Origin of the sequence: Variovorax defluvii (assembly GCF_039541515.1) — a bacterium.
GTDB lineage: Bacteria > Pseudomonadota > Gammaproteobacteria > Burkholderiales > Burkholderiaceae_C > Variovorax > Variovorax defluvii.
In genome coordinates this window covers 1-56,365 of the sequence record NZ_BAABGJ010000060.1, presented here as the reverse complement: position 1 = coordinate 56,365, position 56,365 = coordinate 1, and the positions used below count along the sequence as shown (strand labels likewise).

General features: G+C 68.3%; 48 protein-coding genes (1 of these 48 cut by a window edge). 15 read left to right on the top strand and 33 right to left on the bottom strand.

Annotated elements, in window-relative coordinates; translation table 11 throughout:
- The 7 genes in view from ABEA07_RS18955 to ABEA07_RS18925 are tightly spaced (at most 23 nt apart) and all read right to left on the bottom strand, a layout consistent with a single transcriptional unit that may run on beyond the window.
- A protein-coding gene (locus tag ABEA07_RS18955; protein WP_345539775.1) for a thiolase family protein crosses the window boundary here: on the bottom strand, positions 1–797 show its 5' portion. Its footprint begins 376 nt before the window's first position; the window shows 797 of its 1,173 coding nt (coding positions 1–797); the start codon lies at positions 795–797; the stop codon falls past the left edge of the window.
- Positions 794–2,419: an AMP-binding protein gene (locus ABEA07_RS18950; protein WP_345539774.1), complete on the bottom strand. Its 1,626-nt coding sequence runs from the start codon at positions 2,417–2,419 to the stop codon at positions 794–796. Before ABEA07_RS18950 ends, ABEA07_RS18955 begins: the two co-directional genes overlap by 4 nt.
- A 5-nt stretch (positions 2,420–2,424) precedes the next feature.
- Positions 2,425–2,907 (bottom strand): aromatic-ring-hydroxylating dioxygenase subunit beta, encoded by a 483-nt coding sequence (locus ABEA07_RS18945; RefSeq protein WP_345539773.1) that lies wholly within the window; start codon positions 2,905–2,907, stop codon positions 2,425–2,427.
- Positions 2,907–4,220, bottom strand: coding sequence for an aromatic ring-hydroxylating dioxygenase subunit alpha (locus ABEA07_RS18940; protein ID WP_345539772.1), 1,314 nt, complete (start codon positions 4,218–4,220; stop codon positions 2,907–2,909). The genes ABEA07_RS18945 and ABEA07_RS18940 overlap by 1 nt, the downstream gene beginning before the upstream one ends.
- 14 nt (positions 4,221–4,234) lie before the next feature.
- Positions 4,235–5,218, bottom strand: coding sequence for a PDR/VanB family oxidoreductase (locus ABEA07_RS18935; protein ID WP_345539771.1), 984 nt, complete (start codon positions 5,216–5,218; stop codon positions 4,235–4,237).
- Between the two features lie 23 nt (positions 5,219–5,241).
- Positions 5,242–6,741, bottom strand: coding sequence for an indolepyruvate oxidoreductase subunit beta family protein (locus ABEA07_RS18930; protein ID WP_345539770.1), 1,500 nt, complete (start codon positions 6,739–6,741; stop codon positions 5,242–5,244).
- Between the two features lie 4 nt (positions 6,742–6,745).
- Positions 6,746–8,929 carry a thiamine pyrophosphate-dependent enzyme gene (locus ABEA07_RS18925; RefSeq protein ID WP_345539769.1) on the bottom strand — a complete coding sequence of 728 codons (2,184 nt, stop codon included), beginning with the start codon at positions 8,927–8,929 and terminating at the stop codon, positions 6,746–6,748.
- 141 nt (positions 8,930–9,070) lie between these two features.
- Here ABEA07_RS18925 and ABEA07_RS18920 point away from each other — a divergent pair, with 141 nt between their 5' ends.
- Positions 9,071–9,562 (top strand): MarR family winged helix-turn-helix transcriptional regulator, encoded by a 492-nt coding sequence (locus ABEA07_RS18920; protein ID WP_345539768.1) that lies wholly within the window; start codon positions 9,071–9,073, stop codon positions 9,560–9,562.
- On the opposite strand, the gene ABEA07_RS18915 is transcribed toward ABEA07_RS18920, so the two are convergent.
- The 5 genes from ABEA07_RS18915 to gph form a co-directional block, all read right to left on the bottom strand.
- Positions 9,559–10,482 (bottom strand): pseudouridine-5'-phosphate glycosidase, encoded by a 924-nt coding sequence (locus ABEA07_RS18915; protein WP_345539766.1) that lies wholly within the window; start codon positions 10,480–10,482, stop codon positions 9,559–9,561. The genes ABEA07_RS18920 and ABEA07_RS18915 overlap by 4 nt on opposite strands.
- A 73-nt stretch (positions 10,483–10,555) precedes the next feature.
- Positions 10,556–11,362, bottom strand: coding sequence for an alpha/beta fold hydrolase (locus ABEA07_RS18910; protein ID WP_345539765.1), 807 nt, complete (start codon positions 11,360–11,362; stop codon positions 10,556–10,558).
- Complete coding sequence (locus tag ABEA07_RS18905) at positions 11,359–12,363, bottom strand: 3-hydroxybutyryl-CoA dehydrogenase (protein WP_345539764.1); 1,005 nt, start codon at positions 12,361–12,363, stop codon at positions 11,359–11,361. The genes ABEA07_RS18910 and ABEA07_RS18905 overlap by 4 nt, the downstream gene beginning before the upstream one ends.
- A complete protein-coding gene (locus ABEA07_RS18900) occupies positions 12,353–13,426 on the bottom strand; it encodes an NAD/NADP-dependent octopine/nopaline dehydrogenase family protein (RefSeq protein WP_345539762.1) in 1,074 nt (357 codons plus the stop codon). Before ABEA07_RS18900 ends, ABEA07_RS18905 begins: the two co-directional genes overlap by 11 nt.
- 85 nt (positions 13,427–13,511) lie before the next feature.
- Positions 13,512–14,204: a phosphoglycolate phosphatase gene (gene gph / locus ABEA07_RS18895; protein WP_345539760.1), complete on the bottom strand. Its 693-nt coding sequence runs from the start codon at positions 14,202–14,204 to the stop codon at positions 13,512–13,514.
- Positions 14,205–14,297: 93 nt separating this feature from the next.
- On the opposite strand from gph, the gene ABEA07_RS18890 reads away from it, so the two are divergent.
- From ABEA07_RS18890 to ABEA07_RS18875, 4 genes are all read left to right on the top strand, one after another.
- On the top strand, positions 14,298–15,011 hold the full coding sequence (locus tag ABEA07_RS18890; RefSeq protein WP_345539758.1) for an autoinducer binding domain-containing protein: 714 nt from the start codon (positions 14,298–14,300) through the stop codon (positions 15,009–15,011).
- 68 nt (positions 15,012–15,079) lie between these two features.
- Complete coding sequence (locus ABEA07_RS18885) at positions 15,080–15,505, top strand: DUF4902 domain-containing protein (RefSeq protein WP_345539757.1); 426 nt, start codon at positions 15,080–15,082, stop codon at positions 15,503–15,505.
- 85 nt (positions 15,506–15,590) lie between these two features.
- Positions 15,591–16,160 carry an acyl-homoserine-lactone synthase gene (locus ABEA07_RS18880; protein WP_345539755.1) on the top strand — a complete coding sequence of 190 codons (570 nt, stop codon included), beginning with the start codon at positions 15,591–15,593 and terminating at the stop codon, positions 16,158–16,160.
- A 2-nt stretch (positions 16,161–16,162) separates the two neighbouring features.
- Positions 16,163–17,050 carry a hypothetical protein gene (locus ABEA07_RS18875; protein ID WP_345539754.1) on the top strand — a complete coding sequence of 296 codons (888 nt, stop codon included), beginning with the start codon at positions 16,163–16,165 and terminating at the stop codon, positions 17,048–17,050.
- Positions 17,051–17,155: 105 nt separating this feature from the next.
- Here ABEA07_RS18875 and ABEA07_RS18870 read toward each other — a convergent pair whose 3' ends face one another.
- Genes ABEA07_RS18870 through ABEA07_RS18860 form a run of 3 tightly spaced genes read right to left on the bottom strand, consistent with a single transcriptional unit; the run spans position 17,156 to position 19,916 of the window.
- On the bottom strand, positions 17,156–18,097 hold the full coding sequence (locus tag ABEA07_RS18870) for an OmpA family protein (RefSeq protein ID WP_345539752.1): 942 nt from the start codon (positions 18,095–18,097) through the stop codon (positions 17,156–17,158).
- A gap of 20 nt (positions 18,098–18,117) precedes the next feature.
- Positions 18,118–18,693, bottom strand: coding sequence for a YadA-like family protein (locus ABEA07_RS18865; protein ID WP_345539751.1), 576 nt, complete (start codon positions 18,691–18,693; stop codon positions 18,118–18,120).
- On the bottom strand, positions 18,690–19,916 hold the full coding sequence (locus ABEA07_RS18860) for an ESPR-type extended signal peptide-containing protein (protein ID WP_345539750.1): 1,227 nt from the start codon (positions 19,914–19,916) through the stop codon (positions 18,690–18,692). Before ABEA07_RS18860 ends, ABEA07_RS18865 begins: the two co-directional genes overlap by 4 nt.
- Before the next feature lie 313 nt (positions 19,917–20,229).
- Between ABEA07_RS18860 and ABEA07_RS18855 the strand changes: the two genes are divergently transcribed.
- The 3 genes from ABEA07_RS18855 to ABEA07_RS18845 all read left to right on the top strand — a co-directional run bounded on the left by ABEA07_RS18855 (position 20,230) and on the right by ABEA07_RS18845 (position 24,781).
- The gene (locus ABEA07_RS18855; protein ID WP_345539749.1) at positions 20,230–21,024 is read left to right on the top strand and encodes a response regulator transcription factor; all 795 of its coding nucleotides are present in this window, start codon (positions 20,230–20,232) and stop codon (positions 21,022–21,024) included.
- A 160-nt stretch (positions 21,025–21,184) separates the two neighbouring features.
- Positions 21,185–22,309 carry a FecR family protein gene (locus ABEA07_RS18850; RefSeq protein ID WP_425584155.1) on the top strand — a complete coding sequence of 375 codons (1,125 nt, stop codon included), beginning with the start codon at positions 21,185–21,187 and terminating at the stop codon, positions 22,307–22,309.
- A 27-nt stretch (positions 22,310–22,336) separates the two neighbouring features.
- A complete protein-coding gene (locus tag ABEA07_RS18845; RefSeq protein ID WP_345539747.1) occupies positions 22,337–24,781 on the top strand; it encodes a CHASE2 domain-containing protein in 2,445 nt (814 codons plus the stop codon).
- Here ABEA07_RS18845 and ABEA07_RS18840 read toward each other — a convergent pair.
- Together ABEA07_RS18840 and ABEA07_RS18835 are read right to left on the bottom strand one after the other, a co-directional pair.
- Complete coding sequence (locus ABEA07_RS18840; RefSeq protein ID WP_345539745.1) at positions 24,771–25,514, bottom strand: hypothetical protein; 744 nt, start codon at positions 25,512–25,514, stop codon at positions 24,771–24,773. The genes ABEA07_RS18845 and ABEA07_RS18840 overlap by 11 nt on opposite strands.
- 328 nt (positions 25,515–25,842) lie before the next feature.
- On the bottom strand, positions 25,843–26,523 hold the full coding sequence (locus ABEA07_RS18835; RefSeq protein WP_345539744.1) for a response regulator: 681 nt from the start codon (positions 26,521–26,523) through the stop codon (positions 25,843–25,845).
- A gap of 247 nt (positions 26,524–26,770) precedes the next feature.
- Between ABEA07_RS18835 and ABEA07_RS18830 the strand changes: the two genes are divergently transcribed.
- Both ABEA07_RS18830 and ABEA07_RS18825 read left to right on the top strand, forming a co-directional pair.
- Positions 26,771–28,099 (top strand): DotU family type IV/VI secretion system protein, encoded by a 1,329-nt coding sequence (locus ABEA07_RS18830; protein WP_345539743.1) that lies wholly within the window; start codon positions 26,771–26,773, stop codon positions 28,097–28,099.
- Positions 28,100–28,121: 22 nt separating this feature from the next.
- Positions 28,122–29,237 (top strand): type VI secretion system protein, encoded by a 1,116-nt coding sequence (locus ABEA07_RS18825; protein ID WP_345539741.1) that lies wholly within the window; start codon positions 28,122–28,124, stop codon positions 29,235–29,237.
- Positions 29,238–29,246: 9 nt separating this feature from the next.
- Here the strand turns inward: ABEA07_RS18825 and tssJ are convergent, their stop codons facing one another.
- Entirely contained in the window at positions 29,247–29,777 is a 531-nt protein-coding gene (gene tssJ / locus ABEA07_RS18820; protein WP_345539739.1) for a type VI secretion system lipoprotein TssJ, read from the bottom strand.
- Positions 29,778–29,910: 133 nt separating this feature from the next.
- On the opposite strand from tssJ, the gene tssA reads away from it, so the two are divergent.
- The 4 genes from tssA (at position 29,911) to ABEA07_RS18800 (ending at position 33,669) form a co-directional block, all read left to right on the top strand.
- Entirely contained in the window at positions 29,911–30,951 is a 1,041-nt protein-coding gene (gene tssA, locus ABEA07_RS18815) for a type VI secretion system protein TssA (RefSeq protein WP_345539738.1), read from the top strand.
- A gap of 64 nt (positions 30,952–31,015) precedes the next feature.
- Positions 31,016–31,534 (top strand): type VI secretion system contractile sheath small subunit, encoded by a 519-nt coding sequence (tssB, locus tag ABEA07_RS18810; RefSeq protein WP_345539737.1) that lies wholly within the window; start codon positions 31,016–31,018, stop codon positions 31,532–31,534.
- A gap of 34 nt (positions 31,535–31,568) precedes the next feature.
- Positions 31,569–33,059, top strand: a complete 1,491-nt coding sequence (gene tssC, locus ABEA07_RS18805) for a type VI secretion system contractile sheath large subunit (protein WP_345539736.1) — start codon at positions 31,569–31,571, stop codon at positions 33,057–33,059.
- 124 nt (positions 33,060–33,183) lie between these two features.
- Positions 33,184–33,669: an Hcp family type VI secretion system effector gene (locus ABEA07_RS18800; protein ID WP_345539735.1), complete on the top strand. Its 486-nt coding sequence runs from the start codon at positions 33,184–33,186 to the stop codon at positions 33,667–33,669.
- A gap of 143 nt (positions 33,670–33,812) precedes the next feature.
- Here the strand turns inward: ABEA07_RS18800 and ABEA07_RS18795 are convergent, their stop codons facing one another.
- Entirely contained in the window at positions 33,813–34,577 is a 765-nt protein-coding gene (locus ABEA07_RS18795; protein ID WP_345539734.1) for a PP2C family protein-serine/threonine phosphatase, read from the bottom strand.
- A 35-nt stretch (positions 34,578–34,612) separates the two neighbouring features.
- Positions 34,613–36,232: a type VI secretion system-associated FHA domain protein TagH gene (tagH, locus tag ABEA07_RS18790; protein WP_345539733.1), complete on the bottom strand. Its 1,620-nt coding sequence runs from the start codon at positions 36,230–36,232 to the stop codon at positions 34,613–34,615.
- A gap of 66 nt (positions 36,233–36,298) precedes the next feature.
- On the opposite strand from tagH, the gene ABEA07_RS18785 reads away from it, so the two are divergent.
- Entirely contained in the window at positions 36,299–36,898 is a 600-nt protein-coding gene (locus tag ABEA07_RS18785; RefSeq protein WP_345539732.1) for a hypothetical protein, read from the top strand.
- A 1,076-nt stretch (positions 36,899–37,974) separates the two neighbouring features.
- On the opposite strand, the gene ABEA07_RS18780 is transcribed toward ABEA07_RS18785, so the two are convergent.
- The 13 genes from ABEA07_RS18780 to ABEA07_RS18720 all read right to left on the bottom strand — a co-directional run.
- A complete protein-coding gene (locus ABEA07_RS18780; RefSeq protein ID WP_086924807.1) occupies positions 37,975–38,370 on the bottom strand; it encodes a DUF4150 domain-containing protein in 396 nt (131 codons plus the stop codon).
- A gap of 8 nt (positions 38,371–38,378) precedes the next feature.
- Positions 38,379–39,044, bottom strand: a complete 666-nt coding sequence (locus ABEA07_RS18775) for a DUF3540 domain-containing protein (protein ID WP_345539728.1) — start codon at positions 39,042–39,044, stop codon at positions 38,379–38,381.
- 20 nt (positions 39,045–39,064) lie between these two features.
- Positions 39,065–40,114, bottom strand: a complete 1,050-nt coding sequence (locus ABEA07_RS18770; RefSeq protein ID WP_345539727.1) for a pentapeptide repeat-containing protein — start codon at positions 40,112–40,114, stop codon at positions 39,065–39,067.
- Positions 40,111–42,705, bottom strand: coding sequence for a DUF2169 family type VI secretion system accessory protein (locus ABEA07_RS18765; protein ID WP_345539726.1), 2,595 nt, complete (start codon positions 42,703–42,705; stop codon positions 40,111–40,113). Before ABEA07_RS18765 ends, ABEA07_RS18770 begins: the two co-directional genes overlap by 4 nt.
- 15 nt (positions 42,706–42,720) lie before the next feature.
- On the bottom strand, positions 42,721–45,642 hold the full coding sequence (locus tag ABEA07_RS18760; protein ID WP_345539725.1) for a type VI secretion system Vgr family protein: 2,922 nt from the start codon (positions 45,640–45,642) through the stop codon (positions 42,721–42,723).
- 35 nt (positions 45,643–45,677) lie between these two features.
- Positions 45,678–47,027, bottom strand: a complete 1,350-nt coding sequence (locus ABEA07_RS18755; RefSeq protein ID WP_345539724.1) for a tetratricopeptide repeat protein — start codon at positions 47,025–47,027, stop codon at positions 45,678–45,680.
- A 20-nt stretch (positions 47,028–47,047) separates the two neighbouring features.
- A complete protein-coding gene (locus tag ABEA07_RS18750) occupies positions 47,048–48,478 on the bottom strand; it encodes a tetratricopeptide repeat protein (RefSeq protein ID WP_345539723.1) in 1,431 nt (476 codons plus the stop codon).
- Between the two features lie 20 nt (positions 48,479–48,498).
- Positions 48,499–49,086, bottom strand: a complete 588-nt coding sequence (locus tag ABEA07_RS18745) for a hypothetical protein (RefSeq protein WP_345539722.1) — start codon at positions 49,084–49,086, stop codon at positions 48,499–48,501.
- 32 nt (positions 49,087–49,118) lie between these two features.
- Complete coding sequence (locus ABEA07_RS18740; protein ID WP_345539721.1) at positions 49,119–50,318, bottom strand: LirA/MavJ family T4SS effector; 1,200 nt, start codon at positions 50,316–50,318, stop codon at positions 49,119–49,121.
- 28 nt (positions 50,319–50,346) lie between these two features.
- Positions 50,347–53,040 carry a type VI secretion system ATPase TssH gene (tssH, locus tag ABEA07_RS18735; protein ID WP_345539720.1) on the bottom strand — a complete coding sequence of 898 codons (2,694 nt, stop codon included), beginning with the start codon at positions 53,038–53,040 and terminating at the stop codon, positions 50,347–50,349.
- Positions 53,037–54,110, bottom strand: coding sequence for a type VI secretion system baseplate subunit TssG (tssG, locus tag ABEA07_RS18730; RefSeq protein ID WP_345539719.1), 1,074 nt, complete (start codon positions 54,108–54,110; stop codon positions 53,037–53,039). Before tssG ends, tssH begins: the two co-directional genes overlap by 4 nt.
- On the bottom strand, positions 54,107–55,996 hold the full coding sequence (gene tssF / locus ABEA07_RS18725; RefSeq protein ID WP_345539718.1) for a type VI secretion system baseplate subunit TssF: 1,890 nt from the start codon (positions 55,994–55,996) through the stop codon (positions 54,107–54,109). The genes tssG and tssF overlap by 4 nt, the downstream gene beginning before the upstream one ends.
- 8 nt (positions 55,997–56,004) lie before the next feature.
- Positions 56,005–56,365: hypothetical protein (locus tag ABEA07_RS18720; protein ID WP_345539717.1), on the bottom strand; the 361-nt coding region annotated here is incomplete at its 5' end.

Here is a 56,365-nt window from a genome sequence, read left to right as displayed (position 1 = left end):
AGATCGTCACGGTCCTTGCGCCAGCCGCCCCGCACCATCACCGGGTCCTCGGCGTAGGCGTTGTGGCGCTCGATGGCGCCGCGGATCACGACGTGGCGCAGGCCCAGGTCGCGGGCACGCGCCTCGCTCATCACGAGGAAGGCTTCGGCGCCGGCGCAAGGCATCACGCAGTCGAACAGGTGAATCGGGTCGGAGATCGGCCGCGCGCCCATGTACTCGTCGAGCGTGAGCGGCTTCTTGAACATCGCGTTCGGGTTGCCCAGCGCGTTGGTGCGCTGATCCACGGCGATGCGCCCGAAGTCCTCGCGCTTCGCGCCGAAGGTCCGCATGTAGTTGGCGGTGATCATCGCGAAGATGGAGTTCGGCCCGCCGGAGCCGTAGGGGTAGCTCGCATCGCGCGCGAAGTTGCTGAAGCTGCCCAGCGTCAGGCGGAACGAGTCGACGTGGTTGGTGTCGGCTCCCACGCAAGCCACGATGTCGGCATCGCCGGCCTGCACGGCACGGGCCGCGCGGCGCAGGCACATGACGCCCGAGGCGCCGCCGGTGGGCACGTGGTCCAGCCAGCGGGGCGACAGGCCCAGGTGCTGCGTCACGCCCACGGCGGTGTCGGGCGCCAGCGAGAAGCTGCTGAGGCTCAGGCCGTCGATCTCTTCCTTGCGCACGCCGCTGGCCTTGACCAGGGCCTCGAGGGCCTGGCCGACGAACCAGTGCGCGCTGCGCGTCGAGTAGCGCACGTAGGGCACCGTGACCGGCACGGCGACCGCGACGCCTTCGTAGGACTGGCGCGATCGCCTCATGGCTGCCTCTTCTTCATGGCCCGCGTGTCGACGCACCGGGCCTGCCCCGGCAGCGCATGGGCCAGCTCGCGCAGCTGGCCGCGCTGGATCTTCTGCGACGGCGTCAGCGGCAGCGCATCGACGAAGGCGACGTAGCCGGGCGCCTTGTAGTAGGCCAACTGGGCGAGCGTGTGCTCGACGATGCTGGCGGCGGCGCGTGCAGGGTCCGACGCGTCGGCGTCCTCGCGCAGGACGATGCAGGCCAGCACCTCGTCGCCGCGCACCGCATCGGGCGTGGCGGCGACGGCGGAGGCTTTCACGGCCGGATGCTGGTTGAGCACGCTCTCCACCTCCACCGCCGAAATGTTCTCTCCGCTGCGGCGGATCACGTTCTTCTTGCGGTCGACGAAGAAGAAGTTGCCTTCGGCATCGCGCCGCACCAGGTCGCCGGTGTGGAACCAGCCATCGGCCCAGGCCTCGCGCGTCGCCTCCTCGTCCTTCAGGTAGCCCGAGAAGAAATAGCGCCGTGGGTCCGCACCCGCGGAACGCACCAGCAGTTCGCCCGGCTGGTCGACCGCGGTGTCGCGGCCCTCGTCGTCCAGCAGCCGGACCTCCACGTAGTCCTGCGCACGGCCGAAGCAGCTCGTGCCCACCTGCCGCGGCTCGCGGTTGGCCATGATGCAGGCGCCGGCGCCGGTCTCGGTCATGGCCCAGGCCTCGACCAGCGGGAAGCCGAAGCGCGACTCGAATGGCGCGTGGTTCTTGCGGTCCACGCCGGCGCCGAAGCCCCAGCGGATCGCGTGGTCGCGATCGGCGGCGGATTCGGGCGCGGCCAGCAGCATCGCGGGCATCACGCCCAGGTAGTGGACGATGGTGGCGCGGCTTTCACGCGCGCTGGCCAGCCAGCTCTTCGGATGGAAGCGGTCCAGCTGCACCAGGCAGCCGCCGGCCGTCAGCACCACCATGGTGGAGAAGGCCATGGCGTTCATGTGGTTCAGCGGCAGCGGCGTGATGACGCGTTCGGCATCGGGCCGGATGGCGCAGACGCCATCGAGCGCGGCGTACCACTCGCCCGCGCGCAGGAAATACGCGTTGCTCAGGATGCAACCCTTGGGCCGGCCGGTGGTGCCGGAGGTGTAGAGCAGCGCGCATTCGGTGTCGTTGTCGATCGGCTCGTGCGCGCGGGGCGCGGGCGCCTTCGCGGTCGGCACCGCATCGTCGGGGCCCATCGTCTCGAAAGCGATGCCGGCCTGCGCCGCCGCCGCACGCAGATCGCCGGCGCGCTCGGGCAGCGTGACGGCCAGCGCGATCTCGCTGTGGCCGATCAGGTAGACCAGCTCCGCCGAGCGCATCTCGGCATTGATCGGCACCACGCTCACGCCCAGGGCATTGAGCGCGAGCCAGTGCAGCAGGAAGGCGGGCCGGTTCTCCAGCAGCAGGCCGACGCGGTGGCCATGGCCGTAGCCCGCGGCCGCGTAGTACTGGCGCAGGCGCTCGATCTGCGCTGAAGCCTCGCCCCAGCGGATTGCGCCGGGCTCGATGCCGTAGGCTTTCGCCGTCACCGATTCGGTGAACAGGAACTCCGCATCGGGCGTGCGTGCCGCCGTCGCGGCAAAGCATTGATGGACGGTGCTGTGCAGCATGGACGTCAGATGAAGAGTTGGACGGCCGGCAGCGCGGCGTCGCAGTTGAGCAGGTTGACGCGCTTGAGCGTCATTCGCAGCACGCCGTCGACCAGCGCCAAGTGGTGGAAGAAGGTGCCCACGTAGAACTGCAGCTCGTCGCCCTGCGCCTCGGTGTAGTGGAACTCGGTGCGCACGACGTAGGCATTGCCTTCTTCGTCGAACTGCTCCACCGTCGGCGTCTGCAGCAGGTGGTGGCAGCGGCTGGGCGGCTGCTGCGAGAAGGCGCGCGGGCTCTTCAGGCGCTCGATGCGCAGCTCGCGCAGCAGCTTGTCCTCGTACATGTGGGAGCAATGGTTGAGCCCATCCTCCTGGTCGGGCGCAGCGGGCACCCAGTAGTACGCATCGTCGGTGAAGAGCGCATTCCATTCCTCGTAGCGTTTGGCATCGAGCAGGCGCGACTCCTGCACCACGAAGTCGATCAGGTCCTGGCGGGTCGGGCTGGCCATCACATGGTCTCCGTCATGTAGCGCGCCCAGCTGCGGTACTGGTTGCGCATCGGCAGCTCGTTGGTGCCGCCGGTGGTGATCTCGCCGCCTTCCAGCTCCGCCGCGTCGTAGTTGCGGTGCAGGCTCACCCACTCGTTGCCGCTGGCATGCAGCCCGGCCTGGATGCCGCGGTAGGCCTGCAGGTCGTCGTGGCCCACCACCGAGAAGGGCGAGTTGATCAGCCTGTTGTACATGGCGGTGCGCTGCAGCAGCTCGGGCGGCGCACCCTTGAGGCGGAAGGTCCAGCTTTCGATGAGCGTCTTGTCGACGGAGATGGGCTTGACGACGCGGATCGCCTGGATGGCACCCTTGATGGTGAGGTTGGGGTAGTACACCGTGTTGTGCCGCGCCATGCCGAGAATCTGCGCGGTGCGCTCCTGGCCGTAGCGGGCCTTCATGGCCTGGTCGTATTCAGGGATGGCCGAGTAGGCGCTGTGGATGCTGAAGTTGACGCCGGTGAAGCTGTGGCCGTTGTCGTAAGTGCGGATGCCCATGTCGTCGAAGAACTTGTAGTCCGACATGAAGGGCACGAACTGCTCGACCGCCATCGGCTTGGGCGCATCGGCCGGCTTGTCGGCCCACATGCGCTTGGCGGTGCCGGCCGAGGACTCGTGCGCCACCATGGGATGCATCGTGTCGTTGAGGTTTTCGACGAACATCTTCCAGTTGCACTGGTGCACGAAGCGCAGGCAGCCGCCGGCGATCTCCAGTTCGCCCTCGGGCGAGCGGTCGGCCATGTTGTCGATGGAGCTGAGGGAGTCGCCGAAGTAGTCTTCGAAGTCCGGGCCGGCGTCGTTGATCTTGACGAAGATGAAGCCACGGTGGCTGCGCACGTTGGAAAGGGTGGTCAGTCCTTTCGACGCCTCGCATTCGTGGAGCCGCGTGCCCTCGTAGCCGTTCTTCAGCGGAATCGCGAGCAGCGAGCCATCGGTCTTGAAGGTCCAGGCGTGGTAGGGGCAGCGGAAGAACTTGCCGGTGTTGCCGCAGGGCGCGCTCACCAGGCGCGAGCCCTTGTGCGCGCAACGGTTCATCATGGCCCGCACCGTGCCGTCGGTGTGGCGCACCACGATCAGCGGGCGGCCGGCGATCTGCTCGCTCAGGTAGTCGCCGGCCTTGGGGATCTGGCTCTCGTGGCCGACGTAGTTCCAGGTGTTGGCGAAGAAGTGTTCCTGCTCCAGCTCGAACAGCTCCTGGCTGATGTACAGGTCACGGTGCACGCGGTCGTTCTGCACGAGGGCGCGCACCGCGTCGGGGTTGCCTCGGTAGGAAGTCATCGTGTTGTTCTCCTTCAGATGTCGAGCACCAGCCGCGGCCCCTTGGCGCGCGAGATGCAGATCTGCATGACGTTGCCCTCGGCCTTCTCGCGCGCGCTCAGCACGTAGTCGCGGTGGTCGATCTCGCCTTCCAGCACCGCCGTCGTGCACACGCCGCATTCGCCGCGCTTGCAGTCGAACATCGGGTCGCAGCCATGCTCGATCAGGCAGTCGAGGATGCTCTGATTCGCCGGCACCGTAAAGCGCTGGCCCGATTGCGCGAGCTCGACCTCGAAAGGCTGGTCGCCCTCTTCGACGACGGCCTCGGTGAAGAGCTCGAAGTGCACGCGGTCATGTTCCCAGCCACGGGCCTGGGTGCGGGCGAGCACGGCGTCGAGCATGACCTTCGGGCCGCAGACGTAGAGCCGGTCGCCGGGCGGCACGGCGTCCAGCACCGCATCGATGTCCAGCGGGCCGCCGGCCTCCGCGTCGGCATGCACGCGCAGGTCGTCGGCCAGCAGCGACTGCAGTTCGGGCAGGAAGGCCATCAGGTCGCGGCTGCGGCCGGCGTAGTGCAGGCGCACGCGCTCGCCCTCCGCGCGGCGGCGCGCGGCCATGCTGGCCAGCGGCGTGATGCCGATGCCGCCCGCCAGCAGCACGGTGCCGCCGGGGCCGGTGTGCAGGGGGAAGTCGTTCTTCGGCAGCTCGATGGTGACCGGGTCGCCGGGCTGAAGCCGCTCGTGCATGAAGCGCGAGCCGCCGCGGCCTTCGTCTTCCCTGCGCACGGCGATCACGTATTCGGTCGGTGCCACGGTGGCGTTGCGCTCGGTGGCGAAGTTGATCAGCGAGTAGTTCCGCCAGTCCTGTACGCCGCCGGGCAACTCGACCTGGATGCGGATGTGTGCGCCGGCGTCGAAGCCTGGCAAGGCGCGGCCGTCGTCGGCACGCAGGCGGAACTGGCGGATCAGCGGATTGAGCTGGCGCGCCTCGGCGACGCGCAGCTGCAGGGTGGCGGTCATGCTTCGTGTCTCCCGTGTCTCTGTCAGGCCAGTGCGTGGCGCGTCAGCGCCGCGCGCAGCTGGTGGCCATGCTCGTCGGCCAGCGCCGCATCGCGCAGCTCACGCAAGGTGGCGGGCGCGATGCGGGAGCCGGCGCGCTGGAAGGCGGCCATCAGCGTGTCGTAGTTGCGCAGGCCGCGCTCGTGGGTGTCGCTGTAGCCCTTGACCAGGCGCTGGCACTGGGCGAGTTCGACCGCCAGTTCCGGGTGCTGCGCGGCGGTCTCGGCGATGCGCCGCAGCCAGTCTTCGATGCGGCGGTTCTCGTCGGCGTAGCGGGTGGTGCTGCGGCGCCAGCGCCGGGCCGAGGCCACCAGGCGCAGCAGCAGGTAGCCGCGCAGGGAGCTGGTGCGGATCACGCGGCCCTTGCGGGTCATGCGCTCCACCAGCCGGCGCGGCGCGCCCGAGTTCGCGAGCCAGCGGCCGAGGCCGCCCGGCAGGGTTTCGCAGATCTCCTGCAACCGCGGGTGCATGTACTCCTCGATGGCCAGGAGCTGCCGGTCCTGCACGCCGGCCTCGCTGCGCACGCGCTCGAAGCGGGTGGCGCGGGTCTTGAGCGCGGCGACGCGGGCGGTGTCTTCGTAGGACATCCACAGCGCCAGGTGGCGCGCGGTCTCGCGCTGCAGGCGGTGCTCGCCGGCCTGTGGCAGTGCGGCGACGGCGGCCATGCGGTCGAGGTAGAGGCCCGCGTAGTCCGGGTCCTGGTAGTCGATGAGCCGGCGCACGCCCTCGAGCAGCACAGCGTGCAGCGGCGGCGCGAAGTCACGCTGCACGCGCTCGACCAGGGCGCGCACGGCCGGATGGCGCGGCCGCGGCGCGGCGGCGGGTGCTGCCACGCTGGGCTCGTCGGTGCTGCCGGCCTGGGCGCGCGCGAAGGCGGCATCGAAGGCCTTGAGGCTGGGCTTGACGCCCACGCCGCCACGCTCGATGGTGGCCTCGAACTGCGCACGGCTGAAGGGGAGCACGCCGGCGCCGGCCAGCGCGCCGAAGAGCACCGCGCTGATCACGCTGCCGGCCGCCTCGGCCGCCCGTGCCATGTCGAAGCGGATGAAGCGCTTCGCCGCGCGGCCGGCATGGGCCAGCAGCTCATCGCTGTCGACCCGGCCGTCGCCCATCGCGCTCTTCTCGGCGATGGAATAGACGCGGTGCGTGGAGGCGATCAGGGTGGTGCGGTCGGGCGTGACCAGCCCGCGCTGCACCGCGCGGCCGGCTTCCATCAGCTCGGAGGCGAGCACCAGGTCCACGTCACCGGGCAGCGGCATCAAGGCCAGGATGGGCCGGCCGCCATCGGCCGCGGCCTGGGCCTCGGGATAGAGCTCGACGTAGTAGATGGTGGCGCCGGTTCGCTGCGCCACGCCCGGCACCGAGGTGGTCTGCGCCACGTAGCCGTTGGCCTCGCCCAGGTCGACGATCCAGTCGGCCAGCACGCCGCCGCCCTCGCCGCCCATGGCCAGGATCGCAATCTTGATCGGTTGTGCTGGGGTCATCGGTTCAGAAGGCATAGGTCTCGCGGCGCCTGGCCTCGCTGCGCTGCAGCCTGCCGATCACGGCGGTGCGCACCCATTGGCGGAAGCGGTCCCAGCCGGTCGGGTTGCTCACGATCTGCGCCTTGTAGAAGGACGGGCACAGCACCGCGGCGTGCGAGACGTCGCCGCAGTTGCCGCAACCCACGCAGCTGTCGAGCACGGTCGCGACCGGGTCGGTGCGCAGCGGGTCGGGGTTGGCCTTGATCGACAGCGAGGGGCAGCCCGACAGGCGGATGCAGGAGTGATCGCCGGTGCAGGTGTCGGCGTCGACGCCGAACTTGTCGCGCACCACGCGCTTGCCGTCGGCGATGGCCTTGCGCATCAGCGGCTTCTCGCGGCGCTGCCGGTTGAGCATGCACTCGGACTGCGCGATCAGGACCTTGGGGCCCTTCTGCTTGGTGGTGAGCGCCTCCTTGATCGCGTCGCGCATGCCGGCCACGTCGTAGGTGCGGCGCAGGGTCTTCACCCATTCCACGCCGACGCCGCGCACGGCACGCTCGATCGCATGGCCGGTGCTGCGCGTCGCGTTCTGCGCCTTCGACGAGAGGATGTCCTGGCCGCCCGTGGCCGAGGTGTAGTTGTTGTCGACCACGATGGTCAGGTTGTCGCTCCGGTTGAAGACCGCATTGGCGACACCGCTGGTCAGGCCGTTGTGCCAGAAGCCGCCATCGCCCATCATCGAGATGGCACGCTTGCCGGCCGGCGCGTTGAGGGCGGCCGCGCCGGCGCCACCGAGACCGTAGCCCATGGTGGTGTTGCCGATGTTGAAGGGCGGCAGGATGGAGAACAGGTGACAGCCGATGTCCGCGCTCACGTGATGCGGGCCGAGTTCGCGCTCGACCAGCTTCATCGCGGCGAAGATGGGGCGCTCGGGGCAGCCGGTGCAGAAGCCCGGCGGTCGGGCGTGCACGCTGTCGCCCAGCGGCAGCGCCGGCTCGGGTGCGGCATCGACGCCGATCTCGGCGACTTCCTTGAGCGGGATGATCTTGCGCACCGGCGCGGGAACGGGCAGCGGGGCCAGCCGGCCGTAGCGCTCGGCAAAGGCGCGCGTGCCCCTGAGCAGCTCGGCCGCGGTGTATTCGCCGGCCACGGGCAGCATGTCCTTGCCGTGCAGCACGGTGGTGGCGCCGGCCTGGCGCAGGATGGTGGCGAGGTTCTGCTCGACGAAGTTGGGCTGGCCTTCCTCGACCACCAGCACCGCGCGCTTGCCTTCGCAAAAGCGCAGCACCTCGTTGTCCACCAGCGGATAGGCCACGTTCATCACGTACAGCGGCACCTGCGTGTTGCCGTAGACGTCGGCCAGGCCCAGGCGCTCGAGCGCGCGCAGCAGCGTGTTGTAGCTGCCGCCCTGGACGATGATGCCGATGTCGTCGGCCTCGGCCGAGAAAAACTCGTTGAGCCCGTGCTCTTCGATGAAGCGCAGCGCGGCGGGCCAGCGCTCCTTCACCTTCTCCTGCTCGTGCACGAAGCTGGCCGGCGGCAGCACGATGCGGCTGACGTCGCGCTGCGGGTTCTCCAGCGCATCCTTGAGCGTGAAGTCGGCGCGCCGGTTGGCCCCGGCGACGAACTGGCCGTGCACGTGGCAGGCGCGGATGCGCAGCTGCAGCATCACGGGCGTGTGGCTGGCCTCGGACAGCTCGAAGCCCTTCTTCACCGCCGCGACGATCGAGGGCAGGTTGGGCCGCGGGTCCAGCAGCCAGATCTGCGACTTCATCGCGAAGGCGTGGCTGCGCTCCTGCATGATCGAGGAGCCCTCGCCGTAGTCCTCGCCCACGATGATCAGCGCGCCACCGGTCACGCCGCCGGACGCCAGATTGGCCAGCGCGTCGGACGCCACGTTGGTGCCCACCGTCGCCTTGAAGGTCACGGCGCCGCGCAGCGGGTAGTTGACCGAGGCGGCCAGGGTGGCGGCCGCGGTGGCCTCGCTGGCGCTGTTCTCGAAGCGGATGCCCTGCTCGGCCAGGATGTCCTGGGCGTCGGCCAGCACGTCCATCAGGTGCGAGATCGGCGCACCCTGGTAGCCGGCCACATAGGACACGCCGGATTCCAGCAGCGCCTTGGTCACGGCCAGAATGCCCTCGCCACGGAACAGCTCCCCGTCCGAAAGTCGGAGCTTCTTGACCTCCTCAACGAATGATCGTTCAGCCATGATGTCGTTTCTTTCCAGCCGCAGCGGCGAAGGGCCGCCTCATCGTGCGGTTCCTATAATGTTCACAAGTGAATGTATCCACAATCATGAATTACCCTAGACACGCAAGCCGCGTGCCTGCCGGGGCGAAGGGGAGCTTTCATGGCATCCAGCGCCTCCGATAAGCCGCTTCGCTTCGTCGACGACTACCTGCCGGCCCTGCTCGCGCAGGCCAGCCAGCTGATCTCCTCGGAATTCCACGTGGTCGCGCGGCAGCACGGCTTTTCGGTGTCGGAATGGCGGGTGATGGCATCGCTGGCGGGCGGCGCGCCCATCAGCATCGGGCAGCTGGCGCAGGTGACGGTCACCAAGCAGCCCACGGTGACGCGGCTGCTGGACCGGATGGAAGCCAAGGGCCAGGTCGAGCGCCTGCCCCACGGCAGTGATCGCCGCATCACGCTGGTGCGCATCACGCGCAAGGGCGCCAAGACGGTGGAGCGGCTGATTGAACTGGCGCGCGAGCACGAGCGGCGCGTCCTGGAGCCCTTCGGCCTGCTGCGCGCCGAAGAGCTGAAGACCACCCTTCGGCAGATGATCGACCTGCACGCGCGGGCGCCGCAGGACGGCGACGCCGCCGAGGAGGAGGAGGACTAGGGGCCGGTGCGCGCCAGCGCCAGCGCCAGCCGCGCCCCCACTTCGGCGTTGTGCCGGATCAGCGCGATGTTGGCCGCCAGGCTGCGCCCGCCGGTCAGCGCCTGGATGCGGGCCAGAAGGAAGGGCGTGACCGCCTTGCCGGTGATGCCTTGCGCATCGGCATCGGCCAGCGCCTGCGCGGTGATGGCGTCGATCTCTCCGCGCGGCATGGCCGCGTCCTGCGGCACCGGCGCGCTCAGCACCACGCCGCCGGCCAGTCCCAGGTCCCACTTGGTGCGGATGAAGCGGGCCTGCGCTTGCGGATCGTCCAGCCGGTAGTCGGCGCGAAAGTTGCTGTCGCGGGCGTAGAAGGCCGCGAAGTTGTCCTGGCCGCAACTGAGCACCGGCACGCCGTGCGTCTCCAGGTACTCCAGCGTGAGGCCGATGTCGAGGATGGACTTGGCGCCCGCGCACACCACCGCCACCGAGGTCCTCGCCAGCTCCTGCAGGTCGGCCGAGATGTCGAAGCTCTGCGGCGCGCCCCGGTGCACGCCGCCGATGCCGCCGGTGACGAAGACCTCGATGCCGGCCAGCGCCGCGCAGATCATGGTGCCGGCCACGGTGGTGGCGCCGGGCTCGCCGCTGGCCAGCACGGCCGGCAGGTCGCGCCGGCTGACCTTGTGCACGCGTTCGGATCGCGCCAGCAGTTCCAGCTCGTCGTCGGCCAGACCGATGCGGATGCGCCCGCCGATCACCGCGATGGTGGCGGGCTCGGCCCCCAGGCCGCGGATCAGCGCTTCCACGTCGCGCGCGGTGCGCAGGTTCTCCGGGTAGGGCATGCCGTGCGCGACGATGGTGGACTCCAGCGCCACCAGCGGCCGGCCGGCGGCGCGCGCGGCGGCCACGGGCGCGCTCAGGGTCAGCCAGGGATGGGTCTGCATGTGATGCCTTCCTGCGCCGTGCCGTGGCGCCGGGCGCAAGGATGTCAGATGTCGGCGGTGCGCACCACCACCCTCAGGGCGCGAGCGTCGCCAGGAAGGCCAGGACCGCGGTGGCGAAGGCCTCGGGCATCTGGTCGGGCAAGGGCACCATGCCGCCGGGGATGTCGACGATGCGCGCGTGCGGCAGTTGCTCCTTCAGCTCGGCCGCATGCGGCGCGGCGAAAGGATCGTCGGTCGCGCGCACGATCAGCGTGGGCTGCTTCACCAGGGCGATGCGCTCCTCCATGCGGTAGGCGGCCACGGCGCGGTGCCCGTCTTCCATGCGGCCGCTCACCTTGAGCGCATCCAGCACGAAGGCTTCGAGCAGCTCGGGCCGCTTCGGCGGGTAGAAGCCCTGGCGCCTGCGCCACAGCGCCGCGAGGTGGCTGCCGTCCTGGCTCATCGCCACTTCGTCGATCGGTGGACGTTCCGCCCGCGCACGCCGGAAGGCCGCATCGGTGTACGGCGTGGACGACAGTACCAGCCCGTGCACGCGCCGTGCGAAAGCGCTGGCCAGTTCGACCGCGATCACGCCGCCCGTGTGATGCCCCACCACGTGCGCGCGCGCAATGCCCAGCGCGTCCAGCAGTTCGACGGCGACGCGTGCCCATTGCCCGATGCTGGCGGGCACGCCGCCGTCTTCGGAATCGCCGAAGCCGGCGGTGTCCATCGCGATCGCGCGGAAGCGCTCGCCGATGCGTGGCAGCACCGCGCGGTACTCGTTCCAGCTGCGCGGCGACTGGTGCAGCAGCAGCACCGTCTGCGCGCGCGGATCGCCGCAGCTCGCGTAGTGGACCTGGCCCACCGACAGATCGGCGAAGGCGCGGCGGATGCCGTTCACGGCAGCGTCTCGTGCGCGGGCGGACGCCACAAGCCGGCGTGCCTGAGCATGCCCAGCGTGCGTGCGAGGACGTCGCGCCGGTAGGCGCCGACATCGCGTCCGTCGTAGTCGTAGAAGCCGCTGCCGCTCTTCAGGCCCAACCGCCCCTCGGCCATCATGCGGTCGAGCACCGCGGGCGCGGCATAGCGCGCCGGGTCGATCGACGCCGACATCTCGCGGCTCGCGTGGTGGAGGATGTCCGCACCACCGAAGTCGATGAACTCCACCACGCCCAGCGCGGCGAAGCGCAGGCCCAGGCCGTAGCGTGTCGCCTTGTCGATCTCCTCGGCGGTGGCGGCGCCCTCCTCCACCATGCGCGCGGCCTCGTTCATCACCAGCGCCTGCAGGCGCGGCACGATGTAGCCCGGCGTCGGCCCGCACACGACCGGCAGCTTGCCGATCTGCTCCATCAGGGCCTTGGTGCGGGCCAGCACCGCCGCATCGGTCGCCGGGTGCGTGCTCAACTCCACCACCGGGATGACGTAGGCCGGGTTGAGCCAGTGCATGTTGAGGAAGCGCTCCGGCTTCTTCACCAGGGCAGCGAGCTGCGTCACCAGGATGCTGCTGGTGGTGGAGGTGAGGATCGCGCCCGCGCTGCAATGGCGGTTGAGCTGCGCGAAGGCCTCGCGCTTGGCCTCCATCGTCTCGGGCACCCCTTCGAACACCAGCTCGGCACCCGCCAGCGCTCCCGGCGCATCGGCCGCCGGGACGAGTTCGACCCGCGCGGCAATGGACCGCGCCTGGTCTGCGTCCAGCACACCCAATTGCGCCAAGCCGGCGAGACTGCCCTCGATCTCGGCCTGCGCCTCGCTGCGCAGCCGCTGCCAGGCCTCTTCGCTGCGCGTGCGCAGGTCGATCAGCGCGATGCGGTGCCCGGCGTAGGCAAAGGCGATCGCGATACCCCGACCCATCCGCCCCGCGCCGACGGCAGCAAAGCGCGCGGGCGCGGCTTCATTCACCATCGTGCAGCCTCTGCATCAGCGCATCACGGTCGAGGCCGGCGAGTCCCAGCGCTTCGAAGGTGCGCGGGCCCCGGCGCAGGTCGCGGCCGAGGAAACCGCCGACGATGGCCAGCAGGCCGTGCGCGATGGGCGCATCCACGCCTGCATACCGCGCCGCCGAGGCCAGGAAGGCCAGGCCCAGTTCGGTGTCTTCGGTGATGTAGCGGTGCGCGTAGAGGTCGATGTTCTCGCGCCAGTCGCCCGACTTCACCAGCTGCTTGTGCGCGTCGCCGTACATCCACCGGTCGTTGTCGTAGTGGTCCGCCAGCGGGTAGTGCGGCGCGCCCTGGCCAAAGGCCTCGCGGATGGCGATGCGCTCCTGGTCCAGCTTGTCGGTCACCTCCCGCACCGCGCGCTGCGTGCCTTCGTTGTGGATATCCCAGCGTTCGAAGTGCTGCAGCGGCGCGGCGTTCATCACCATCAGCGGCGGGTGGATGATCGGCCCCGCATTCATCAACGCACCCGACAGCGCGTCGCCGCAGCCGTGCACGCTCGCATAAGCCTGCCGGATCACCTCCAGCGCCTCGGCTGCCTTGCGCGCCGGGTACACGCCGGTGGGCAGGCGGATGGCGCGGATCGTGACGTTGACCTCGCGCTCGCCGTGCTTGCGCGCGAGGTAAGGCAGCGTCCCGGTCTCGGCCCAGGCCACGTCCGCAGGGTTGCCCGCCGCCTTCACGATGCGGGCCATCACGAAGCTCCCGAAGGTGCCGGGCGGCAGGAACACCACCTGCCCGTCGACCAGGTGCGGCGCCATCGCGCGGGCGATGTCTTCCTGCGCGATCGCGGGTGTGGGGATGACGATCAGCGCGGCGCCCCGCAGCGCCTCGCCGATGTCGGCGGTGGCCAGCGCGATCGGCACGTCGCGCGCACCCTCCGCGTCCTTCAGTCGGATCGAGCCCGCCTGGCGCACGGGCGCCAGCGCATCGGCATCACGCCGCCACAGGCGCACCGAATGGCCGGCTTCGGAGAGGTCGGCAGCCGCGGCGTAACAGCCATGGCCGCCGCCCAGGATCGCGATGTTCATAGTAGTGAAAAGTTTGCATGGCCACGGGCCGCCGAAATGCCGGCGGGCTCGTGATTACATTACTTTTCATCAATTTGGCTGTCAACTATCGTGAACCCGGCCCGAGGAGGCGAGCCAGGTCGGCGATGGAGTCCACATAGCCATCGGCATCGACCTCGTGCACGGGCCGCCCGTGGTTGTAGCCGTAGCTCACCAGCACGACAGGGCACCCGGCGGCACGTGCCGCCTGCGCGTCGTTGCTGGAGTCGCCGATCATCAGCGTGCGCGCCGGTGTGCTGCCCAGGGCCTCGCAGGTCTTCAGGAGCGGCAGCGGATCGGGCTTCTTGCGCTCGAAGGCCTCGCCGCCGAACATGTGTTCGAAGTAAACGTCGAGGCCCTTGATCGCCAGCAGCGGGCGCGCGAAGGCCGTGGGCTTGTTGGTCAGGCAGGCCAGGCGCAGTCCGCGCGCCCGCAGCGTCGCTAGGCCCTCCGCGACGCCGTCATAGATGGGCGCATGCTGTCCGTTGATGGCCAGGTAGTGGTGCTGATAGCGCGCGTAGGCGTCTTCAAAAAGGGCAGCGTCGCCTTCAACATGGGCCAGCACGGAACGGATGAGGTGCTCGGAGCCCTTGCCGATCATCCGGCCGACGGCCTCGGCAGTGATGGGCGACAGATTCAATTCGCCGAGCATGCGGTTGAGCACCACGACGAAATCGCCGAGCGTGTCGACCATGGTCCCGTCGAGGTCGACGATGGCGGCATCGAAGCAGGAGAGGGACAGAGGCGCTGGGGCGGGCATATGAGATTGTGGCGAATTCTTCTCTGGAGGCCACGCGAAACGACCCCGCAGGCACACTGGTCTTCATCCTTGGTTCCCAGGAGGAGGCGCGTTATGAAGAATTGGCAAGAGGATCTGCTTCGTATTGTCACTGTTGCTCCGGGCGAGCAACGCGTGTTCGACGAAATCGTCGCCGCCGCGCGCGAGCTGGGCTTCGAGTACTGCAGTTACGGACTGCGGATCCCCTTTCCGGTGTCCAATCCCAAGATACACACCCTCTTCGAGTACCCGCGAGCATGGGCCAAACGATACCAACAAGCCGGCTACGTCGAGACTGATCCGACGGTTCTGCATGGCCGGCGCAGCCGTAAGCCCATTGTCTGGAGCGATGAGTTATTCGCTTCTACCCCCCAGCTCTGGCAGGAGGCGCAATCCTTCGGGCTGCGTATCGGTTGGGCCCAGTCGTGCGTCGACGGCAATGGATGCGTCGGCATGCTCAGCCTGTCGCGTTCGAGCGAAGCGATTTCGGCGAACGAACTCAAGGTCAACGAACCACGCATGCAATGGCTCGTCAGCATCGCGCATCAGGCACTAACTCAGAAATTGGCACCCAGAATTCTTGACGTCGAGAAGATCCAGCTGACCGATCGCGAGACCGAAGTACTGAAGTGGACGGCCGACGGCAAAACAGCCTGCGACATCGGGCAGATACTCACCATCTCCGTGGACACCGTCAACTACCATCTCCGAAACATCATCGCCAAACTTAACGTGACCAACAAGACAGCCGCCGTCGTGAAGGCCCTTGTACTCGGCTTGCTCAATTGACGGGAAGGCGGGGGGCGATCATCTCGCGAAGGACCGGGGGCGCGGCGATCAAGACCACCAGAATGACCATGAGACATTTCGCTTTCGATGCGCCGCGGTCCATTGACGGTCTTGTGCGGCTGTCCACCCCAGCGCTCCATGCACTCCAGTTGACGCACCTGTTGTCGGGCATTTACGAAGACCACGGCACGCCAGCGTTGCAGGGATGCGGCCGCCAGACCAAGATTGCCGGCTATACGGAATGGATCGATTCAGCCGGTTCATCCGCAACCCTGAGCTGGGACTGGGAGATTCGCTGTGTGCCCGGCCAGGTGCGCTGGCATCGTCTCGGCCTCCCTTTCACCAACTTGCTGCTCATCGGTGATGACCTGCAGGATCTTCCTTGGCAACGAAGCCTGGAATGCCTGGCTGCCCGCGTGGATGTCATGGCCTGGGCGGAGTCCACGTGCATCGCGCTGCGCCGCCGCTACGCCGGTTTGCCGCACCAAATCTGAACTTTTCTCCCACTACCAATTTTGGTAGTGACCGCCTTGCGCCGTGTTGGGTGAAATGGCTTCCTTTCAACCGAAAGGGAGCCACATGGAATTCATTGCAGGCACATCGAAAAGCTTGTCCGACGACGTTCTCGTTGGGCTCGCCAGATATCGAAACGAGGTTTTCGTCGAAACCTTGGGTTGGGACTTGGTCACGCGGGCCGGTCTGGAACTCGATCAATTCGATGGGCCAGACACCATCTATGTGGCCGCGCGCACAGGAGGGCGCTGTGTCGGCATCGCACGCTTGCTGCCCACCGTGCGGCCCTATCTGCTAAGCGAGATCTTCCCCCAGTTGATGGGAGGCGCGCCGATACCCAGCTCCCACGACGTCTGGGAGCTGTCGCGGTTCACGACATTGGGCATCGATTCCCACGCCTCGCCGGGTCAGTTCTCGTCTCCAACCACTATCGGATTGCTGGAAGCCGTTCGATCCTGCGCACTTCGGCATGGCGTGAGCCGACTCATCACGACCTTGTCGTCGCCCGGCATCGAGCGTCTGCTCCGAAAGCTAGGCTTCCTGAGCTACCGCGCCGGCCCACCCCAGATCATCAATGGTCATCCACTCTTCGCATGCTGGATCGACCTGACCCGGTCAGCAGCAGAAGGAGCTTGACAATGACCACGCTCTACGGAGTCCAACGCCCCTCACGCATCGTGAACAACGCCCTGCCGCCGCTGGCCCACAGCGTGGCGCGTTTCTGCGACATGCTGGTCCGGGAGCCCGCCAACGACCGTTTAGCCAACCGCCGTCGTGCAGATCGATTCTGGCTTCAGGACCGGGCTTACGAGATCCGCGATCACCTGGTGCGCTTGGGCACCTCCATCAACAACACGCGCACCCCACGTCTGACGCGCATCCAAACCTGCCTTCGCGATCTGCAACTCGCTTACCGCACCTTTCAAGGATTGATGATCGGCGTGCCCGACCATCTCCTGGATCATGGTGAATCTGTCGAGCAAGTCACCATTCGTCAACTGCTGCTGGGTTGGCTCGACTTCTACCAGGACCACGCGCCACTGCACGGGGCCAAGGACGGGGGCCTTGCAGGCCAGGTCAATCATGTCAGTGACAAGATCCCGTCCCGACTCGGGCGGCGCGCGGCGGCAGGCCCGCCGTCGACTGTACTGGACGCCTCTCTCGCCCGCGAGTCGGTGTCGATGCTGTTTGAGCGCACTGAGCGTGTTCAGCGCTCCATGGTCGCCATGCTCAGCGCTCGGCCCGACATGCCTGCCCCACTGTCACGACCGTCTGAGTCTGATATTGAAGCCGAGCTGAGCCGTCTCCAGACGCACCTCAAGGCACAGCAACCGGCCCTACAAGGCCTGCTCACACGCACTGGCCACCGCCGCACCGACGCGATGTACCTGGGCCATGAAGTATTCCAGGGACTCGGCCATGTAGAGGGCGCCATGATCGGCAGGGAGCCCCAATACCAGGTCGCCTGCCAGATCATTGCCAACCTCGTCGATGCCCGCACCAACGAACTGTGCTACGACTATTGAGTCGCAGCGCTTACGAAGCAGGCTCCAATAAGAAAGCCGCTCGACGACCAGGCGTCGAGCGGCTTCACATTCGCGGGGCCGTATTGCCGGAAAAGGCGTCCGCCCTCAAGCCGCTCCGCGCACCTCGACCTCCACCCGTCGATTGGGCTGCAGACACGCCACCAGCGAAGGCGTCTTCTTTGTGCCAGGGCAGTCCACGACAGGCTGGCTCTTGCCCGCGCCCGAGGCTCTCAGCAATGCTTCGTCGATGCCGGCATTGACCAGGAGATCCCGCACCGTGTTGGCACGTCTGATCGACAAAGCATCGTTGTAAGCCGTGCTACCCAAACGGTCGGTATGACCGGTGATGGAGATGGATTGGATCGTGCGGAAGTTGCGACGAATCTCCTGCGCGAGTTGCTCGACTTTCTGCCTCCCTTGCGGCTGCAGATCGGACAAGGCGCCGCCGCCAAAGCGGAACAGACCGTCCGTGCCCAGGCTGATTTTCTTCGGCGGCAGCGGGGTCGGCGCCGGCGAGGGCAGCGGCTGCACCACCACCACGGGCTTGGTGGGGGCTTCTGTCATCGCGACCTTGGCCGCCGGACGCAGCAGGTCCGCGCACTCGGACCCCTTCCAGAACGCGCCGGTGCTCAACATCGAATCGTCGAAGCGAACCATGTACTGACAGGTGATGAACTCGGTGGCCTTTCCAGTACGGAGATGGAAGATGTAGTTCCAGTCACGCGCACCCCAGAGGCCTTCATCGAAGTGCGGCCAACCCAGGAGGTGGCGAATCTGGTCTTTCCCCATGCCCCTGCTCACAAGGCGAAGGTTCTCGAGGTTCGGGAATACGCCCTCCTTCCATCTGGCCATCTCGATCGCCGGGAATTCCTCGGCTGCCGGCGCAGCGGGCTGAGCCGCCATCGCGCGTGCCTGGGCCAGGGGATCGATGGGACGGCCCGGCGCACAGCCAGCCAGAAGAAGGGCTGCGGCCAGGAGGTGAAGTCCGGACCCACGCGCCGGGAAGCGGCGACCCGCGGTGGCGGTCTTTCGTGCTCTAAGTGTCATTGCCGACATTCCTCGTCGAATCAGTTGAAAACCCACTCTGCGCCCACCGTGGCGGCCACACCGCCCCTGCTCATGCCGACACCCCCTGTGAGGCTCCACGCGTTGTTCTCCGCGGTGCGACGCAGGCTCACACCCATGGCGGGCTCGCCCTTGTAGACTGCTGCGCCCACCCGCATGACCGTCTTTCCCGGCACATAGGTGCCGGGCATCTGCGTGGCCATTGCCGCAGCCACGCCCGCATAGGCGTTTCGCTTGACTGCGTTGAGCTCACCCCGGACCTGGTTGACCTGATTCACGTTGGCTGCATCGGTCCCGGCGATGCCGGGGGCGACATTCGAAATCCGGGTGCCGTTCGGCGCTTGGCCGTTGCCCAGGGTCACGTTGCTGTAGTTGGTGGTGCCGTCCTGGTTGGTGTCGTAGCGGACACTGCCCTCCACCGCCACCGCACGCAGTTGACGCACGTTGACGGCATCGGTGTCGGCCGTACCGCCGGCCACGTTGGTGATCTGCCGCTCGTTGCCCGGGCTGCCCACGGACACCGCGCCCTGCGTGGAGCTGACGGCCACGCCGGACACCGCCTCGCGCTGGCCGTTCATGCCCGCACGGTCGGCGACGGCGCCGGCGCCGAGGGCAACGCCGCCGGTGCTGGTGACCCTGTCTCCAATGCTCTCGCGTGGGCCAACCCACCTATTGCAATCGAATGTGTGCCTGTCGCTTCAGAGGAACGCCCCAAAGCAAGCTGATCACCTTTTGTGTCCGGAGATGCTGCGATCGCTCCTGATCCTATGGCGATGCTGGAGCGTCCTGTGCTGGCCTGCGCGCCATTGCCTACAGCGATGGCGCTTGTGCCGCTCGCCAAGGCGAGCTCACCGATGGCCACCGCAGTTTTGGCAGCACTGGCAAAATGCCCGAGTGCCGAACCCCCGACGTCTGAGACCGTTGCTCCCGCACCAACAGCCGTACCAGCACTGGCCGTTACACCGGCACTGGCGCCCACCGCCGTGCCGTCACCGGCAGTCACGTTGGCATTCGCGCCAACAGCAGTGCCATTGTTCGCATTGATGATGTCGTTGGCACCGTTGACTCGCGCACCGGCACCGATCGCCGTTGCCCCCGAAGCGAAACTAGCCCCCCCACTGGCACCCAACACGACCGCATTGGGCGACTTGTTGCTTACCGCCGAAGCCAATCCGATCGCGATAGAACCGTAAGACTGGTCGTCCAGGACGCCGCCAGCATTGTTCCCAATGGCAATGGAGCCTCCTGAGAACACCCTCATGTTCGAGCCAATCGCTGTCGAATCGAGCCCAATGACATGCACGTCATTGCCGATCGCAATTTGGTCGCCGTTGGCGCCGGGCCCCAAACTCGCCGTCGCGGAGGCGTTGCTGCCGATCACGATGTTGGTGGCACCCGACCCGCTCGACAACCCGGCTCCGACCCCCACTGCAAAGGTGGCAGTACCCGTACCCGCAATATCTTCCGGGCCCCGACCGATGTCCTGGATCACAGGCGTACCCGTGTTTATCAAGGTGCCGCAGCCGATGGCGATTGCGGATTCGCCGGCGCGCGCCTGCGACAAGCAGTTGTTTGGTGCAATCGCCGTTGAGTCGATGTCGTTGGCGGCGCTGGCGCTGTTGCCGAGCGTCAATGCCAGAGCATCGGATGCCCCCCCCATCGCGACACACACCGTGACAGCCGCCGCAGCCACCACTGTCTTCGCCGACCGGCTCCTCTTCCCCCTCGCCTTGGTGATTTCCGAAGCGGCAACCCATGCACCGAGGGCCTCGTTCCAAACGGTGCGGTATGACTTGTTCATGCTGCTGATGTCCTTTTTGCGGCGATGGAAGAAGGGTGTTCCCTTCGATGCAGCAGGCACGCCCCTCCGCGACGCGCACGCCCTGCTCCTGTAGGGGCCGGATCGTGCCGGACGGCCCTTGCCGCGCGAGGCTGACGCGACAATTGATCAGAATACGCAAGCAGAAGAGGCGCAGCGCTGGACGACGACGAAGCGGCATCCAGCGTGAAAACTGACAGCACCCGCCTCAAGAGCGCGACAATTTGCGAGATTGCCTGCTCAAAAAAGAGGAAGAATGCAAGCCCATCTTCTTGCACCGTAAAGACGAGGCATCATGCGCATCGCAGTACTCGACGACGATCCGACCCAGATGGGTTTCCTCGTTCACGCGCTCAAGCGCGGGCTCGACACAGGGGACGAAACCGTGACCTGTGTCCCCTTCGAAAAGGGCGAGGCCTTGCGCAAGTCACTGCGTCAGGAAACCTTCGACCTGCTGGTGCTCGACTGGAACGTGCCCGATCTCGACGGCGTTGAACTGCTCCACTGGCTGCGCAGCTTCCAGAAGAGCGACGTGCCGGTGATCATGCTGAGTTCGCGCAGCGCGGAGCGTGACGTCGCGGGCGCGCTGGGCATCGGGGCCGACGACTACGTGGTGAAGCCCTTCCGCACCATGGAGCTGTGCGCGCGCATCCGCCGGTTGCTGGCGCGCAAACCGATGCTCGCGGCCGCGGCCGAGCAGGAGCGCTTCGGCAAATGGCGTTTCGACCAGGCGAATCTGTGCGTGCATCTGAAGGGGAACGATGGGGTGGTGACGCGCATCCCGCTGACGGACCGGGAGTTCCGGCTCGCCCTGGCGCTGTTCCGTCACATGGGCCATCCCGTCTCGCGTGCCTATCTGCTGGAGAAGCTGGGGGTGCACGGCATGGAAATGCCTTCACGCGCGCTCGACAGCCACATCTACCGGCTGCGCAGCAAACTGGGTCTGCACAGTGCAAGCGGGCTTCGCCTTCAGACGGTGTACGGACGCGGCTACCGTCTGGAGCGGCTGATAGAGGGCGAAAACGAAGACGAAGGCACTTCGATGCCGGACAGTGCGGCCAGCGGCATGGCTGACAACGAAGATGGCTAGGCCAGCCTTCATGCACCGCAGGGCCGCGGCCTTGTGCCTGGTCGGACTTGCGGCGTCGCTATCCGCACAGGGCCAGCAGGCGCAAGCGCTGTCAGCGCCGCCTGAAGGGGCGTATCAGGTAAGACGTGGAGACACGCTGTGGGGGCTGTCTGACAAGTTCATGAACTCGCCCTTGCATTGGCCGGAGCTCCAGCGGACGAACGCGGTGCCAGTGCCCGAGCGCCTGAAAGTGGGCCAATGGCTGAAGCTCGGCAGCCGGGCCGTGGTGCTGCATGTCGCGGGCAGCGTGCTGATGCAGCGTGCGCACGAGCCGGAGCAGGCGGTAGCGGCGGGCGCCCTCCTCGAGCCAGGGGATGTGCTCAGCACCGGGCGCAACGGCTTCGTGACCGTGGGCTTCTCGGATGGCAGCCGGGTGGTGATGCCGTCGAACAGTTCGGCGCAACTGACGGAAGCGGATGGTCGGCACACGCGCCTGAGCTTGCGTGGCGGGAGCATCGAGTCCCATGTGGAAAAGCAAAGGGAGCGTGAATTCGAGATCCGCACACGCACCTACGCCCTCGGCGTGAAGGGGACGCATTTCCGCGCCCGGGCCGAAGGCGGCGCCGAGGCCCTGGAAGTGCTGGACGGCCTGGTGCGGGTGACGGAACTGGATGGAGCAGGGCGCAGCACGGACGTCGGCGCGCGCGAAGGCATTGCGCTTGGTGCAAGAAATGCCGCGCTGGAAGTGCGAGACCTTCTGCCACCGCCCGTCCTGCGCGTGTCGCATGATCGAAACACGGTGGAGGCACAGGCGGTGCCCGGCGCGGCCGCCTACCGGTTGCAATTGGCGAACGACTCCAGTTTTCTGCAGCTGGCCGCAGAGTCGCGCGGGCAGTTGCCGCAGTTCGCGCTGCAGACGCTGACGGAGCCGCTGGACACGGGCTTCTATCACACGCGAATCGCCGCAATCGACGCGCAAGGGCTCGAGGGCCGCCCGAGCGAAGGCGTGACCTTCGTGGCGCCGATGCAGGCGCCGATGACCAGCGAGGCCCAGTCCGCCGGCGGTGGCCGCTGGGATATACGCTGGACGACGCGCCAAAGGCCGGGCCATACTGTGTTCGAGCTCGCCACAACGCCGGACTTCGCGTCGCCCCTGGTGACGACATCGGGCGCCTTTGCAAGCGGCGTGTCGGTCGGCCCCCTTCAAGGGCCTGCGCGCTACTACTGGCGAAGCCGCGAGCAAGCAGAGGGAGAGTCGTCGTCGCCAACCGTATGGGGAGGCAGCTTCGAAGTTCCTCCCCCTTGAACCGGGGAGCCCCTTTCGGGTGGAGTCATGCAGCGATTGCGCCGTCGGTATCTGATCGAATGGATGTTGATGTTGCTGTTGCTGCCATCCGCCATCGTCTGGCTGGATGGACGCCCCGGATTGGTGGAGGCCAACGCGGCCGTCTATGACCGGATGCTGTTCGACAGCGCGCAACCGCCGTCGGGTGACATCCTGATCGTCGGCATCGACAAGCGGACGCTGGAAACCCTGGGTCCCTGGCCGGTGCCTCGGTCGGTCCATGCGCTGCTGCTCGAACAGTTGGCCGCACACGAGCCCAAAGCGGTGCTGCTGGATCTCTTCCTCGGTACGTCATCTTCCGATCCTGCACAGGACCAGGCGCTGACCTCGGCGATGGCCAAGCTGCCGGTCTACCTTCCGCTGGACTACGCGGCAGGTCCAGACGGAGAGCCCTCGTTCAAGTCGCCTGCTCTTGCCTTGGCCAAGGCGGCGCGCGGCGTGGGCCATGCCAACGCGACGCCGGATGCCGACGGGTTCGTGCGCGGCATCTGGCGGTGGGAAGGCTCGGCGCAGGAGATCTGGCCTTATCTGGGCCTGGTCATGGCCGGCGAGCCCGGGAGGCCGGTAACGGCTTCTCACATCGGAGAGGAGCCGGGCAGTCGGTCGGTGCGGCGCGGCCGCTTCGGCATCGACTTCGCGGGAGCCGCAGGCAGCTATCCCACGGTGTCGTACCTGGACATCCTGTATGGCAACTTCAGCGACGAACTGGTGCGGGGCAAGTTCGTGCTGATCGGCGCGCTCGCCGATGCAGCGCTGGGCGACACGGTGCCGGTCGCGGGCATTGGCGCGCAAACCAACCTGCCGGGCGTCGAGGTGCATGCCAACGCGCTCGATGCACTGCTGCATGACCGGGCCATCGAGGTGCCGACGGACTGGCGGCGGGTGCTGTGGATCTCGGTGCCGATCTGGCTCGCGCTGCTGTTGTATCTTCTGAACGCCAGCCACTCGTTGGCATGGACCTTCTCGGTGACGGGACTGTGCATCGGGGTGAACTACCTCGCACTGGTGCAAGGGCGCATTGCACTGCCGTTCGCGTCGCCGTTGTGTGGCGTGGCGGCGGCCTACGTCCTCTGGAGTTGGCGCCGCATGAGCGAGCTGCTGCTGTTCTTCCGCGAGCGAGCGGAGCGGCTGAACGCGGTGCCGGCCGGCGCCTTCGAGCCACCGCTCCCCCTGCAACCGGTGGCGCTGGATTCGGTGGAGCGCCGGACCAACACGCTGGATCTCGCGATCGAACGATTGACGCGGCTTCAGGCGCTGCTGACCCAGGGCATGTGGTCCTTGCCGGTACCGGTGCTGATCTGCCGTCCGGACGGCGTCGTCAGCCAGAGCAACGCGGCAGCGCAGCAGCTCCTGGCACCTCAACCCTCGCTGTCCTCGACAGGCCTGATGCTGCGGCGAGGCGCCAGCGTCGATCGGCTTCAGGGCGTCAACTTGCCCCAACTGATTGCGCGCCTGCGAAGGGCGAAGATCGAGGTACCGCGAGCGGCGCAGAGCCGGTCGGGGACCATCTGGGACAACGCCATGGCTCACGAATACACCACCGACCAGGGCAGCATCTTCACCCTGCGAGCGGCCTCGCTCGACGAGTCAGCAACGCAGGGGGAGTCTTTGCGGGCATGGGTGGTCGTACTCAACGACATCACCGCGCAGCGCCAGGCGCAGCGCGAGCGCGAGCAGTTGTTCAGCTTTCTCTCCCACGACGTGCGCAGTCCGCAGGTGTCGATCCTCAGCCTGCTGGCGCTCCATGCCGATGGAGCCCCTGGTGGCGACCTGAAGCAAGTGGTCGAGGGCATCGGCCGCGAGGCACGCCGCACCATCCGGCTGGTGGAAAACTTCATGGACACACTGGAGGCGGAGTCGAGGGCGTATAACTTCATGCAAACCGAACCAGCCTCGGTGGTGATCGATGCCATCGATGCGATCTGGGCCACGGCCCACGCACGCGGCCTGTCCGTGGCGCCGCGTCTGGGCACGGTGGAGGGCAAGATCTGGGCGGACGCGCCACTGCTGACACGTGGGGTGGTGAATCTTCTGAACAACGCGATCCGCCACAGCCAACCCGGCGCCAGTCTTCACGTCTGCATGGAAGCGAACCCCGATGCCACCTCGCTCCATGGCGAGGTGGTGATCTCGGTACAGGACGAGGGCAGCGGGATGGATGCGGACCGGGTCCGCGAACTGATGACCCGCGAAGCAAAACGCAAGTCGAAGCCCGGCGCCGATATCGAGGCAGGCCATGGCTGGGGCATTGGCCTGACGATCGTGCGCACGGTGATCGCGCGCCACGGCGGCTGGCTCGAGGTGATGAGCGCACCCGGCGCGGGAACCACCTTCCTGATCGGCCTGCCGCTCAGTCCCGACGACACGCAGTTCGAGTCGGACAGAGGAGGCCGTGAGGGCGGACCGCGTGTCGCGGCGCAACTCAGCCGCTGAGCGCGGAGTACGGTTCGCGCTGCGGCATGCTTTCCGGCATCGCGACGGGCTGAGCCGTCTTCCTGCCGTGGGTGCGGCTGAGCTTGAATCCGCCATAGCGGATGCTGCTGAGCTGCCATTCGCAACCCTCGAAGGTGGCCAATCCGAGTTGGGTGCGAAGGCGCGCCACGGAGGCATCCAACCAGCGGCCACCGGCTTCGGGGACCACGCCCGCGGCCATGGAACGCAGCCAGTCGCGCGAGAGCACGCGGTTGGTGTTGTGGAAGAACTCCAGGGCCAGTTCGAAGTCCAGCGGCCGCAGGTGGATCTCGATGTCGTCGAAAACGACGGACTCCCTCGACGGAACGAAGCGATAGCCCCCCCATGCCAGGCCCGTGGAGCCGCAGGGGATTGCATGCTGCGTGAAAAATGCCTGCAGTCCGTTGTGCACGTCCGCAAAGCAGGTCGGCGCGGCAAGCACCAGATCGCCTTCGGCGCAGCGCAGGGAGCCGGGGGCCTTCAAGGGATTCTCGCGGGTCAGAAAGAGCATCGGCACGCCGCTCGTCACCACGTTCCTGGCGGCGCGCACCCAAGCCTGCAGGTCAGCCGGGTAGTGGGGGAGGCCCAGGCACACGGCCGCGCAGCGCGGCAGGCCCTCGCGCAGAGGGAGCAGCTCCTCGATGTCGTTGAACACCAATGGGGCATGGCCGAGCGCCCGGATGGCGCGGCGCAGGTGCTCGCGGGAACGAAGCACGGGATCAATCACCACCACACGTCGACTCTGGCTCTCACCGACTGGCATAGCATCGCGCTCCAAGAATGGGCATGGCGCCCGGGGAAGGCCGTGACACGGCACTTCTGGATCGCCTTGCACAGTGTTAAGACTTAAGGTTTGCAATGGTGCCGAGCGCGACAAGGCATATGGCGCAGCCGCGACAATTGATCAGGATTAACCCGTGCGACGTCGAGATCCTGGTTTGTTCGCAAAAGGGGCGTCCCGGCAAGCAGCAGCGGCGAGCGGCGCGCGGCGAACAGCAGTCAGCCGCCCCTGCGCATGGGGCGGCTTGGACGCAATCGGAGGCTCAGGCCTCGGTGAGCGATTGCGCAGCCACCACCGCCTCCGTGCGGTTGCGCACGTTGAGCGCGCGGAAGATGGCCGCGAGGTGGATCTTCACGGTGCCCTCGCTGATGCCGAGCGCGCGCCCGATCAGCTTGTTGGGCTTGCCTTGCGACAGCAGTTGCAGCACCTCCACCTGGCGCTCCGTGAGCACGGTCCGCAGGTGTTCGAGCGTCTGGGCGGTGGCGGCGGAGGAGGCACGCTGCGCCGCTTCTCCGGCCCCCGGGGGCGCCCCGGCCGTGACGCCGGGCGGCACGGCCGACAGCAGCATGGGGGGGACGTAGACGCCACCGGCCAGCACCAGGCGCACGGCCGACAGCATCACCTCGGGCGAATAGGCCTTGGGGATGAAGCCCAGCACACCGCGCTCGAGCGCCGCCCGCATGATGGCCGGATCCTCGTAGCCGGAGAGCACGATCACCGGCACGGCCGGATGGCGGCGCCGGATCTCCTCCACGTGGGCCTGGCCGTCGGCGCCGGGCATGTTGAGGTCGATCACCGCCAGGTCGATGTCGTCGGATGCGCAGGCCAGCAGTTCGTCGACGCTCATCGCCAGGACGAACTCGATGCCCGGCTCGATCTCCGACAGCTTGGCTTTGACCGCCTCGATGACGAGCCGGTGGTCGTCGGCGATCAGAATTTTCATGGCATGCCCCAAATAAAAAACGTAGTCAAGCGCAACACTCGACAGTAGCACCAAAGATAACGTCGATCGCCAAGCGCAGCAAGGCTCGCCGGCCGCCCGAACGACATAGTCCCCAAGCGGTATGGCGAGGCCCCAGGTGGGTTGAAAGAATCGATCCGACCTTCAACGACAACGCGGGGACATCGGCATGTGCCAGTGCAGCAGGCCCAAATCTCCCGTCGCCACTGAAGAATAGCGCGAGCGTTTCATGGCTCGGCTGTTCGACTGCTTCAGCGCCTTGTTCTCGTTCGGCCTCGAACTGGAAGCGGCCATCGCAGGCGGCCGCGTCGTTCTGCCGCCCGATGCGGCACAGCGCCGCGCACTCGGCCTGATCGCGCAGGCCCGTGCGGCGGCGCGGGACGCCGGCAGCACCAGCGAACACATCGAATCGGCCTCCTTCGCTGTGGTCGCCTGGCTCGACGAGTTGATCGCGCGCCATCCAGGCTGGAGCACCAGCGGCGCGGCGCCTCTGCAGGTGCAGCTTTTCAACTCCAACAACGCGCACAGCGAGTTCTTCCACCACCTTTCGGCCCTGGGGCCGGACGAGGCCGAGGTGCGCGAGGTCTACTGGCACGCGCTGGTGCACGGCTTCAAGGGCCAGTACTACTTCGAGAACGACGACAGCGGCGAACTCGGCAAGCTGAAGGATCTGCACGGCCGCCAGTTGCCCGTTGCGCCGCTGGCGCTCCAGGCACTGGCCGAGGAGCGCATCACGCCCCAGCCCTATGGCACGCCCGACCCACCGGCGCCGCGCGTGCCGGAGCGCCGCGAGCGCGCCCTGCTGCGCGCCGCCGGCGCCCTGGCGCTGCTGATCCCGCTGATCTATCTGCTGTGGGCCATGCTGGCCGGCCCGCGCGAGAGCCCCCCCACGCTGGCACAGCAGGTGGAGCTGCGGCTGCAGGCCATCGCCTGCGCGGACCTGACGGCTGCCGCGGAACGCGACGGCTCGCTGCGCGTCAGCGGCTTCGTCCCGGCGCCGGAGGACATGGCCCGCGCGGAACGCGAGGTACGCGCCATTCCAGGTGCCGAGACGGCCCGCTTCGATCTGCGCCTTCGCATCTGGCCGCATTGCGAGGTTGTCGCCATCCTCAAGCCCTTCCAGGCGCGCAACCAGGCCTTGCGCCAACCGCTCGGGGTGCGCGTGCCGGGCGCGCACGAGGGCCGGCTGCGCGAGGGCGATCCGGTGCTGGTGCGCGTCACCCAGGCCGATCAGGAGGGCTATGTCCGGGTCGACTACTACACGGCCGACGGTGCCGTCATGCATCTGGATGCCAGCCAGAACCTGCCGCGCCTGCGGCCCACCGAGGCCGTGGAGCTGGGCCGCGACATCCCCTCGAGCTGGCTGGTGAGCCCGCCTTTCGGCACGGTGCTGATCACCGCCCTGTCGTCCAGCGTTCCGCTGCAGGACACGGCCGGCGCGCCGCCCTTCGAACTCGCCTCGGCGTACCTGCAGCGCCTGCGCGAGAGCCTGGCGCAGAACGAGGCGGCGGGCCGGCCGATTGCCGACTACACCTTTCTCGAGACCGTCGCCCGATGAGCCCCGCCAGACGGCGAGCGCCATGAACGCGCCGCATCCGCTGCCCACCCACTACGGCCTGCTGCTGTTCTTGTGCATGGCGGGCCTGTGGGCGCTGTGGTGGTTCATGTTGGGTGCGCAGCACTCGGCGCGGCGGCGCACATTGCGCCAACGCATCCAGGCACTGGAGCTGCCCACGGACGCGGCGTTCCACGCCGCCGTCGCCGCCACCGAGTCCGCGGCCCTGCAGATGCGCGACACGCTGCTGCGCAGGGCGCCCCTGCGCGGCCTGCACCATCCGCTCTACGACCTGCCCTGGCTGCTCTTCATCGGCGGTGAAGACGGCGGCCTGCCGGCCCTGTTGGCGGCCGCCCCGCGCGATGCCGGGCCCGCCCACGAGACCGGCGCAGCCCCGGCGTACTGGCGCTGGCACCTGTTGCCGGCGATGGTGGCCATCGAGGCCTCAGCCGACGCCGACGAAGAGGCCGCCGCACCGCGTTCGCGCGGCCTGTGGCTGCACGCCTTGCTGGCGTTGGCCGATCAGCGCGAACGCCTGCCACTCAATGGCATGGTGGTCTGCATCAGTGCGGCGGGCCTGCTGGCCAACGACGAGCGCCTGGCCGCCGATGCCCGACAGCTGCGCCAGCGTATCGAGGAAGCGGCCGGGCTGCTGCAGTTGCACCTGCCTGTCTACCTGCTGGTGACCGGCCTGGAGCGGCTGCCGGGCTACGCGGTGCTGCGGGCCGCCCTGCCCGCCCCGGCACGCGCCCAGGCGCTCGGCCATCGTTTTCGTTTGCCCGAGGGCGTGCCGGCCACGGGGCGGTTCGACGCGCTGTTCGACGCGCTGTTCGAGCCGCTGATCCAGCGCTTGCACGCGCTGCGTATGGGCCTGCTGCGCGTCGAGCCCGACCCGGCGCGCCGCCAGGCGATCCATGTCTTCATCGAGCAACTGCGCGCGCTGCAGCCCGGGCTTCGCAGGGCCGCACAGCATCTCTTCGGGCCTGCGCCGACGCATGCACATCCGCATGCGCAGACGCGGACGCAGGTGCGCTGGCGCGGCCTCTACCTGGTGGCCGGACCGACGCAGGAGGACGAGGCCACCTTCATCCAGGACCTGTTCCAGCGCTTCCTGCCCGCCGACCAGCCCCTCGCCCGCTGATGCTTGAAGTTACTTGGCTTCGATCCGGATCTGCCGCGCGCCGAAGTTCGTGGTCAGCACCAGCGCCTTGCCCGGCTCCACCACCTTCACCTCGCGCCAGCGTGCGCGGTCGAGGTCTCGGTAGGCGGCCATCACGCCGATCGCCTTGATGTCGGCGGCCAGCACCATCTCGAGCTTCTTGCTGTCGCCGGGCCGCAGCAGCACTTCCTCGCGCTGCGCCATGTCCGCGCCCAGCGTGGCCTGGTCCTTCTCGAACAGGGAGAAGAAGTCCGCCGACTCGAAGGCGCTGCTGGTCTTGAGCGCATAGACACGCACGGTGAGCGGAGAGGCCCGGCCGCGCGCGTCAGGGTTGGCGTCGGCCCCGGCCACCAGCGTCATCGCCACCGGCGTGGTCACGGGCGGCGGCGGAGGCGGCGGCGGCTTGGCGCAGCCGGCGGCCAGCACGCCGGCCGCCAGCAGACCCAGCCCGGACAGCACGCGGCGGCGCCCCGCGATGCGAAGGCGTCCATAGGACGAACGGCGTGTACCGGGCTTGCTCATGCTATTCCCTTCGTTGCATTGACCCGTCCGAGGGCATCTTTGATTATCACCAGCGTCTGCCGACAGATGGAATCGGCCGGAGGGCAGAGGTGAACACCCGCGCCGGCAGACCCCATCCATCCAACCAGGCCACATGCTGACACCCGAACTCGTCGATGCACTGCAAGCGCCCGTCAGCGAGGGCTCGCCGTGCGGTGATGACCTGGAGTACGACCCCGCCTTCATCGCGCTGGAGACCGCCGCGCAGGGCAAGCCCGAGCAGCAGTTCGGCGACACCGTGATTCCTGCGGTCGAGCCAGAGTGGCGCGAGGTCAGCGAGCAGGCGCAAGCCCTGCTCCGGCGCAGCAAGGACGTGCGGCCGGCCGTGCTGCTGCTGCGCGCCAGCACCCGCATGCAGGGCCTGAACGGCTTTCTGCTCGGCCTGCGCCTGCTGTCCGGCCTGCTCGACCGCTACTGGGACGGCATACATCCAAAGCTGGATGCGGACGACGACAACGACCCGACCATGCGCCTGAATGCACTCGCGCCGCTGGCCGACGACGGCATGGTGCTGCGCGACCTGTACGACGCGCCGCTGGGCGTGGCGCGCGGCATCGGGCCGATCCGGGTGCGCGACGTCGCCATCGCCCACAACGCGATGGCGCCCCTGGGCGGCGAGGCGACCTTGTCCCCGTCGGAGATCCAGGGCGGCCTCGAGGCCATCCATGCCGAGAACCCCGACGTGCTGCGCGCCGCCATGGACGTGCCGGAGCGGGTCTCCGCCCTTCAGCTGCTGCTCGACGACCGCAGCGGACGCATCAACGGTGTCGACCTCGCGCGACTGCGCAGCGTCGGACAGGTCATCCAGAAGGCCTGCGCCGCGGTCGCCGGCAGCACCGACCCCGCCGGCGACCCGGCCGCGGAGGCGCAAGGCGCCGACGGCGCAACCGCCGGCGGTGCACCCGCGCGCGCAGCGGCCCCGGGCGAACTGCGCAGCCGGCAGGACGTGCTGCAGACGCTGGACCGCGTGATCCGCTACCTGGAGCAATCCGAGCCCGGCAACCCGGCGCCGCTGCTGATCGCGCGCGCCAAGAAGCTGATCGGCGTGAGCTTCCTGGAGATCATGGCCGACCTCGCGCCGAACGCACTCGACACCATCGAGACCGTCACCGGCCGGCAGGCGTCCAGCGAGTGAGGCGCCCGCCGATCCCGCTGCGCGCCCGCATCCATCGACATTCCACCCCGCAAGGAGTTCATCCATGTCCAAGAGCAGCCAGAAGTTCATTGCCCGCAACCGGGCGCCACGGGTCCAGATCGAATACGACGTGGAGCTGTACGGCGCGGAGAAGAAGGTCCAGCTGCCCTTCGTGATGGGGGTGCTGGCCGATCTCTCGGGCAAGCCGGCCGATCCGCTGGCACCCGTGGCCGACCGCAAGTTCCTGGAGTTCGACGTCGACAACTTCGACTCGCGCATGAAGGCCATGAAGCCGCGCGCCGCCTTCTCGGTCCCCAACACCCTGACCGGCGAGGGCGAACTCAAGGTCGACATCACCTTCGAGAACATGGACGACTTTTCCCCGGCGGCCGTGGCGCGCAAGGTCGAGGCGCTCAACAAGCTGCTGGAGGCCCGCAACCAGCTGTCGAACCTGGTGACCTACATGGACGGCAAGGGCGGGGCCGAGGAGCTGCTGGCCAAGGTGCTCGACAACCCCGAGCTGCTCAAGACCCTGGCCGCCAGCGCCAAGCCGGCCGAAGAAGGCAGCGCCCCGGCAGCCTGAAGTCCGCACCACCCGAACACGAGGAGTCACAACCATGGCCGAAGCACTCGAGCAGCAGAGCGCACTCAAGGACGTTGCCTACGAAGGAAGCGACTTCGCATCGCTCCTGCAGAAGGAGTTCAAGCCCCGCAGCGACGAAGCCAAGAGCGCCGTCGAGTCGGCGGTCCTCACGCTGGCGCAGCAGGCGCTGGCCAACACCCAGGTCATCGGCAAGGACGTCACGCAGTCGATCCAGGCCATGATCGCCGCCATCGACCGCAAGCTCACCGAGCAGGTCAACCAGATCCTGCACAACGCCGAGTTCCAGCAGCTCGAGAGCGCCTGGCGCGGCCTGCACTACATGGTGAACAACACCGAGACGGACGAGAACCTCAAGATCCGCGTGATGGACATCTCCAAGAAGGAGCTGCACAAGACGCTCAAGAAGTTCAAGGGTGCGGCCTGGGACCAGAGCCCGATGTTCAAGAAGATCTACGAGCAGGAATACGGCCAGTTCGGCGGCGAGCCCTTCGGCGCCATCGTCGGCGACTACCACTTCGACCAGAGCCCGCCCGATGTCGAACTGCTCGGCGAGATGGCCAAGATCGCCGCCTCGGCCCACGCACCCTTCATCACCGGCGCCAGCTCCAACCTGATGCAGATGGAGTCGTGGCAGGAGCTCGCCAACCCGCGCGACCTGACCAAGATCTTCTCCACGCCCGAATACGCCGCCTGGCGCAGCCTGCGCGAGTCGGACGACTCCAAGTACATCGGCCTGTGCATGCCGCGCTTCCTGGCCCGCACGCCCTACGGCGCCAAGACGAACCCGGTGGAGGAGTTCGACTTCGAGGAAGACGTCTCCGGCGCCGACCACAACAAGTACGCCTGGGCCAATGCCGCCTACGCGATGGCCACCAACATCAACCGCTCCTACAAGCTCTACGGCTGGGGCTCGCGCATCCGCGGCATCGAGTCCGGCGGCGCGGTCGAGAACCTGCCGCTGCACACTTTCCCGAGCGACGACGGCGGGGTCGACCAGAAGTGCCCGACCGAGATCGCGATCAGCGACCGGCGCGAGGCCGAGCTCTCTAAGGCCGGGCTGCTGTCGCTCATCCACCGCAAGAACTCCGACTTCGCCGCCTTCATCGGGGCGCAGTCGCTGCACAAGCCGGCCGAATACGACGATCCGGACGCCACCGCCAACGCCAACCTGGCGGCCCGCCTGCCCTACCTCTTCGCCTGCAACCGCTTTGCGCACTACCTCAAGTGCATCGTGCGAGACAAGATCGGCAGCTTCAAGGAAAGGGACGACATGGAGCGCTGGCTCAACAAGTGGATCACCAACTACGTCGACGGCGACCCCTCCACCTCCTCGGAGGAGACCAAGGCACGCAAGCCGCTGGCTGCGGCCGAGGTCGTGGTCGAGGAGGTGGAAGGCAATCCGGGCTACTACACCTCCAAGTTCTTCCTGCGCCCGCACTACCAGCTCGAAGGTCTCACGGTGTCGCTGCGGCTGGTCTCGAAACTGCCTTCCGGCAAGAAATAAATCCGCCATCAAGTCCGCAAGGCTTTCAGAAGCAGAAACCCGCATCGTTCGCCAGGGAGCTCCCCGCAGGAACGCGGGGAAGCGCCGGATTCCTCACCCACCCCCCAACTGAAAGGTGTTCATCATGGCAGTAGACATGTTCATCAAGATCGGAAGCGTCGACGGCGAATCCTCCGATGCCAAGCACAAGAAAGACATCGATGTCCTGGCCTGGAGCTGGGGCGCCTCCCAAAGCGGCACCACGCACGTCGGCCAGGGCGGTGGTGCCGGCAAGGTGAACGTCCAGGACCTATCCTTCACGAAGTACGTGGATTCGGCATCGCATGCGCTGCTGCTGGCCTGCTGCAAGGGCACCCACTACGACAAGGCCGTGCTGGTGGTCCGCAAGGCCGGCGACGACCCGCTGGAGTACATCAAGATCACGATGGAAGACCTGATCGTCACCAGCATCAGCACCGGCGGCAGCGGCGGCGAGGACCGCCTGACCGAAAACGTGACGCTCAACTTCGCCAAGGTGAAGTTCGAATACGACCCGCAGACCAAGAAGGGTGGCGGCGAAGGCGTCAAGACCGCCGCATGGAACATCGCAGAGAACGTGGCGTATGGATGACCCCCCCGTTGCTTGCTCACTTCGTGTAGCCCGTTCCCCCCTCAAGGGGGCGACACCAGCGGCCCGGCAAAGCCGGTTCCGCGGTGTCTCCCGAACGGCCTGCGCTTCGCTTGGCAGGGTTCAAGGGGGCGGCGGCGTTGTGTTCAGGGCATGGGGCGCGTCGTATCGTCATCCTCGCGCGCCCACAGGGCCAGCGCCGTGTAGTTGTCGTGGCCTGGCTTGGCGCGGGCCTTGACCTGCGCGTCGAGTTGCTCGACCCAGTGGCTGGCGTCCCGCGAGGTCTGCAGGGTCTCCCGCAGGACCTCGTCGCCCAGTGGCTCCCAGAGGCCATCGCTGCACAGCAGCAGCACGTCGCCCACGGCCAGCGGCATGCTCGCCGAGACGGTGATCTCCGGCGGCTCCTGCTCGGAGCCCAGGGCCGACAGCAGCATGTTGCGCTGCGGATGCACCCGCGCACCCTCTTCGTCGAGCATGCCGCCGGCCACCATCTGCTGGACCAGGCTGTGGTCGACGGTGCGCGTCACCAGCGCGCCGCCGCGGAACAGGTAGGCCCGGCTGTCGCCGCTATGGACCCAGGCGATCCGGTGCGCGTGCAGGTCGATCGCCGCGAGCACCGCCGTCGAGCGCATCGCCGCCAGCTTTCCGCCCTCGGCCTGGCGCGCGACGATGGCGTGGTTCGCGCGCTCCATCAGCGCGCGCAACAGGCCGGCGTCGAGACCCGGCCGCGCCGCGAAGCCTTCCAGAAGGCTGCTGCGGACGATGGCCGCGGCCACGTCGCCGCCGCCGTGCCCGCCCGCGCCGTCGGCCACCATGCAGGCCACGAACTGCCCGTCGTTCCATTGCCCGAAGACGTCTTCGTTGTAGCTGCGGCCGCCCTGTCTGGACAAGGTGACGATCTCAATTTCCACGGTCCTCTCCCCGTTGTTGTTGCTCTTGCCTGCCGTCAGTTGCCGGACTTCAGGCGCTGCATCTGTTCTTCGTAAGCCTGCAGGAAGGCCTTGCCGAACAGCGCATGAAAGTCGTCCTCCGCCTCGGTGGCGATGCTGGCGTACAGCGCAGTGAACTGATCCCACAGCTTGGCCTTGCGGTTGGCCGCGAACAGGCTGTCCAGCGCCGAACGGGCTGCGATCTTCTTCTCGAGTTCCGCCGGCGCGAAGCGCTCGATCACATGCGCCAGCGCCGCGCGCATGCCGACCATCACGCCGAACTCGTGCGCACGCAGGTCGTCGAAGGCATCGCGCATCGCCGCCTCGGCCGGCATGAAGCCCCGCATGCCGGGGCCCAGCAGGTGCGCCAGCGCCACCTCCGCCGTCGGCGAGAACTTGAGCGGGTTGTTGGCCTGGGCCGCGATCATCGTGACTTCGGCACGCACCTCGCGCTTGAGCGTCTGGCGCGCCAGCAGCAACTGCAGCGTGCCGTCCGTCGCCGAACGCAACAGGACGCCGATGCGCTCCATCAGTTCCGGCGTGAGCTGCGAAGGGGCCTGGTGCGTGCTACCCAGGCCGCGCAGAAAGGCGGCGAGCAACGCGTCGGCGGCCGCGCCCGGCGCAGGGGCGGATACTGGCGTGGACACGGATACCGAGACCGACACGGGCGCGGCGACCGGCGCGGACACCGACGCCGCCAACGCGGCCCGCTGCGGCTCGGCGGCTCCGCGCAGCGGCTCGCCGGTCATGTCGTCGAACTTCGGCGCCGCTGGTATCGGCACGGCCTCGCGCGGCGGCGCATAGGCGAACTGCCCGATCTGCAGGTGGTCGCCGCGGGGCGCCGCCGCCGGCGCCTGAACACGCTGGAAAGCCGCCAGCGGGTCGGAGGCCGAGGCCGTGTTGGGTTGGTGCAGCGGATCGGCCAGCGGCGACATCGCGAGCGGATCGCCGCCGCCGCCCGCCCCGGTGCCGAAGAGATCGTCGATGCCCCGCGCCCGCGCGCTGGGCGGCGCCACCCCCAGGTCCGAGAAGTCGTCCAGCGGCAGGCCTTGCGCAGGGCCTCTCGCCGCAGGCGAGGGCGTGGGCGCCGGCCCCAGCAGGTCCGCAAAGGGGTCGTCGACCGAAGGCGCGGCAGCACCACCGCCGCCGAGCGGATCGGCGAAGGCCCCGGCCGAAAGTACCGACGGCGCAGCCGCGGCCGGCGACGGGGCCGGTGCGACCGGCCCGAGCCCGGCCAGCAGGTCCGCGAAGGGATCGTCGTCGGTCGGCGGCACCGCGGCCGGGCGGGCCGCCGCCGGCGCGCGCGCGCTCGCCTCCGGCTCAGAGGCGGCCATTTCCACCGCCAGCTCGAACCCTCCGATCACCAGCCGGTCGCCCTGCGACAGCGCCGCCTCATGCCCCGCACCCAGCGGTCGCCCGTTGCACAGCATCGGGTTGCTGCCGCGATCGATGATGAAGAAACGTCCATCGCGGCAAAGCACCTGCGCATGCACACGCGACACCGTGCGTTCGGGGTCGTCGAGCACCAGCGCATTGGTGGTCGCGCGGCCGATGGTGCCGCCATCGGCGCCGAACTGCGCGGCCAGCGTGCGCGGCGCGGGCGCGCCCTGGTGGGACACGACAGCGATGCGGATCACGTCATACCTCCACGCGCGCCGGGCCGTGCTTGAGAACGGACCTCGATCGATCGTTTAATGGCTGCCATGCTTCGATCTCCCATGCTGAACGGCAAGGTCCACATCATGATCCTGGCGTCGCTCGCTGCCTACCTCTCTGCCTGCACCGGCCGCACGCCCGAGCAGCCCGGCGACATGCCCAACCCGAAGCTGGTGGCGCTGATCAACGGCGCCATCGCCCGCGAGATCGCCGGCATGGACCCGGCGCAGCGCCCCGGCCTGCTGCCACAGGCGGGCGAGCACGCGCGCCAATGGCTGAAGGAGATTTCCCAGGTGGTGGCGCGCTGCCGCTACGGCCCGGGCAACGACGCCAAGTCGAACCTGCTCGAGTACGACATCGTGCTGGTCTCGGGCGAAGAGATCAAAGGGGTCTACAGCGGCCAGCGCTGCTACTACCCGGTGGCCAAGCCGCTGGTGATGCGCGTGCGCTTTCAGGACGGGCAGGTGCAGGAGGTCACGACCGACGGGCGCGAGCGAGAGCGGCCGGTGGATGGGTCGATGGGCGAGATCCAGCAGTTTGCGGAGCGCGTGCTGCGGGCGGACTGGCGGCGCAATCCGGCGCGCTACTTTCGCGCGGTTCCCGGCAGGGAGGACATGGCTCGCGAATGGGACATGCGCAAGTCGTAGTCCTGGTTTCTGCCTTGCTTGTTGGGGGGCGCACGAGCCGGGAGATCGCCGCCTGGGCCTTTGTTTTGGCCTTGCCTGTTGTTTGGCGCAGGAGCCTTGAATTTGCCTCTTGGGTCTTTGTTTTGGCCTTGCTTGTTGTGTGGCGCAGGAGCCGGGAATTCGCTCCTGCAGCCCTTGTTTTGGCCTTGCTGGTTGTGTGGCGCAGGAGCCGGGAATTCGCCCCGGCGGGCGAGTTACTTTCTTTGTCTCGCCAAAGAAAGTAACCAAAGAAAGGCGACCCCACTGCGCGTGTCCCTCCGCTTCGCTACGGGCAACCTGCGGTGCTCGCACATCCGGCCCCGCCGCAGAACTCGCTGCGTTCACTTCGTTCACTACGCTCAAACAGCTGCGGCGAGTCAGATCACGAAGCACGCCTGTCCTTCGGCAGGCGTGCGGGCCGGATGCACTGCGCTCCTCGGCACGCGCAGAGGGGATGGAACTCCAACGCGCCATGGCGCGTACTTGTGTGGGGGATGGGAAGGCGTGTGTTGCGGGTCTTCTCACACGTTGCGCCAGCTCACGCGCCGGGGGCTTCGTCAACTGGAGCAAGCTATAGCTCGCGCCACTCTCCGCGAAGCGCAGCGAGCCGTTGGTGGCCGAGCGCAGCGATGGCCCGACCCACTCCCCTCTGTGCGTGCCGAGGAGCGCAGTGGAACCGGCCCGCACGCCTGCCGAAGGACAGGCGTGCTTCGTGATCTGACTCGCCGCAGCTGTTTGAGCGTAGCGCCCGAAGGGCGCGTAGCGAGTTCTGCGGCGGGGCCGGTTGCGCGAGCACCGCAGGTTGCCCGTAGCGAAGCGGAGGGACGCGCACAGTGGGGTCGCCTTTCTTTGGTTACTTTCTTTGGCGAGACAAAGAAAGTGACTCGCCCGCCGGGGCGAATTCCCGGCTCCTGCGCCACACAACAAGCAAGGCCAAAACAAAGGCCCAAGAGCCAAATTCAAGGCTCCTACCCCAACCACCCAACAAGGCCAAAACAAAGTCCCGCGTGGCCCCAGAGCAAAAGCGCGCAACACATCCAAGCCCCCCACAAGATGCCTCATGGCGCCAGCAACACCAGCAAGGTCTGGCTCGGCACCGTGCGCACCCCCGGGCAGTTGGTGCTGTTCTGCAGCGAGCTGCTGGTCAGCCGCGTCGCCGGCATGCCCTGCAGCAGCACGGTAAAGGCGCCGGTCAGGTGACGGCTCGGCCCCATCACCGTACCCGAGGCAACCCCCAGCAGCACGCCGGCGTTGTCGCCGTTGGTCATCGGAATGGTGGTGCCCAGGTTGTGGGCCGGCCCGCCCATCACCAGGATGTTGGGACAGTTGGGGATCGCCATCGGCCCCATGGCGATGTTGGGGTAAGGCACCGGGATCGGCGACGGCGCGGCCGGCGTCATGCAGACGTCGGGAAAGCCCATGTCGGTGCCCATGATCTGGCAGTTCGCGAACATGCAGGTCCTCACCCGAAATGGATTTGCGCACCGCGCGCCTTGATCAGCTCGCGCCCGTTGACCAGCGCATGCTCGCCCTCCAGCCGCATCAGCTGCTGCGCCTGCACGTCCACGTGCGCGGCGCTCACCTTGTCCATGCCTTCGGTGTGGCGCAGGTAGTTCTTGCTGAAGTGCTGCACCCGGTCGACCACGGTCGACAGCAGCGAGCCCACCAGCTTGATGCGCGAGGCCACCAGGTTCAGTTGCCGCCCCACCACGTCGGCGCTGTCGGTGGCCAGCGTGGTGCGGCGCGCGCTGGCGTCCAGCAGCTCGGTTCGCAGCTCGATGCACGGCGCCTTCAGCGCGAGGGTGCCGCCCACCACCTCCAGCCGCGTGTCGCCCTCGCAGCGCAGCACCTGCGGCACGCCCTCCTCGCGCTGGAGCACGGCGAGCACCCAGGTCTGCTGCGGCGCCACGCGCAGGCAGGCGACGCTGTCGCCCGCCGCCGGCGCGAGCAGACAGCTCGCAGCACGCGTGGCCGGCAGGCGCAGGCTGCCGCTTCGCACGACGAGCGTGCCGCCTTCGGCCTCGGTCACCGTGCCGACGCACCAGGTGCCGGCGAGGGGAGCCGCATCGGCGCCCTGCGCACGGCGCCGCCTGCGGGCAGGAACGGTGGAAGGAAGGGGATCGCTCATGATCTACCTCGTCGAAATATTCATGTGACGGGCTGCCAGCGCTCGGCCGCTTGCAACTCCGGATCGGTCTCTAGTGCGCTCGCGCGGTCGCTCATCTGCGCCTCGTCGGTGCGGCTGCCGTGCAGCACCGTGCGTGTCATGCGCGCATCGCGCAGGTCGGCACCGGCCAGGTCGGCATGCCGGAAGTCGGCATAGCTCAGGTCGGCCTTTTGCAGCTGCGCGCCGCCGAGCACAGCGCCGGCGAAATGCGCCTGGTGCAACTGGCAGCCGTTGAAGCGCGCGCGGGGCAGGCGCGCGCCGGTGAAGAGGGCCTGGCGCAGGTCCGCGCCGCTGAAGTCCACGCCGCCGCCCCTCGCCTCGCAGAAGAGCGAAGCCGGCGCGGCCGCCTGGACGAAACGCGCCCCCTCGATCTGCGCGCCCTGGAAGTTGCACTGCCGCAGGCCCACACCGCTGAAGTCCGCACCGGACAGCTCGGCGTAGGAGAACTGGCTGCCTTCCAATCGCAGGCCATCGAAAGACTTGCCCTTCAACGAGGTGCGAAAGAAGCTGTTGCGCAGCATGCGCGAACCGGCCCAGGTGAGCCGCGAGAGGTCGCACTCGCTGGTGGTGGTGTACTGCCAGCTGGTGTCGTCCAGGCACACGTCGAGCAGGGAGGACTGGCTCAGCACCGCCGAATCGAGGCAGGCCCCGCGCAGCACCGCGTGGTCGAGCTTGCACTTGGACAAAGTGGCCATGGCCAGCATCGCGTCGGCCATTTGCGCATGGACGAGGTCGCACTCGGCGAACACCGCGCCGTGCAGGTCGCAGCGGCGCAGGTCGGCGTGGTCGAGCAGGCAGCGGTTGAATACGGCACGGCGCATCTGCGCATCGCTGGCCAGGACACCGCGCAGATCGCACTGGTCGAACACGGTTTCGCGCAGGTCGGCGCCGCGCAGGTCGGCCTCGGCCAGGTTCACGCGGGTGAATACGCCGCCGCCCAGGCCGAGGCGCCCAAAGGCGCCCTTGCTCAGGTCCTTGCCCTCGATCGTCTCGCCCATGGAGACGGCCAGCGTCAGCAGCAGCGGCGTCATGGCAACGCCTCCTGCTGCTCGCGCGTGAGGCGCGGCCAGGTGCGCGCGCGCGTGAGCAGCGCGCCGTCGAAGCGGGTGCCGCCGTCCAGCCGCACCCGCGCCAGGTCGGCGCCGAAGAGGTTGGCGCGGCGCAGGTCGCAGCCGCGCAGGTCGGCATGCTGCAGGATCGCGCCGCGCAGGTCCACGCCCGAGAGATTGGCTCCCTGGCAGTCCGCACGGCGCAGCAGCGCGCCCTGGGCCGCGGCCAGCCGCAGGTCGGCACCGCGCAGTCGGGCGCCGGACAGGTTGGCGCCGGACAGTTGCGCACGCACCAGCCGCGCACCGCCCAGCTCGCTGCCGCCGAAATTGAACCGCCGCAGGTCGGCCTCGCCGAGCTCCGCCTTCGCCAGGCTGCACCCCTTGACCGCCACCGCGCCGGCCGCCTTCGCGCCGCCCAGCATCACGCCATCGAGCCGGCAGGTCACGAAGGTCGTGCCTTCCAGCACCGCCGCGCGCATGTCCAGCCCCGCCATCTCGCATTCGATGAAGTTGCAGGACGGAAGCCGCGCGCCCGGCCAGCGCATGCCTTGCAGGTCGAGCTTGTAGAAGGTCTGGCCTTCCAGGTCGGCTTCGCTCCAGTCGGCCTCGCCCCAGGTGGTTTCGAGCAGGTTGGCCTTGACGAAGCGCGCGCGCCTTGCCTGCGTGCCGGCGAAGCCGCAGCGCATCAACACGGCATCGCTGAAGTCGGCGTCGTCGAACACCGCGCCGGCCAGCCGGGCCCGGCCCAGGTTGGCTTTGCGGAAGTCCGTGCCGATGGCTGTCGCGCCCTCCAGCTTCGCGTGCGCGAGCACGGCGCGCTCGAATCTGGCGCCCGACAGGTTGGCGCCGCGGAAGTCCACACTTTCCAGCCAGGCATCGCGAAAGTCCACGCCACGCAGATCGAGGCCGGAGAGATCGGCCCCGGTGAAGTCGGCACCGAAGAAGCAGCGGATGCCCGCCGCCACGCCGCGCGCGATCTCGTCGCGCAAGGCGGCCGCGTCCTCCGCGGGCATGGGATGGGCCGGCGATTGCAGGTGCGCGGCCTGCAGGTAGCCGCTGCGATGCGTTTCCTGCAGCATGTGGAGCTTGCTCAGCAGCGGCGGCAGGTCGAGCGGCGGGTGCAGGTCCTTGGACGCGGCCTGGATCTGCGCCAGTTGCAGCTGCGCATTGAAGAGCGGCGGCCCGCGATGGCCCAGCTCCGACAGCGGCACGCCCTTGGCGGCCGCCAGGGCCAGGCCTTTCTCGAGCGCGGTGAGCGCGTCGTCCACCGCGGCCCATTGCTGCGCCCGCGCTTCCTCGAGCCTGGCCTCCAGGTAGGCGGGCAGGTCCTCGCCCGTCCGTGGCGGCTGGGGCGGCTTCATGCGGATGCCCAGCGCATCCGGGTCCTGCCCCATGGCACGCACCTTCTCGCGCGCCATCTCGACGTCGAGCTCGGCACGCCGGTATTGCGCCTTGCCCTGCAAGCCCTCCATGGCGAAGGGGGCCTTGGCCTCCTCCACCGCCGGGTCGGCCGTCGAGATGCCTTCGGGCAGCAGGTCGCTGTCGACCAGCGCATAGACGGCGCCCAGCGAGGGGTGCGAGCGGCGCGCAGCCGCATCCAGGTAGTAGGCATCGTCGCGCACCCGGCCCAGGCGCTCGACGGCGCCCAGCAGGCTGGCCACATCCGAGGCATCGTCGGTGCCGATTTCGGCCAGCCCCTGGTAGATGGCGATGCAGCGTTCGGCATGCGGGAAGAACCACAGCGTGCTCAGCCGCAGCGGCACCTCGCGCACCTTGGATTCGCCCTCGGGCATGGCATAGCCGACGAAGACGCGCGCGCGCAGACCGGGCAGGCGGCCTTCGATGTGCGGTCGCGTGGGGTGCATGTGCTGGAAGGAGAAGGGTTCGTCGCCCGCCAGCGGCGCCTCCATCCACTGGTCGGCCGGCGCCAGGTTGAAGTAGCGCCAGTCGGTGTCGGGCGCGAAGCCGGGCGCATGCTGCTCCATGTAGCTCGCGTCGTAGGTGCCGCGGTAGGCCACGCGCTGGGGATGCATCGGGTCGAGCGCGCCGAAGCCGGCCGGCGCGATGGCCTGGCCCGGGTGCCGCAGGCGGTCGCCCGGCAGTTCGAGGTTGGGCAGCAACACCACGCCATCCCGCATCTGGCGGCCGCGGCCGGCCGGGTTCGCCGCGACATCGGGGCCGCCGTAGGCACGCGACCAGTCCAGCGGCATCGATCTGAAAGGCGCTGGTGCGCCCGGTCGATCGCCCTGCCAGATGCGGTCGCCGAAGACCAGCACGGTCTTCTCTCGCCCGCCCACGCGGGCCCGCACGGCACAGGCGTTCTGGCCGGCCGGCGGCCAGGCATGGCCATGCACCAGGAATTCGGGCGTGAGCTTGGACACGCCTTCGTCGATCATCGGCTGCACCATCTCCCGAGCCAGGAAGGTCCACATGGACTGCTCCGCCCACAAGGCGCCGCGCTCGCCCTGCTCGAAGGGCAGGTGCAGGAAGGCACTGACGCACAGGCCGAAGCGCTTGCGGAATTCGATGGGGCGCGTCGACAGGCCGAGCGCCTGGGGCTTGATGACTTGCATGCGTGCCGACTGCCTTCAGCTCCCGCCGCCACCGCCGGCGCCGCCCCCACCCCCGCCGCCACCGCCGCCCCCACCCCCGCCGCCACCGCCACCGCCGGTACCGCCTCCGCCGCCCGCGCCGCCGCCGCTGCTCGCCGGCGGAGGGGCAGGGATGGCGGAGCCGTCCGCGTTGCTCCGCGCGCCTTCCCTGGCCAGTTGCCCGGTGCCGATGGCGTCGCCGCCGGCGAACACTTCCAGGAACACCTGCAGTCCCGTGCCCACCACCGGCACCGCGCCCAGGATGCCGTGGTTGCGCCGCATGTTGGTCATCACGGCCAGCGACCGGAGGCGCGAGGACAGGCCGGTCATGTTCTCGGCCGCTGCTTCGTCGGCGGCGTCGTTCAAGGCCTGTGCGGCATCGGCGTATTGCTGGAGCGTGGCGCCGATGTCCGCGAAGGCGCTGCCCGCGCCGACCACCGCGCCCAGCGCGCCCGCCACCGCGGCGCCCGTGGCGGGGCCGCCTCCGCCGCCGGGCGAGATGGTCTTGAGCGGCGTGAGGTTGACGTCGGCCGTCGAGATCGACTTGATCTCCGGCGCCACGCAGTTGACCATCTTCACGCCCAGCGTGTTCTCGATGAATACGCCGCCGTTGTTGGTCATCGCCAGCGCCAGCGCGTTCTCGATGTTCAGCCCCATGAAGGTCGAACGGTTGATGCCGAGGTTGGCCTCGCTGTTGGTGCCGATGTAGCCGCTGGTGTTGGGCCCCAGGATCGTGGTGTTGGCGCCGATCGAGGTCTGGTCGATGTTGCCAACCGCCATCATCTCGATGCCGGTGTTGCTCATCAGCTTGATTTTGTTGGCCATCAGGTTCAGCGGACCGGTCGGCACCGTGATGTTCTTGGAGCTGGAGCCCGTGACCATCCAGTCGATGTGCGGCGTCTCGAACTTCATCGAGCCCGCCTTGAAGGACATCAGCCCCGTCACGCTCACCGTCTGGTTGCCCACCACCGTGTGCGTCTCGCCCGCCCGGTAGGTCGTCTTGCGCGCGCCCACCACGTCGACCGTGCTGGTGCCGCCCACGGTCAGCGCATCGTTGGCGTCGACGAAGGTGGTGCGGTTGCCCACCACCTGGTTGTTCTGCGCGCCCTTGACGGTGTTCTTCTGGTCCACCACCACCATGTTGGTGTCGTTGCGCGTCACCGTGCTCTTGCGGTCGCGGTCCACCAGGCTGGTCTGGTCGCGCTTGACGGTGATGGTCTGGTCCCGGTCGATGGTGGTGCCGTCGTCGCGCTCCACGCTGCGGCTCATGTCCAGCTCGGCGTGGATCGAGATCTTCTCCTCGCCTTTCTTGTCCTCGAACATGATCTCGTTGCAGGTGCCGGGGTTGCCGCCCGGCGTCGAGCGCGTCCTGAAGCCGCTCTGCGTCGGCGACGCATAGGGAATGGGCTGGTCGTCGTTGTAGAGCCGTCCGACGATGATGGGCCGGTCCGGATCGCCGTTGAGGAAGTCGACCAGCACCTCCTGCCCGATGCGCGGAATGAAATACCCGCCCCAGCCCTTGCCGGCCCAGGGCTGCGAGACGCGCACCCAGCAGGTGGACTTCTCGTTGCGCTTCTCGCTGCGGTCCCAGTGGAAGTGCACTTTCACGCGGCCGTGCTCGTCCACGTGCAGCTCCTCGCCCTGCGGCCCGACCACGATCGCCGACTGCGGCCCCGGCATGGTCACGCGCGGCGTGAGGCGCGGCGGCTTGAAGGGCAGCTCCACCGGCAACACGGTCAGGACGAAGGCGCAGATGCCGGGCTCGCCCGTGCGCATGTGCGGCGTCTCGTCCAGCAGCTCGCGCAGCACGTCCAGCGTGCCGGCGTTGACGGCGTCGTCCGCCAAGGCCTCTTCCAGCAGCTGGCTGGCCTGGCGCGGACGCTCCCGGAACTCCACCGACTCGTAGCCCGGGTGCGTCACCACGAAGGTGCAGGCGCCGATCACGTAGTCACCGTCGCGCCGGCTGTCCGGGTCGCCCTCGTAGGTGAAGCTGCGTCCGGCGGCGACGTCGGGCCAGTGGGTCAGCGCCCATTGGCGCTCGCGCCGCGCCACCAGTTCATCGGCCCGGATCTTGGCGATGTTCTCCGCGTCGTCGGGCGTGAAATAGTCGCCCGGGAACTCGAAGACCTCCAGGTCGCCGAGCTCATGGGTATCGGAAGCATCCACGTCGGCGCCGAGCTTCTTCTGGATGGCCTTGAAGTCGGTGTCGCGGGCGGCATGCTTGCCGCTCTCGAAGCGCCTGGCGCCGATCCAGCGGGTGATCTCGTTGAAGCGGCCCTCGCCGGCCGCGTCGTCGACCCAGCGCAGCGTGGCGCCCGCCGGCAGCTTCTCGTGCGCCACGTCGCTGCTGTCGGCCAGGTGCATGGTGCCCGGCGCATCGTGCGCATCGAACCAGTAGTAGATGCCCTCCTCCTCCAGCAGCCGCGAGAGAAAGGCGTAGTCGCTCTCCTCGTACTGCACGCAGTAGCGGTGCGCGTTGTGCGTGCCGATCACGCCGGCGGCCTTGTGCTTCTTGAAGCGCTTGACCGGGCTGTCCTCGCACACCGCGTCGAACACCTCGAGCACCTTCCTGTCCTGCTGGATCCACGAGTTCCGGCGCTTGGTGAGCAGCCAGAACCACGAGCGCAGGTGGATGCGGTACTCGAACAGGCGCCCCACCCGCGCGGCGCGCATGAAGCGCACGGCATGCCCCTGGCAATGGCGTTCGTGCCTGCCGCCGTCCGCGTCCTCGAACTCGATCACCACGTCGAAGGCGCGGCCGAGGATGTCCTTGGCATCGATCTGCTGGTTCGTCGACAGCACCGCCAGTTCATAGGCCGAGGGGCGCGACAGGCCCTCGTGCCCCACCACGCTCCAGAACATCAGCTCGGCGTTGACGGGCGAGTCGCTCTTGATGGTGAACTGGATGTCTTCGGCCATGGTGTCGCGGTCTTTCTTTCCTGCTTTCCTGTGGCCTAGAACGAACGAGGCGCCTCGTTCCGGCATGACACCACCCAGGCCTGCACCGCTTCGCCGGCTTCGCTGCGCAGCGGCGCGCGCCGGAGCTCATGGACGGCCAGGCCCGCCTGTGCGAGCGCCTCGCGCAAGTAGGCGTCGCGGTGGCTGTAGCGGCCGTGCGGGTGGAGCTGGAAGCCGGCGCCGTCCTGGCCCTCCGAGGCCTCGGCGGTGAAGACCAGCCAGCCCTGCGGCCGCAGCGCTTTCGCGGCGGCGCGGAACAGCCCGCGCAGCTCGCCGAAGTAGCACAGCGTGTCGGCCGAGACGATGAGGTCGTACGAGCCCGGCTGCGCGATCTCGAGGTAGGCGCCGAGCTCGGCCTTCTCCAGCGCATCGTAGACCTGCCGTGCCTGCGCCTTGTCCAGCATCCGCTGCGACAGATCGACGCCCCGCAGGCGACACGCGTAGGGCGCGAGGACGGGGCCGCACAGGCCGGTGCCGCAGCCGGCGTCGAGCACGTCCAGCGCGTGCGCCGGCTCGCCCAGGCACTGCGCCACGGCCTCGGCGACCAGCGCCGGACCGCGGTAGTCCAGCCCTCCCAGCGTCTTGTCGAAGTTGCCGGCGGAGGTGTCGAACAGGCGCTCCACGTAGGCATCGGCCGCGCGCTCCGGCGCCGCCTCGCCCGCGCAGGCCGCGAGATGGTGGAGCGCGATCGGATCGCCGGGCGCCTGCGCCAGGCAGTCCCGGAAGACCCGCGCCGCCTCGGCCAGCCGCCCGCTGCGGCGGTGCACCAGGGCCAGCAGCGGATACGCCGCCAGCAGATCGGGGTTCAGGCGCAGGGCCTCTTCCAGGCAGCGCTGCGCCTCGTCGAGGCGTCCCAGGCTCAGCAGCAGCCGTCCGAGATTGGCATGGACTTCGCTGCGGAAAGGATCGAGTTCGAGCGCCCGTCGCAATGCGAACTCGGCCTTTTCGAACCGTCGTTGCTCATGCAGCAGCACGCCGAGGTTGTTGTGGATGTCGGCATACCCCGGCGGCGCCAGCCGCAGCGCTTGTTCATACGCGTCGGCGGCGGCGTCCGCCTGGCCCGCCATCAGCAGCACGTTGCCGAGATTGCAGTGCCAGCCGAACTGCTCGCCGTTCAATGCGATGGCGGCACGGATCAGCGCGATCGCTTCCGCGTGGCGGCCCCGCTGGTGGACTGCCAGGCCCTTGAAGTGCAAGGTCTCGGCATGGTCGGGCAGCGCTTCGAGGATGCGGTCGTAGACCGGCTCGGCCTCCTCGATCCTGCCGGCGTTGTGCAGTTGCACCGCTCGGGCCAGCGCCAGGTCCGGGTCCCATGCTTCGGTGCTCGAATGTGATGGATTGCTCATCGGCCTCATGCTCCTTGTCGTCATGACGCCAATGAGTGGCCTGGGTATTGGACCGGTTCCGCGCCGCGGCCCGGCGCCCCTTGCACCTCTTCCGCCTCTTTCGTGCACGACACCACCCAGCCCTCGACCGGTTTGCCGCTTTCCATGCGCAGGTGCGCGCGCTCCATCGCGACGCCGTTCAGCCCCGCCGACGCGAGCGCCACGCGCACGTAGGCTTCGCGATGGCTGTAGCGGCCGTGCGGCTGCAGCTGGAAGCCCGCCGGGCCGTCGCCGGCCAGGGCCTCCAAGGTGAAGAACAGCCAGCCCTGCGGCCGCAAGGCGCGGGCCGCCGCATCGAGTACGTCCTGCAGCGCGCCGAAGTAGCACAAGGTGTCGGCCGAGACGATCAGGTCGTAGCGGTCCGGCCCCGTATCCCGCAGGAAGTCCGTGAGTTCCGCCTTGGCGAGGGCGTCGTACACCTGCCGGTGTGCGGCCTTGTCCAGCATGCCCTGCGACAGATCCACGCCCTCCAGCCGACGCGCACGAGGCGCGAGCAGCGGGCCGCACAGCCCGGTGCCGCAGCCGGCATCGAGCACATCGAGCACGCGCTGCGGCGGGCCCAGCCGGTCGGCCAGCGCCTGTTCGATCAGTTGCGGCGCACGGTACTGCAGGTGCGCCAGCTTGGACTCGAAGCTCTCGGCGAAGCCGTCGAACACCTTTTCCACGTAGGCATCTGCGGCGCGCTCGGGCACGCCCTCGCCCGAGCACGCGGCCAGGTGGTGCCTGGCTTGCGGGTTGTCGGGCTCCTCGGCCAGCCAGTCGCGGTACACCTGGGCGGCCTCCTCGAGGCGGCCGGCCATGCAATAGGTCATGCCGAGCGCATGGCGCGCCTTGATGAGGTCGGGCCGCAGCAGCAGCGCCTCGCACAGCGCCACGATCGCCTCCTCGGTTCGCCCCACCGCATGCAGCAGGCGTCCCAGGTTGGTCAGGGCCTCGGCGGATCGGGGGTCGATGGCGAGGGCGCGCCGATAGGCTGCCTCGGCCTCCACGGGCCGGTCCTGCGCGCGCCGCAGCACGCCGAGGTTGTTGTGCACATCCCCCAGCCCCGGTGCCAGCCGCACCGCCTCTTCGTAGGCTTCGGCCGCCTCGTCGGCCCGGCCGGCCTCCAGCAGCACATTGCCCAGGTTGTTCCAGGTGCCGGGTTCGCCGGGCGCAACCGCCAGCGCCCTCCGAAGCCATTGCAGCGCATCCTCGCTGTCACCCTGCTGGTGGCGCGCCACGCCGAGCGCGCCCAGCGCGCCGACGTGCTCCGGCCGGGCTTGCAGCACCACCCGGTAAATGGGCTCTGCCTCCGCCGGCCGGCCGTCGCGGTGCACGGCCTGCGCGATCTCGAAGGCCTGTTCGATCGTGAAAAGGCGCTCCTGCGGGGCAGCCTGCGCGCCCTCGGGCTTGAGCGTTGTTTCGGGGCCCATCCGTTCGCGTCGTCTGCGACTCAGAAGATCTGCGTGTTGGTCAGGTTCCTGACCGCGGCTGCGCCGGCACCCGGGAAGAACTCGCTGAACCCCAGGTTCACACAGGTCGCATGGTCCTGCTCCGTGAGAATTGTTCCCGGATCGGTCAGATCCACGAAGCCCTGGGCATCCCGCACGACGGTCTGCGAAGGCCGTATCTCGCCGCGTTCGACCCGGGTGACCTTGTCGCTGCGAAGGAAGCGCTTCTTGGTGATGATCGTGATCTTCCTGGCGGTCACGCTGGCGTGCCTGACCAGCGTGAAGGTCCAGTTGCCGGCCCCGTCGCGCAAGCCGAAGACCGCTCCCCACGGTGCCACGGTGAGCTTGGTGAGGCTGGGGTTCGCCTCCAGCCGTTGCTCCAGCTGCTTGGCCAGGGTCGCGTCCGCCTGATTGAGCTTCAGCTTGGCGCCGAATGCGCCGGTGGTCAGCTGCGCGTTCGTGAACATCGACACATCGCCATGCGGCGGCGAGATCGGCGTCGTGCGCAGCACCGCCTGCTTCATCTGGTAGTTACCGTTCAACAGAACGTTCGTGACGCGATCGATCGTTTCCTGGCTGGCGAAAGGCATGATGCGATGTCCTCTTTTCTCTGGGCCCCGGGTCACTCGGTCACGTACCACGCGAGGTAAGCGTCTGCGTTGTCCTGGATGTAGGCCTCCTTCACCTTCTTGTTGTCCGCCATGAGATTGCGCAAGGGGTCCGGATTGGTGGCAAAGCGCTTGAAGCGCCGCGCGCTCATGAGGGCGCGCAGGCAGTAGAGGTTGTCCGGGTCGGCCTTGAATTCAGGCGTTTCGGCACCGCTGAGCTTGCTCAGCTCCGTGTTCAGGTGATCAGGGCAATTGAACACACCGGGCGATGCGATCGCGATGCTGCCGCTGGTGAGTTTCGCGAAGCAGTCGAAGACCGCTTCCCAGAGATAGGTCTTCGAGGCCGCCGCGCCGACGTCATCCACCGGCAGGGGCCAGGTCGAGCGGGCGAACAGGCATCCCATGCTCTGGAAGATCTGTAGCGGCGTGTTGGCCAGCCCCAGGTCGACCGAGGTCGTGTTGTTGGTGGTGATGGCGTACCACTGCACGCGGTGCGTGTACTCGCCGTGGTCCAGCGCGCCGGCGCCCACGTCCTTCCATTGATATCCATGGCGCAGGAGGATGCGGTTGAAGTCCATGCCCTTGACACCCCCGGTCATGCCGGGCACGCCGCTGGGCAGGTTGACCGTATTGGCCCCTCGCCCCCCGGGCTGGACCTGGAAGCCGCCTCCGGTCTTCACGACGTTGCCCTGGGCGTCCTTGACCCCCACCCTGGCCTGCGAATGCAAGGTGGCACTGCGTGCCACCGGCTGCGCCATCGCGTTCAGCCCGTTGAAGCCGCAGCGCATTTCCTCCGCGGCGAAGACGCCCGAGAGCAGCTTGCCCGTCTTGAGCACGATCGGCTCGTTGCGCCGGTTTTTGAATGGGGCGGACTCGGGAAGGGCCAGGTTGGCCTTGGCCTGGTTCGCCCGCGTCCGCAATGCGCCGAAGTTGTCGACCTGCCCCCGGAGCGCGGCCCGCTCGTTGCGGCTCAGTTCGGCACGGATGGCATTCTCGAGCCTGACCAGCCCCGCGAGCACCTTGACGCGGTTGGAAAGAAAACTCCCGATCTTGCAGTAGTCGTCGATCAAGGCCGCCTTGCTCGTGACCAGGCAGCTGGCGTCTTCGTCGATTTTCTGCTGCAGGGGCTTGCCACCATGATTGGCCCAGTAGTGGTCGATGATCTGCGCGCGGAACTGGTCGGGCGTCAGCGGGCCCGTGATGGGAAAAGGCATGGCGATCTCCTTGTCCGTCGCGTCGCCCTCAGGCGAACTCGTACTTGAAGTTGGCGTCCGCGACGCCGACCGTCACGCCCTCGATCGCCTTGCCTTCCATCATGCGGTTGAGGAACTCGCGGCTGATGTCCGGCAGCATGGTGTTGGTGAGGATCGCGTCGATCATCCGCCCCCCCGATTCGCTCTCGGTGCAGCGGCTCACCACCAGCTTCACGACCTCGTCGGTGTACTCGAATGGGATCTGGTAGCGCGCCTCCACGCGCTTCTTGATGCGGCCCAGCTGCAGCTGGACGATCTTGCCCAGCATCTCGTCGGACAGCGGGTAGTAGGGGATGGTCACCAACCGGCCCAGCAGCGCCGGCGGAAAGATCTTCAGCAACGGATCGCGCAGCGCCTTGGCCATGCCTTCGGGGTCGGGCATCAGCTCCGGGTCCTTGCACAGGCCGGCGATCAGGTCGGTGCCGGCGTTGGTGGTCAGGAGGATCAGCGTGTTCTTGAAATCGATGCTGCGGCCCTCGCCGTCCTCCATGAAGCCCTTGTCGAAGACCTGGAAGAAGAGCTCGTGCACGTCGGGGTGCGCCTTCTCCACCTCGTCCAGCAGCACCACGCTGTAGGGCCGGCGGCGCACCGCCTCGGTGAGCACGCCTCCCTCGCCGTAGCCCACGTAGCCGGGCGGCGCGCCTTTGAGGGAGCTGACGGTGTGTGCCTCCTGGTACTCGCTCATGTTGATGACGATCATGTTCTGCTCGCCGCCGTACAGGGCCTCGGCCAGCGCGATCGCGGTCTCGGTCTTGCCCACGCCCGAGGTGCCGGCCAGCATGAAGACGCCGATCGGCTTGATGGGGTTGTCCAGGCCCGCGCGCGAGGTCTGGATGCGCTTGGCGATCATCTCCATCGCGTGGTCCTGGCCGATCACGCGCTGCGCCAGCAGCTTCGGCAGGTTGAGCACCGTCTCGATCTCGTTGCGCTGCATGCGGCCGACGGGGATACCGGTCCAGTCGGCCACGACGGAGGACACGGCATGCTGGTCCACCGACGGCAGGATCAGGGGCGACTCGCCCTGGACCTTCGCGATCTGGCCTTGCAGTTCGTGCAGCTCGGCCAGCAGCGCAGTGCGGTCCGGCGAGCCGCCCTCGGCGGCCGGCGTGTCCACCGGCTTGCTGCCGTCGCGCAGCTTGCCGCGCAGCTCGAGCAGCCGGTCGACCAGTCCCTTTTCCTCCTTCCAGCGCGCGTTCAGCGTCTCGAGCTGCGCCTTCGCTTCGGCCAGCAGCGACTGCACCTGCGCCGAACGCTTGCCCACGTCGATGCCGATGGCCGCCTCGCGGCCGATGATCTCCTGCTCCACCGTGAGCGCCTCGATGCGGCGCTGGCAGTCTTCCACCTCGGGCGGCATCGCATGCTGCGAGACGGCGACGCGCGCGCAGGCGGTGTCGAGCAGGCTCACGGCCTTGTCGGGCAACTGGCGCGCCGGGATGTAACGGTGCGACAGCTTGACGGCCGCCTCGATCGCCTCGTCGAGCAGTTGCACGCGGTGGTGCTTCTCCAGCACGCTGGCCACGCCGCGCAGCATCAGGATGGCCTTGGCCTCGTCCGGCTCCGGCACCTGCACCACCTGGAAGCGGCGGGTCAGCGCCGGGTCCTTCTCGATGTATTTCTTGTACTCGGCCCAGGTGGTGGCGCCGATGGTGCGCAGGTTGCCCCGCGCCAGTGCCGGCTTGAGCAGATTGGCCGCATCGCCGGTGCCGGCCGCGCCGCCCGCGCCCACGAGCGTGTGGATCTCGTCGATGAACAGGATGATGGGCGTGGGCGAGGCCTGCACCTCGTCGATCACCTGCCGCAGGCGCTGTTCGAACTCGCCCTTCATGCTGGCGCCGGCCTGCAGCAGGCCGATGTCCAGCGTGAGCAGCCTCACCTCCTTGAGCTGGGGCGGCACGTCGCCGCGCGCCAGCCGCTGCGCGAAGCCCTCCACCACCGCGGTCTTGCCGACCCCCGCTTCGCCCGTGAGCAGCGGGTTGTTCTGGCGGCGCCGCATCAGGATGTCGACGATCTGGCGGATTTCCTCGTCCCGCCCGGTCACCGGATCCATCTCCCCTTTCCTCGCCTTCTCCGTGAGGTCGACAGCAAACTTCTTGAGCGCATCGCCCTTGCCCATGGCGGCGGGAGCCATCGCGCCGCTGTCCTCGCCGGGCGCGCCCACGCTTGCGGCGCCTCCCATGCCGGTCCCGTCCTGCGCGCGCATCTTCGCCTCGGGCGAGGCGTCGCAGATCTTCGCGAAGTTGTCGGACAGGTCCTCGACCTTGACCTTCTCGAACTGTTTCGACAGCCCCATCAGCGGGTTGCGCAGGCTGGGCGTCTTGAGCATGCCCACCAGCAGGTAGCCGGTGCGCACCTGGGCTTCGCCGAACTGCAGCGTGGCGTAGGTCCATGCCCGCTCGATCGCGTTCTCGATGTGCGGTGAGAAGTCGCTGATGGCGGTGGCCCCGCGCGGCAGGCGGTCGAGCGCGGCCGTCATGTCCTTGGCGATCACGGAGATGTCCAGCCCGTAGTGCTGGATCACGCGATGCAGGTCGGAGTCCTGCGCCTGCAGCAGTTGGGCGAACCAGTGTTCCAGTTCCACGTAGGGGTTGCCGCGCATCTTGCAGAAGACCGTGGCGCCTTCGATCGCCTTGTAGGCCAGCGCGTTGAGTTTGCCGAACAGGGCGCTGCGACTGATTTCACTCATGGCTGTTTCTCCGTGGTCGGTAGGGGTCGTGATGCATCGCCGTCGATGCGGACGTCGGCCGCGTCGCGGGTGCGCGCACGCGTCCCGAGCCAGGACACCCAGCCCAGTCGCGGCACGTTGCCGCCTCGCGCACCCAGGCGCGTGGGCGGGACTTCGTCCTGCTTCAGGATCAGCTCGGCGTCCCAGTAGAGCTCGTGGCCCAGCAGCTGCTGCATCCAGCGCTGCAGCGCGGGCCGGGCCGTGCCGGTGGGCAGGAACATGCGGTAGCGCTCCAGCGACAGCGGCCCCAGGTGCAGCCGCACGCGGTGCTGGCGGTCCCAGGCGCGCCGTCCCATCATGGCGCCCAGGCCCAGCGTGCGCGACGCCTCGCCGCGCCCGAGGCGGGTGAGCTCCTCCTGCGGCAGCGTCATCCAGTGGCCGACCCAGCGCTCCAGCCGCACGGGGATGCCGAAGTAGGCGGCGAGCACCGCTTCCACACCCTCCGCGTTGTGCACCTGCCGCACCAGCCGGCCTGCGAAATGCAGACGCGCGTCGTCGTGGATCTCGTCGCGCCCCTGCCGCGCCGCGGTGCCGATGCCCACCAGCGCGCCGACCTGGCGGCGGAAGCCGTCCTCCTGCGGCCGGTCCATGCCCACCGCGGGCCGCGCCTGCGCCCACGCGCGGTAGAAGAGCAGCGAGAAGCGGTGCGCGAAGGTGTCGAGGAAGGCGAGCCAGGTCGGATCGCCATGGTTGAAGGTGCGCTCGCGGATGAAGTCGCTCAGGTGCAACGGCAGCGGGCCGTTGGGCCCGAGGTAGCCGAAGAACTGCTGGCGCAGGCGCGGCGGCGCATGTGCGGTGGCCGGCTCGAAGCGGCTGAAGCTCGCCGGTGCGAAGGACAGCGAGGGCTCCTGTCCGACGCGCACCGGCTCGGCGCCCGGCAGCAGCGCGCGGCCCCAGCGCGGCGCCGGCGCGGCGAGGGCTTCGAGCCGCCGCAGCAGCGCGAAGTAGTCGTAGGCCCAGGGCTCGGCGCTGGCGGCCTGCACGCGCTGGCCGACCGTCTCGGCCGCGGCCGGTGGCGCGGGGAGCTTCACAGGATCGGGCGTGCCCCGCACAGCGGCCTCCAGCGCATGATCTCGCCGCGGCCGGCCGCGGTGAGCACGGTCTCGACGAAGTGGTTGACCTCGACGTGTCGCGCCAGGTAGCGTGCCATGACGGCACCGAAGAGGAAGGCGCTGTGCCCGTGGAAGGCGCTGCGTTCCACCTCGAGCGTGACCTCGAGCCCGCGGCCGAAGGCGATCGGCCCGGGCAGCGGCAGGCGCCGCGCCACCGGCTTCGCGCGCACCGACAGCAGGCCGCGCACCTGGCCCTGCCGCGCCTCGTCGGCCAGACCCGCGTAGAGCATGAGCATCTCGCGCAGGGCCGCCGCTCCCTGCTGCGGCGAGCTGTCGGCCAGCGACAGGTAGTTGAGCGCCAGGTGGTCGATGACGCGCCAGCCCAGTCCCTGGCTCACCACCGGCGACACCGGCCGCGACGGGCCGCGCACCATGCGCACGCGCTGCGCGGGGAAGGAGTCGATGCAGTCGAAGTCGTTGTCACGGCCCATGGGCAGGAGCAGCGGCAGGTCGCGGTTGGTGACCAGCGCGCTCACGGCGAGCTGCCGCAGCGAGCCCGCGTAGGGTGCCTGCTGCGGGTCGACGATCTGCATGTAGACCTCGGAGCCGATGTGGCTGCTGCGATGCCCTTCGGTGCGCTGCCGCGTCGAGGGCATGCGCGGCTCGCGGGTGGTGGTGAAGTAGGCGGGGTGTCCGTGGCGGCTGCCGTGGAAGGCGGCGTAGAAGGGCAGGAAGGGCTGCTCCGGCGCCACTTCACCGTTGCCCGGCGTGCCGTGCCCGATGACCTGGGTGACGGTGTGGACCTCGAAATCCTGCGGCCGCGTGCGATCGGGCAGCAGGTGGAACTGGCTCACGCCTTCCGTCACGGTGACGCGGTCGAGCCGCTTGTTGAACAGGTTGATGGCGGGTACGCAGTGCAGCCGCACGTTGTCGGCGCTGACCAGCTTCTCGAGCGCCGCATCGCCGCGCGAGAACAGCACGACGATTTCGATCTCGGTGCTTTCCATGCCGGCCAGGGCGCGCTGCAGGCCCGTGATGCGGGCGAACTGGAAGCGCTGCGGGAAGGCGAAGTACTCCTGCACGAGGCGGTAGCCGGAGAAGCCGGTGGCGGTGACGGGCAGCAGCGCTTCGTCGTCCTCGAAGCCGACCGCTTCGACGGCGCTGCCCGGCAGGTGGCGCACGGCGCCGGCGGAAGCGCCTGCGCTCAGTGGCTGCACCAGCACGCCGATGGGTTTGCCGAGCATGCATTCGTGGAGTTGCCAGGCCACGTCTTCGGCGCCGCCGAAATGGAGGAGCAGGTCGTCAAGGGGGACCTGGTCGAACTTCAGGCCGGCGGTGGCGCGCAACGCGATGCGCAGGCCGCCTCTGATCTCGCGCGACTGCGGGTGCTGGGCCAGCGGGAGGTCCGGGGCATAGCTGAAGTACTGGGCGCGCTGGACTTCCACGGGCCACACGCGCAGGGCGCGCGAGGTGCGGAACTCGCAGTGCGTGTTCTGGCCGACGGCCTGGCGGGCACGCAGGCCACTGCCACGCTGGAGCGTGGGGCCATGGGCCAGGTTGGCGTCGTCGGGGTCGCAGGTTACCGAGACCACCACCATCGAGGGGGTGGGGGCCATGAAGTGCGGATAGACGATGTCGAGGAGGTGGCCGGTGAAGCGGGGGTACTCGGCGTCGAGCTTGAGGTTGACGCGGGCCGAGAGGAAAGCGGTGGCTTCGATCAGCCGTTCGACGTAGGGGTCGGCGATGTCCTGGGATTCGATGCCCAGGCGGTGGGCGATCTTGGGGAAGGCGCGGGCGAATTCGCCGGCGCTTTCGCGGAAGTATCGGAGTTCTTGTTCGTAGAGGGTGAGGAGGCGGGGGTCCATGGTCTTACTCACTCTCCTGCGTTCTCTGCCTCTGACTCTGGGAGACGGTTGGGGTGATGTCTTGCTTCCTCTCCCTTCCGGGAATTCGCTCCTGCAGCCTTGGTTTTTGCCTTGCTCGTTGTTTGGCGCAGGAGCCGGGAATTCGCTTCTTGGGCCCTTGTTTTGGCCTTGCTTGTTGGTTGGCGCAGGAGCCTTGAATTTGCCTCTTGGGCCTTTGTTTTGGCCTTGTTGGTTGTTTGGCGCAGGAGCCGGGAATTTGCCTCTTGGGCCTTTGTTTTGGCCTTGTTGGTTGTTTGGCGCAGGAGCCGGGAATTCGCCCCGGCGGGCGAGTTACTTTCTTTGTCTCGCCAAAGAAAGTAACCAAAGAAA

What these genes read in the sequence shown, in the direction of transcription:
- ABEA07_RS18950 (WP_345539774.1), bottom strand. Translation starts at nt 2,419, where the DNA reads ATGCTGCACAGCACCGTCCATCAATGCTTTGCCGCGACGGCGGCACGC.
- ABEA07_RS18945 (WP_345539773.1), bottom strand. Translation starts at nt 2,907, where the DNA reads ATGGCCAGCCCGACCCGCCAGGACCTGATCGACTTCGTGGTGCAGGAG.
- ABEA07_RS18940 (WP_345539772.1), bottom strand. Translation starts at nt 4,220, where the DNA reads ATGACTTCCTACCGAGGCAACCCCGACGCGGTGCGCGCCCTCGTGCAG.
- ABEA07_RS18935 (WP_345539771.1), bottom strand. Translation starts at nt 5,218, where the DNA reads ATGACCGCCACCCTGCAGCTGCGCGTCGCCGAGGCGCGCCAGCTCAAT.
- ABEA07_RS18930 (WP_345539770.1), bottom strand. Translation starts at nt 6,741, where the DNA reads ATGACCCCAGCACAACCGATCAAGATTGCGATCCTGGCCATGGGCGGC.
- ABEA07_RS18925 (WP_345539769.1), bottom strand. Translation starts at nt 8,929, where the DNA reads ATGGCTGAACGATCATTCGTTGAGGAGGTCAAGAAGCTCCGACTTTCG.
- ABEA07_RS18920 (WP_345539768.1), top strand. Translation starts at nt 9,071, where the DNA reads ATGGCATCCAGCGCCTCCGATAAGCCGCTTCGCTTCGTCGACGACTAC.
- ABEA07_RS18915 (WP_345539766.1), bottom strand. Translation starts at nt 10,482, where the DNA reads ATGCAGACCCATCCCTGGCTGACCCTGAGCGCGCCCGTGGCCGCCGCG.
- ABEA07_RS18905 (WP_345539764.1), bottom strand. Translation starts at nt 12,363, where the DNA reads ATGGTGAATGAAGCCGCGCCCGCGCGCTTTGCTGCCGTCGGCGCGGGG.
- ABEA07_RS18900 (WP_345539762.1), bottom strand. Translation starts at nt 13,426, where the DNA reads ATGAACATCGCGATCCTGGGCGGCGGCCATGGCTGTTACGCCGCGGCT.
- gph (WP_345539760.1), bottom strand. Translation starts at nt 14,204, where the DNA reads ATGCCCGCCCCAGCGCCTCTGTCCCTCTCCTGCTTCGATGCCGCCATC.
- ABEA07_RS18890 (WP_345539758.1), top strand. Translation starts at nt 14,298, where the DNA reads ATGAAGAATTGGCAAGAGGATCTGCTTCGTATTGTCACTGTTGCTCCG.
- ABEA07_RS18885 (WP_345539757.1), top strand. Translation starts at nt 15,080, where the DNA reads ATGAGACATTTCGCTTTCGATGCGCCGCGGTCCATTGACGGTCTTGTG.
- ABEA07_RS18880 (WP_345539755.1), top strand. Translation starts at nt 15,591, where the DNA reads ATGGAATTCATTGCAGGCACATCGAAAAGCTTGTCCGACGACGTTCTC.
- ABEA07_RS18875 (WP_345539754.1), top strand. Translation starts at nt 16,163, where the DNA reads ATGACCACGCTCTACGGAGTCCAACGCCCCTCACGCATCGTGAACAAC.
- ABEA07_RS18870 (WP_345539752.1), bottom strand. Translation starts at nt 18,097, where the DNA reads ATGACACTTAGAGCACGAAAGACCGCCACCGCGGGTCGCCGCTTCCCG.
- ABEA07_RS18865 (WP_345539751.1), bottom strand. Translation starts at nt 18,693, where the DNA reads ATGAACGGCCAGCGCGAGGCGGTGTCCGGCGTGGCCGTCAGCTCCACG.
- ABEA07_RS18860 (WP_345539750.1), bottom strand. Translation starts at nt 19,916, where the DNA reads ATGAACAAGTCATACCGCACCGTTTGGAACGAGGCCCTCGGTGCATGG.
- ABEA07_RS18855 (WP_345539749.1), top strand. Translation starts at nt 20,230, where the DNA reads ATGCGCATCGCAGTACTCGACGACGATCCGACCCAGATGGGTTTCCTC.
- ABEA07_RS18850 (WP_425584155.1), top strand. Translation starts at nt 21,185, where the DNA reads ATGAACTCGCCCTTGCATTGGCCGGAGCTCCAGCGGACGAACGCGGTG.
- ABEA07_RS18845 (WP_345539747.1), top strand. Translation starts at nt 22,337, where the DNA reads ATGCAGCGATTGCGCCGTCGGTATCTGATCGAATGGATGTTGATGTTG.
- ABEA07_RS18835 (WP_345539744.1), bottom strand. Translation starts at nt 26,523, where the DNA reads ATGAAAATTCTGATCGCCGACGACCACCGGCTCGTCATCGAGGCGGTC.
- ABEA07_RS18830 (WP_345539743.1), top strand. Translation starts at nt 26,771, where the DNA reads ATGGCTCGGCTGTTCGACTGCTTCAGCGCCTTGTTCTCGTTCGGCCTC.
- ABEA07_RS18825 (WP_345539741.1), top strand. Translation starts at nt 28,122, where the DNA reads ATGAACGCGCCGCATCCGCTGCCCACCCACTACGGCCTGCTGCTGTTC.
- tssJ (WP_345539739.1), bottom strand. Translation starts at nt 29,777, where the DNA reads ATGAGCAAGCCCGGTACACGCCGTTCGTCCTATGGACGCCTTCGCATC.
- tssA (WP_345539738.1), top strand. Translation starts at nt 29,911, where the DNA reads ATGCTGACACCCGAACTCGTCGATGCACTGCAAGCGCCCGTCAGCGAG.
- tssB (WP_345539737.1), top strand. Translation starts at nt 31,016, where the DNA reads ATGTCCAAGAGCAGCCAGAAGTTCATTGCCCGCAACCGGGCGCCACGG.
- tssC (WP_345539736.1), top strand. Translation starts at nt 31,569, where the DNA reads ATGGCCGAAGCACTCGAGCAGCAGAGCGCACTCAAGGACGTTGCCTAC.
- ABEA07_RS18800 (WP_345539735.1), top strand. Translation starts at nt 33,184, where the DNA reads ATGGCAGTAGACATGTTCATCAAGATCGGAAGCGTCGACGGCGAATCC.
- ABEA07_RS18785 (WP_345539732.1), top strand. Translation starts at nt 36,299, where the DNA reads ATGCTTCGATCTCCCATGCTGAACGGCAAGGTCCACATCATGATCCTG.
- ABEA07_RS18780 (WP_086924807.1), bottom strand. Translation starts at nt 38,370, where the DNA reads ATGTTCGCGAACTGCCAGATCATGGGCACCGACATGGGCTTTCCCGAC.
- ABEA07_RS18775 (WP_345539728.1), bottom strand. Translation starts at nt 39,044, where the DNA reads ATGAGCGATCCCCTTCCTTCCACCGTTCCTGCCCGCAGGCGGCGCCGT.
- ABEA07_RS18770 (WP_345539727.1), bottom strand. Translation starts at nt 40,114, where the DNA reads ATGACGCCGCTGCTGCTGACGCTGGCCGTCTCCATGGGCGAGACGATC.
- ABEA07_RS18765 (WP_345539726.1), bottom strand. Translation starts at nt 42,705, where the DNA reads ATGCAAGTCATCAAGCCCCAGGCGCTCGGCCTGTCGACGCGCCCCATC.
- ABEA07_RS18760 (WP_345539725.1), bottom strand. Translation starts at nt 45,642, where the DNA reads ATGGCCGAAGACATCCAGTTCACCATCAAGAGCGACTCGCCCGTCAAC.
- ABEA07_RS18755 (WP_345539724.1), bottom strand. Translation starts at nt 47,027, where the DNA reads ATGAGCAATCCATCACATTCGAGCACCGAAGCATGGGACCCGGACCTG.
- ABEA07_RS18750 (WP_345539723.1), bottom strand. Translation starts at nt 48,478, where the DNA reads ATGGGCCCCGAAACAACGCTCAAGCCCGAGGGCGCGCAGGCTGCCCCG.
- ABEA07_RS18745 (WP_345539722.1), bottom strand. Translation starts at nt 49,086, where the DNA reads ATGCCTTTCGCCAGCCAGGAAACGATCGATCGCGTCACGAACGTTCTG.
- ABEA07_RS18740 (WP_345539721.1), bottom strand. Translation starts at nt 50,318, where the DNA reads ATGCCTTTTCCCATCACGGGCCCGCTGACGCCCGACCAGTTCCGCGCG.
- tssH (WP_345539720.1), bottom strand. Translation starts at nt 53,040, where the DNA reads ATGAGTGAAATCAGTCGCAGCGCCCTGTTCGGCAAACTCAACGCGCTG.
- tssF (WP_345539718.1), bottom strand. Translation starts at nt 55,996, where the DNA reads ATGGACCCCCGCCTCCTCACCCTCTACGAACAAGAACTCCGATACTTC.